The sequence below is a fragment of the Alteromonas sp. I10 genome (assembly GCF_003201515.1).
GTDB lineage: Bacteria > Pseudomonadota > Gammaproteobacteria > Enterobacterales > Alteromonadaceae > Alteromonas > Alteromonas macleodii.
The window spans coordinates 288,358-329,989 of the sequence record NZ_QJJN01000005.1 but is presented as its reverse complement, the minus strand read 5'-3'; the positions used below and the strand labels follow the sequence as shown (position 1 = coordinate 329,989).

The following is a 41,632-nucleotide window of genomic DNA, read 5'->3' as shown; positions in this document are numbered from 1 at the left end:
TTAAGCTAAAACTAAAAGGCCTGAGTCCGATACAATATCGAAATCAGGCCTTGGTTGCCGCTTAGAAATGAGTCCAACTTAATGGGGTCACTTCATGTGTGCGGTTTTTTATTGCGTTTAGTCACGTGCCAACTAGCTTTTTATCGATAGACGGCGGCAATAACAATGTTTTATTGAGTAAACGTAACTGAAAACGTTACGGGTACTGTTGTTGTTATGCTCTTAAGCCCTGCAATTTTTTGAAGTGCAGCTACGCCTTCAGCAAGTCCAAAAGACTCTGCTTTAATTAACGTTGGTGACGTGGTTGATACGGTAAGCGTATCGTCGTTTACTTTACTTGCTTTAACAGCAAATGACGTAGGAACGGCTTTACCGTGCAACATCAAAATACCGTCTACCTTCCCGTTAACAACTTGGCCCGATTTCAGGTTCATCATCGACTCAGGCAAGTTGGCCTCAAATGTCGCTTGTGCAAACTTGGTCACGTTGAACAGCATCTCTTGCATTCGCTTGTTGCGAATATCAATGGCTGTATTCACTGACGATAAGTCAACCGCCACGTTAAGTTTGCCACCGTCAGACAGCGTACCATCAAAGCTATCAAACTTATGTACTTCGGTGACTTGTGCATTCTTCGTCGATAAGAAGTGTAGTGCACTTGTTTCGCCGTCTATTGACCAATCGGCTGCGGCGGGAAATGCTAGCCCACATGCGAGCAATGCTGCAGACAACGTGCGAATACGTGTAGTCATCATAGGTTACTCCTTTTACTTTTTGGTTCCATCTGGCTTGATTTAACCACTACCAGAGTAATGTGGCCCAGCAACATTACTACGCTATTATACGTAGGTTAACACGCTGCGCTACGTAAATTATTACGCGCTAGTGCTGATGTGGGTTTACGAAGTCATCATACTGGACTACATCTTGCCATGGCACCCTTTGATCGCCCATTACCACAAAATCTGGGTTCTCTAGCGAATGACGCTGATTGTAGGTAAGAGGTTCGAAGTTAGCGGCGGCAATACTCCCACCCGCTTCAGAGACAATGCATTGCGATGCGCCAGTGTCCCATTCACCGGTAATACCGATACGCATAAATACATCAGCTTTTCCTTCGGCAATAAAACAGGCCTTCAGGGAGCAGCTTCCCAATGGAAGCGTTTGGTATACGCGCTTAGCGCACATTCTGCTGAGCACTTTTTCTCTCGACTGACGACGGCTTATTGCAATCATCACCACACTATTTTTAGGGTCGTCTAGCTTGCGTACGCTTATTGGGTGATCGCCATCAGGTGATGACTTAAACGCGCCTTTGCCTTTCTGGGCGTAATATAACGACTGCCCTGGAGGCCAAAAGATAACGCCTATTGTCGGCTCATTGTTCTCTATTAGCGCAATGTTTACTGCGAAATCACCGCTTCTAGCAATGAATTCTTGGGTTCCGTCGATGGGATCGATTAACCAGTATCGAGGCCAATGCTTTCGCTCTTCTAGACTTGCATGTTTGTTTTCCTCTGAGAGGATTGGGATATCAGGCGTTGCGGCTTGTAAGCGCTTGTTGATGATATCATTTGCCAAATAATCTGCGCTAGTAACGGGAGACTCATCGTCTTTTTGATAAGCGTCAAACTCCCCTTTATCGTATACTTCTAATACGGCTTCACCGGCTTCGATGGCAATTTCTTTCGCAAGTTCTAGTAGGTCGGCATGGGCGTCATCGGGCATTGTTTATTGTTCCTTAAACCACTTTTGAGCTAAAAACAGCGCGGCTATACAGCGTGCTTCTACAAAGTCTTCTCGTGCAAGTAAAGCATCTGCTTCATCTAAAGGCCAGTGAATCACCTCAAGAGGCTCAGGTTCGTCGCCTTCAAGTTGCTTTGGATACAAGTCTCGAGCCAAAACAATGGTCATATTGGCGTTAAAGAAAGTGGGCGCCATGCTGACCTTATGAAGCTCCACAAGATCATTGGCCGCGAAGCCTGCCTCTTCTTGTAGTTCGCGATTAGCAGCTTCAATGGCAGTTTCGCCAGGGTCTATTAAACCTTTTGGGAAGCCTAGTTGATACGAATGTGTGCCGGCTGCATATTCGCGAATTAACACCATGGTGTTTTCATCAAGCATAGGCACTATCATTACCGCGCCCCTGTTTCCGCCAGCCATCCGCTCGAATTCACGGGTGGCGCCGTTCGAAAACTCAAGGTCTAAGCGTTCTACCCTAAAGAGTTTGCTTTGCGCAACGATTTCACGAGAATGAATTTGTGGTAACGGTTTGTTCGGATCAATTTTTGGCATGTCTATCGCTACAACTTTGTTATCATACTTGTATACAATTTCTTAGCTTACTTCATTATAAGGAAAATCGCTTGCCCTTTCTGCCCTGGAATGAAATAGAAACTGTACTGTTAGACATGGACGGCACTTTGCTGGACCTTCATTACGACAACCAGTTCTGGCTACATCATTTGCCTAAACGATTAGCACAAATAAGAGGAATTTCAGAGGCGCAGAGTCAACGTGAAATGACTGCGCGATATGAGTCAGTATTCGGGCAAATTCAATGGTATTGCTTAGATTACTGGGCTGAATCTCTTGAAATGGACTTAGAAAATGAGTTTATGCCGCTGAAGCGTGAGCTGGCACATTTGCTCGCCCTTCGTGACGATACAATTCCGTTCCTTGATGCGCTTCATGACTCAGGCAGGCAGGTGGTATTAGTGACCAATGCGCACCCAAACAGTTTGGCGCTAAAGATAGAGCATACCCAGCTCGACGCACATATCGACAACCTCATCTCTACCCATGAGTTCGGCGTAACCAAAGAGTCTCAGCTGCTATGGGAAAGATTACAGGCACGGGTAAAGTTCGATGCCCATCGCACTTTATTTGTCGATGACTCACTGCCAATTCTAAATGCGGCAAAGACATACGGTATTAAACATTTACTTGCTGTCGATAACCCTGATAGTACCTTGCCAAATCGCAATATTAGTGAGTTTCCAGCGGTGCGCGATTACCGTTTAATGCTAGAAGATATTAAGCAGAACCCTGTTGGGACTGTTTCGAAAGGACGTTTTTAAAGGACGAAAGCACATGGTTTCTGACACAATTTATGTAGGGTCGCTGAATCCGGTAAAAATTAATGCTGCGCTCAATACACTCTCTGACACACTAGAGCACGATTTCGACGCTCAGGGTATGGCTGTACCAAGCGGCGTGCCTGACCAGCCAATGAATGAAGATGAAACGCGCTTGGGCGCCATTAATCGCGTGAAGGCCATGCTTGCTCATCATCAAGGTGGTCTCACAGATGCGTGGTATGTGGCAATTGAAGGTGGTGTGGATGTATTTGAAGATGGTCCTGCTACCTTTGCCTATGTGGCGATATACCATGAAGGTCACTGGTCGATATCGCGAAGTGCAAGCTTGCCTCTTCCTGTAAGCGTATATCAGGCACTGCAGCGTGGCGAAGAGCTAGGGCCGGTTATGGACAAACTCTTTGATACGGTAAACATAAAGCAAAAAGGGGGGGCTATTGGTTTGCTTACTCTTAATCACGCCTCGCGACAAAGTGTTTATGAAGTAGCGTTAACGCTTGCTATGGCAAAGTTCCATTTCCCCGACTTATACACTGACTAGTGTTGAACCTCTTGTGCTGTGCAACAAGGCGCATTACACCGTTAATCAAACAGAGTGCCGCAAGGGTATCCTTACTTAGGAAAAATGATAAGGCGATCGCAACGGTCGCCCTGAAATCTTTACTTCGATAGGTAATCTTTTCTGGATCCTTTCTGACACTATCCATTACTTAGGCTTTAAGTTGCTTCTATGTTATTGAAAATAGGTTAAAAAATATTTTTTGACACCTTGGCTTTTTAGTTGCACTTCCTTCAGACCAAACGGAATAAGGAGAGTGACAATGAGTGAGACAATCAATACCTACAACCCTGCTACAGGTGAAAAGATCGATCATTATCATTTGATGTCAGCCGAGGACGCCGAACAAGCTGTTACCCGTTCACAAGAAGCCTATTTGAACTGGCGCCGTACGTCATTTGAGACCCGCGCAGATTTATTTAATAACCTTGCAAACCTGATGGAAGAGCGAATTGACGATCTCGCCAGCCTGATGACACGGGAAATGGGTAAGGTTACCGCGCAAGGAAAGCAAGAAGTGCAGCTATGCGCTGAAATATGCCGCTATACGGCCGAGCACGGCGCTTCAATTTTGGAAGACGAACATCGCATTTTCGAAGGCGGTCGAGCAATCATTACGTATCAGCCAATTGGCGTTATTCTTGGCATCCAGCCGTGGAATTTTCCGTTGTACCAAGTTATTCGTTATAGCGCCTCAAACATAATGGCGGGTAACACCACGGTACTGAAACATGCTAAAAACGTGTTTGGTATGGCGCAAGCCATTCAGCAAATGTACGAAGATGCTGGCTTTCCTAAAAATGTTTACCAGTCGCTGCTAATTGATGGCAGCACGGCAAGTGACTTAATCAAGCACAAATACGTTCGCGGCGTTACTTTTACCGGGAGTGACGAAGTAGGTAAAGAAGTCGCTAAGGAAGCTGCAAGCTTGTCTAAGAAAACCGTAATGGAGCTTGGTAGTAACGACGCCTTTTTGGTGTTAGAGGATGCTGACATCGACCATGCTGTAGAAATGTGTATCCAAGGACGGGTTATTAATAACGGTGAAACCTGTGTGGCGGCTAAACGCTTTGTTATTGTGGATAGCGTCTATGAAGAATTCCGAGACAAATTTGTGGCGCAGTGTAAAAAGCTAAAAGTTGGCGACCCCACAAACGAAAACACGGATTTGGGCCCAATGGCGAGAGAAGACTTGCGCGATGAACTTCATGAGCAAGTGAAAAAGTCGCTAGAAAACGGCGCTACGCTATCACTGGGTGGAGAAATTCCAGACTCTGATGGTTATTTCTACCCAATTACGGTGCTGGAAGATGTATCGCCAGGTATGCCCGCTTATGATGATGAGCTATTTGGACCAGTTGCTTCGCTCATTCGCGTGCGCGACGACAAGCAAGCCATGGAAGTAGCAAATGATTCACGTTATGGCTTGGGCGGCGGTATCTTCAGTACAGATACCGACAAAGCAATAGCATTGGCGAAAGATGAATTTGATACCGGTATGGTTAATATCAATGGGTACTCTTTGGCACAACCAAACTTACCTTTTGGTGGTGTGAAAGACAGCGGTTACGGTCGTGAGCACGGTGGTTACGGTATGCGTGAATTCGTCAATATCAAAACTATCATGGTCGCTGAGAAATCGGCCGAGTAGTGCACTTCGGTAAGAAGCAATGAGAAGAAAGGCGAACTTCAGGGTTCGCCTTTTTTGTTTTGCCGTACTCCCTATTCATTAAGGTAGTCGCACAGTCAAGCCCATGTAATCGAAAACAGTCAGGCGAAAAAACAGTGCACAGTCAACTAGGCTGAATAGTTTCGTCCGGGCAAACGGTCTTTTAATCAAATATCTGTGTATTAATGAGTAGGGAATAACATAAGGCGATGGTTATGACGGTTATAAATGAACGGTTAAGTAATGCAAGATCAGGCATTGGGCTTAAAAGGCAGGACAAACAGCGCGGTAGAAAACAAACTGCGTTTTTTTGCGCTATGACAACCACTGCTATTCTATCGTTCTCGGCTTTAGCGCAGCCGTTGTCTCAACCTTCAATTACATCAGACGATGCCGGCCTAAGCACCAGTCCTATGGGTTGCCATAACGTTTCGGTGCAAATATTAGGGTCGGGTGGACCTGAATTGGATGACGGCAGAACATCTAGTGCCTATGTGGTTTGGATAAATGACAGCGCCCGCGTGTTGGTAGACGCTGGAAGCGGAAGCAGCGTTCAGTTTGGCGCTGCGGGGGCAACGTTTGAATCGTTAGAAGTTATCTTGCTTTCCCACTTACACACCGATCACTCCGCCGATTTGCCAAGCTTTGTAAAAGGTGGGTATTTCACCGATCGCGAGAAGGATTTAATAATAATGGGGCCAGAGGGCAACGACATTATGCCGTCCACAAACGCCTATGTGTCGTCGTTAATAGGGAAAAACGGCGCGTTTAAGTATCTGTCTTCTTACACTATAGAAGGCCAAGATGACTATGCGATATCCACAAAAAGCATCGGGGCCACAACCTTTGAACAACCGTTTAAACGCAATGTAAACGATAGCGTCAGTGTTGAGGCAATGACGGTGAACCACGGGCCTATTCCAGCATTAGCGTGGAAGGTCAAGGCCAACGGCTGCGAAGCGGTATTTTCAGGCGATACCAATGATAAACAAGGAAACCTTGCTCGTTTTGCTAAAAACGCAGACCTTTTGGTGCTACACAACGCGATTGGTGATGACGCGGGTCAGGTTGCTAAGAACTTGCATATGACGCCGACTCAGATTATCGACATTGCCGCGCAGTCAAACGCTAAGCAAATAGTGTTGTCTCATATTATGAAACGTAGCGAACCGGGTCTTGATGCACTTACTGAGGCGATTACTGTTGTAGCTGAAGGTCGAGTATATGCCGCTGAAGACTTAATGAACATTACCCTGTCTGAACAGGAGTAAAATAAGCGTAAACCGTCTGCGATACACGGTTTACGCTTTTATAGAGGTTCTCTAACTATTATTGAGGGGCAAAAGGCAGCGGAATAGGCGTACCGTTTACACTGGCTTCGCCATCTTTAAGTGTTAGCTTTGTCTCGTAACCTTTCTCGGTTTCTTTTATTAAGCCTTGTTGAGCGAAGGTACTTAGCATCATAGGTGTCTGTTGTTCTACAGCGGCTTGAAGCTCTTCAGCCGTCATATTTTGTGCTTGTGGCGTCGCCATTAGTTGGCCCATCATATAGCCAGATGCCATACTCTGTGCAAGCGCTTTATCGGCGGTGATTTGTGCATCAGCCAGCAAATGCGTGACCCAATAAGCGGCGTCTTCCAACGTACCAGGAAGTGCATCTATACCCACTAATTTCGTGTTTGCGTAAGCGTTAAACGCCCCTTCAGGCAACGTTGCTTTCAGCTTCGTTATATTAATCTCTGGCTCAGCTTTAAGCTGTGTTAGCAAGTTAGCTTCAATAAACTCCATCATTTTGGCTGGCACTTCTTCAGAAGGCACTAATAATGAATTGTTGCTAAATTCTTGATAGGCCTTAATGAAGTCGATATCTAAGTTATTGATGGCAACGCCTAATACCATGTCTGTAGCATCAAGTTCAGGGCCCACGGCTTTGTCGACAGCGTATTCTACGTAGACATTGGCGGTGTTATTGTCTTCGTCAATCTTGACGTCAGTAGCAAAAGCTAGGTTCTCAATCTTAACTGTCGCACCTGGCTCAATGTTAGAAATTTCTATGCTTTCAATACGCGCCTTGCCAGTAGATTCAAATAAGTCACCTTTGAACGCCGCTACCATATCGCCATCATAGCTCATATCCATAGACAGATTTTTCATCTCTAGGGAAAATTCATCTGCACTTATGCTTAGCGATTCACCCGACGACGTATACAAAGTTTTGTCACCATCAGGCTCAGCTTCACCCGCATAACCAGAGAAAAGTAGCGTGAACCCCTCTTCTTCGGCCGTCGCGCTAAGCGCTGGAATAACGTCTGCGTAGCTTAGTCCACCAAACAAACCAACCACGCCTTCGTTGCGATAAATTGGCTGTTGGCCATCCCACTGAACGTATTCTCTTAACTCATCTCCATCAATAGACACCGTATAGTGAACGCGGCCTAATCCTAAGCCATCGCCAAAGTACACCGGTCCGTGATGAGCTACTAGCGTAGCGGTAATGCTAGGGTTTTCTTCCATTGGTATATCAGTGGAGTCAACATTCTGTGCATTGATTAGCGCTTGAAAATCGACAGCAAGCTTGATTTCTGCTGTTGTCGAAAACCAGCCTTTGTCATACGAAAGTACCTCGGCAGAATAAACGGCTTGTTGGTTAATTTCGTTTACGGCGGCGTTAACATTTTCGTGAACGCTAGTGCCAATAAAATAAGGGGCAACGCCAAGTGCAACCAAAGTTACGCCCGCGCCAGCTAGAAGAGGTTTGTTCATGATTACAATCCTTTGTTAAAAAGTGTTCCCAGTTCCTCTGGCCACAAACGTGAAGTACGTTGGTGGCCTAGAAATTCTACGCATAGGTTGTGCTATGCATCACAGCTTAATCGCAATATAGCCGTTACTATCCGGCGCACCAAACAAGCGTGCGGCCTGATGGACTTCTTGCGGTAAGCTGTCGTCAGGCTTAAATTTACCACTTACTCGAATATTTTTCATCGTAGTAGGGATAACCGCATCCATCGACAAGCTTAGTAAGTTAGGCTCGCTTACTAGTATTCCAATGTCATCGCCTTCACAACGCAGCTTTGCGGAATAAGTGCCAAAATCAATAGGGCCCTGTGTACCGGCAACCGTCGCGTTTAGCCAATCTCCGGTGCCGTTTAGCGATTGACACGCAGGCCCAAACGTTAAGTCACTGAGCGACACTTTGAAGCGCCCGCCGGCATTTACTGGCAGCGGAAGGCGAACTTGTGCAAGCACTCGGTCTACCGGTAAATACAGCGTGAAGTTTTCGGTATTTACGCTGTTTTGGCTGAAAAGTCCCGTGGTAATAGGCCCTTCAAATGCAATGTCATTTTTATCGCGAATATTACCTGCTTTAAGGTTTAATTTAATTTTACCTATCAACATATGTAAGGGGCTAAGCTCCCATTTTACATTGTTGATGGGTAGGCCATTAACTACTACAGTTTGCGCCTTGCCTGAAAACAAGGTGCCGCTAACACCACTAACGGCAACATTGCTAGGTAACGCAATACGGCCAATAACGTGAACAGCAGGCATGTAAGCAATGGCAAACAATAAGAAGGCAATAATGCCGCCTATAATCCAACTAACTTTCGACTTCATGCTTTACCTAATTGTAATCGGCGAATTTTGATATAGCCTGGCGCATCGGCCTCGGCAATATCCGCTTGAAGAATAATCACGCCCATATTTTCCATGGCTTTGAGCCATTCTAAAACACTGTTAAACGGCGCCTGATCAACCCACACCTGAAGCTCGTCGCCTTGTGGCTGCATACGAGATATAGCAATGTCGTGCTGAGCAGTAGTGCGGTTTACCGCTTGCGGTAACGAGCCAGAGAATGTTCGTTTACCCCCGCTGCTGCGGCGCAATTGCTGTGCTCTTGCTGCACTGTCTTTTACCCAAACCAACAAGGATTGCTGATTGTCGAGAAGCTGTTTCTGTTTATCTAAAGCAGCATTAAGCGGCGACCATACCGCAAAATAAAATAGCGCAATTATTAATAGCACAGCTGAAACCAGTACTAACTTTTGTTCGCGCTCGGTCAGCGCTTTGTACTTTTCTAAGAGTGCATTCATGAGGTACTCCTTACTGATACTGTACCTACAACGCCATTGTCACGATTATTTATGGCCCCTTGTTCAACCACAAAGCCTGCGCTTTCTGCTGTACGTTTAAACTGCTCTAGCGCTTCAAAGTTTTTACCTTGCGCCTGAATGCGAATCTCAGTGCGGGTTGCATCGAAGCGCAGTGTTTGCGGTTTTACATCAGTGGCTGAAAAAGCCGGAGCGAGCTGGTCTAGCATAATAAGCATAGAGGCACTGCCACCGCCTTGTTCTAACTTGGCAAGCTCGCTTTGTAGCTTCAGTCGCACGTTGCGATAGGTACCAATATTGGGGAAACCCGCCTTAACAGCGGTATTAATCTCACTGCTTAACGCCTGATTTTGGGCTTTAAGCTGGTAAAGAGAAAATCCTTTGTCGATAAGGCTGGTGCATAGCGCTAACACTGCTAATACTGCAGCAACACGCCACTGATTCAGAACACCGCTGCGCTTGCGCTTTACCTTGTAATCGCCTTGGCATAGGTTAAAGCTGCTTTGCATCGCCTCTTTTGCCAATACTTGCATAGGCAGCTCTAAGGGGGCCTGCGCTTCTTCAATATTTGGCAAAGTGCTTAAATCGATACCCGCATAATTGGTAATGGTTATCGGGCTTTCTTGTTGTGCAGTAAAATGCACAAGAGTTGGCAGTAACCATGTTGCCTCGCCCTGCACGCCTTTGAATGTGTCTTGTCGAACGAGAAGCTGTTCACCTAACGTAAGCACTGACCAACCGTTTTCGGTGACTGGCACTGCGAGTACATCAGGAATAATGGTGTCGCAGAATAACCCTGCTTCGCTAAGCCAGGACTGCCACAGCTCCATCTTTTCATGGCTAACTACTGCAACGGCCTGCTCATCGCCTCGCTTAGGGCCGATCGCAAAAAACTGCTGGCTAATGTCAGTGGCAAGCTCGTCTTCTAGCATAAACGGGATGGCAGAAATGATCTTGCGGCCAGCTTTAGGCGGCAGCTCAACCCATTTGAGTAAAATTTCGCTGCTAGGAGCTAAGGCAATAACACTTCGTTGCCCCGCGCGTTCGGTCAGCGAAGATAAGGCTTCTGCATTAGGCAGCTCGCCCGATGCAATAATTTCATCTTCGGTTCGCGAATAAACGAGCCAGCTAATTGGGTCTGTATGGTTGGCGCCTAAACGCACCAAGAGTTGTTCCATCAATAGGTTCCCCCAAACTCGCGATTCACAATACTAACGCCGGTATCGGCACTAACGTGAAACACGGTGGAAAGCTTAAAGGTTGCTTTGTTGTATTGTGTTTTTGTATGCAACATAAAATATTCAGTTTTAACCGAAAACCAATCTTGTCGAGTGCTTGTTAAATTAAGCGCTTGAATAGAGGGCTCGCTTAAAAATGCATTGGTATCGTCCCAGCCGTTTTGCGGGCGACTGCTAATCAAACTTGCGGCCTGCTGAATGTCTAATCCCGTTAGGCCTGCAAGTAATGGTGCATCTTCTTCTTCTAATGTGTTGACGTTAATTTTCAACTCATTGTAATCCGGGATCACGCAAACTAATGGCAGTAATGCGTCTAGCCATTGTGGTGATACACCGTTAATAATACGCAATTCACTTTTTGATGCCAGTGGTCCGTTAGCTGCTAGGTAAGGAAACTCTCTGGACTCGTATTCGCTGTCTTCTGCACCGTAAGGGCGCATTCTGTCATCTTCGTCTACCCAGTCGGCTAGACTGTCCCGTAAGGTGTCTGCGGTGTAGTTGTCTAGTCCGTCAACGCTAAGCGATAGCAACATGGTGTGAAAAGCGTCCATGGCTTCTGTGGTATTACTCGCCCCACTGCTGCCGGTACCGCTGTTATTGCCAGTGCCCCCTGCACTGCCCGACGTAATCGCGTTTAAATTAAAACACGCTTGCAAATCGTCTAAGTTAGCGGTTAAACCACCGTTTTCTAAAGGATAGCTGAATTCTTGTGCCCAAGGCTGATCTATAGAAATCACATTCGGGCTTTCTTCTATCAAAGACTGGATAGACTTACGCGCAAAAGCCTCGGCTCCCATGGCGTACCAGTAGGCTTGATTGTTGTCTTTTAAGTTCATCGTACGCTGCACCTGAAGCTGCAAGCGTGTACCCATTTCTGTGGCTAGTACCGCAACCAAGGCTACTATCATGAGCACAATCATTAATGCCACGCCTTGCTGCTTAGCGGGTGGAGTAATCGACTTACGCTGAGTACTCTTGATTGTCATGACGATTCACCCGTAGTTAAGGTAAATTCTCTGCGTATTTTTCCGAAGTCTTTGCTGACAAACTCAATGGCCACCGCGCGCGGCAGTGCAGCTCCTTTATAACTTTCGCTCCACGACAGGTCTTCGTCTTCATCTAAGGAACTACTGTTAGCGGTGGCAAGAAATTCAATTTTTAAGCTTTCTACATCCTCTAACAGAACACGGACTTTGGGCTCGTAGCCTATGACGTTATCCACATAGTTGCTGTAAAGGCGCTCCAGTTTGTTTTCTCTAAGTCTATAGGCGACAAACTGTAAGGTACTTCGTGGCAACATTAACTGAGGGTTGTGCCACCCTCCACGTACAAAACCAATGCCGTCATCGTCGCTGTCGTCGGTTTCACCGCCAGACATGACCACGTCTTGCTTTTCGCCGTTAACCCTTGCTGCACGAGGCACGGCTTGCTGAAGGTCTCGCTCAATCGTGATCATGGCACGCTGCAATAATTGAAGTTTTGCAAAACGCTCTTCTGAAATATCATTGCTGTCGATAACTGTGGTAAGTAGACCTGTGGATGCAAGTCCAATTAGGGTGAATATGGCCATAGCAATCAGTATTTCGATAAGCGTAAATCCGCGCTGCATGCTAATTTCCCGCCGTCGGTTTAGCAACGAAAGTGGTTACTGATGTAACTGAACTGCCGTAGCTTTCGTCTTCACCCACCGAAACGGTTACCGATCGCAAGTCGTTGTCGTTGGTTTTTGTCACCGTTTGCTGCCAGTACCACGTGCGATCGGCCATCTCCATCGTGCCTTTTAAATTGTTCTTGGGCGGCCACGTGGTATCTAATTGAAGCTGGTTTAAGCGATTGCTTGCCACCCAGTTGGCAAAGGTGACAGATTCTATTTGCCCAACGCTTGATAAATGCTCGCCTGCAGCTTTAAGTACTGCTGTACCGGTTAGCGCAAAAATAAGCAGGGCAACCATAACCTCCAGTAGCGTCAAGCCACTTTGCTGGCGTGGTGTGGCAGGTGCAACGTTCTTTGTCGATGCATCAACGTTGAACGCACTCATAGTGGTCTCTCCAGAGGCCCTTCAAGCACTAAAGGCGGAAGATCTTGGTTTTGCAGGCTGTAATAGACGGGGTTGTCGCCGTCATCACCTTCGTAATTAAACGACAAGGTAAAAGGCGTAATTTCGCCACTCGACATTATAAGCACTTGAGGCGGAGGCAGCTTTTTCTCTTCTTCGTTACCTATATCAACCCCTTCATCAGAAACACTTAAATTCTCGTCGAATAGTTCCCTGTCAAAGAGCCTGTCTTCAACATCCCATGGTAAGTCGTCTAAATTTAAAGTGAAGGTGAAAGGCTCAGGTAACGTATAAGGCTCGTAGGTTTTTTCGCCTTCGATACGCTGCCACTCATCATCGTCGTCTAAGTAGACAAAGTAGTATTCATTTTTATCGGCTTCAAACCGCACACCAAGCTGTTGTTGATTTAACACCGCAAAATCGCTGGCCATATCAACAATCACCTGCAGGCGTTGCGCTTGGGTTTTTAGCAGGTCAGATTTACTCGCACCGAATGCGTTAAACATAACGTAACCCGCCGCCAATCCCATAAGCAGCAGTACCAGCATGACTTCTAATAGGGTAAAGCCTGCTTTTTTCAAAGATGTACTGCCGCGGTTGCGCATAAAGGTTAGTTCAGGTATTCGTTAATGTTCCAGTTACCAATGTCATCATCAGTACCCGGTTCACCGTCTGGACCATTAGAAAAAATATCAACTACGCCAAGTTCTCCCGGGCTAATTAGTGCATATGGATTGCCCCACGGATCTTCAGGCAGGCGTTTAATGAAACCACCTTCAGGGTAATTACGAGGAATCGGGTCGATAGTCGGCGCGGTAACTAGCGCTTCTAGTCCCTGTTCTGTGGTTGGAAAGCGGTTGTTACGCAGCTTGTACATCTCAAGCGCACTTTCCATTTGCTGGATGTCTACCGCCGCCTTTTTAAGCTGCGCTTCTTCTTGGTTACCCAAGATTTGCGGTGCCACCATAGACGCCATAATACCGATGATTAGAAGTACGACCATGACTTCAATCAAACTGAAACCAGAACTGCGATTAAGTGTTTTCATTAAATATTCACCATGTTGTTCAATGCTAAAATTGGTTGCAATATTGCCATAACGATAAACAGAACAATGCCTGCCATCGATACAATAAGTAAGGGTTCAAATACCTTAAGTGAGACACCAATAAGCGCTTCAAATTCCCTATCTTGATTATCTGCGGCGCGAGCTAGCATTTGCTGTAGCTCACCCGATTTTTCACCAGACGCAATCATATGCATCATCATTGGTGGAAACATTTTTGTGTTATCCAGCGCAGCCCGAAGGCTGCTGCCTTCTTTAACGTTAATGGCTGCATCTGCCACTTGGTTTTTAATATGCTGATTTTCCAGCACATCACCTGAAATACGCATAGCTTCTAGTAGTGGAACCGCACTGGCACTTAAAATACTTAAGGTACGTGCAAAACGCGCGGTATTGAGCCCGCGAGACACCCGGCCAATTAACGGCAAGGTTAACAGCGCTCGGTGGTAGCGTAGCTTCATGTGCTTTTGCTGCAGCACGCGTTGAATAATGACAACAAGCACGGCAATACCAATAAGCATAAATAAGCCGTAATTTTGCAGCCAGGTACTGACAGAAATTAGAAACTGGGTAATGGCCGGGAGGTCTTGACCCATATGGTCGAACTGCCCTACAATTTTGGGCACTACCACCGTTAACAATAGCAACACGATACCCATTGCAAAAAACAGCATTAGCGATGGATAAATCATCGCCTGAGTAATTTGGCTGCGGGTTTGTTGTCTGCGTTCTGTGTAGTCAGCAAGGCGGTTAAGCACGGTATCAAGGTGACCGGATTTTTCCCCTGCTGCGACCATCGCACGGTATAGCTCGTCGAACACACTTGGAAATTGACCCAATGCATCGGCAAGTCCATGTCCTTCCACGACTTTACTGCGTACTGCCATCATCATGTTTTTCTGACGAGGCTTTTCACACTGCTCGGCTACGGCAAGCAGTGCTTCTTCAACGGGAAGGGCCGATTCGACAAGAGTGGCGAGCTGACGCGTGAGTAGCGCTAAATCTGATGCTGAAATACGGGGTTTAAATAAAGAAAACGACAGGCCTTTGCCTTCGCTTTGTGCGCGCTCTGCGACCTGCTCTACTTCTAAGGGAATTAAACCTTTTTCGCGCAGCTGTTGGCGAACCTGGCGTGCATTATCACCTTCAAGTACGCCATTTGTATTTTTACCGCGGGCATTAACCGCCTTAAAAGCGAATGCCGCCATTTAGTCTTCCCTCGTAACTCGAAGCACTTCTTCAAGTGAGGTAGCGCCCGCCAGCACTTTACTACAGCCGTCTTCACGAATGCTTGGTGTCGTCTTTCTGATGTAGCGTTCAATGGCTTGCTCACCTACACCTTCGTGCATCATCTCGCGCACTTTTTCATCTACCAACAATAGCTCGTGAATACCGGTACGACCGCGATATCCGGTTTGATTACACGCGGCGCAGCCATGAGGCTTGTAGATAGTGGTCTCGCTTGTGGCGTTTTGCCCTAATACTTCAAGCTCAGAAGCGTCAGGCGTATGTGGCTTTTTGCAATCTGGGCACAGGGTACGAACGAGTCGCTGTGACAAGACGGCCAATAAGCTCGAAGACAACAGAAATGGCTCAATACCCATGTCTTCTAAACGGGTGATCGCGCCCGCTGCCGTATTGGTATGCAGAGTAGAGAGTACTAAGTGACCGGTTAAACTGGCTTGAACAGCAATTTGCGCCGTTTCGATATCACGAATCTCACCCACCATCACTACATCGGGGTCTTGACGCAAAATAGCGCGAAGGCCTCTGGCAAAAGTCATATCTACACGGGGATTAACCTGTGTTTGTCCGATGCCCGGAAGATCGAACTCAATAGGATCTTCAACCGTTAAAATGTTTCTGTCTCGCGAGTTTATTTCGGTTAACCCTGCGTACAAGGTAGTACTTTTACCTGAGCCCGTTGGACCGGTAACCAAAATAATGCCGTGAGGCTTGCGCATAAGAGATGAAAAGTGGTTACGGTTTTGCAGCGTCATGCCTAAATCTTCTAGATTTAAGCGCGCATTGTTCTTATCCAATAGACGCAGCACCACGCGCTCGCCGTGACTTGAAGGCATAGTAGAAACACGCACATCCACCGCTCGCCCTGCAATACGCAACGTTATACGACCATCCTGAGGCACACGTTTCTCGGCAATGTCTAACTTCGCCATAACTTTTATACGTGACACCAACATGGAAGACAGCTTGCGGTTAGGGCGTAAAATTTCGCGTAATACGCCGTCTACCCTGAAACGAACCACAAGCTGGTTTTCAAAGGTTTCAATGTGAATATCTGATGCACCTTCTTTGATCGCCTCGCCCAACATGGCGTTGATAAGCTTGATGATAGGCGCATCGTCTTCACTGTCTAACAGGTCTTCAGTGTCAGGCAAGTCTTCAGCAAGAGCGAACAAATCACTTTCGTTACCAAGGTCTTCCATAAGTTGTTTAGCCGCAGAACTATCGCGCTGAAAGGCGCTGGTAAGCAGGCTTTCAAACTCATTGGCAGGAATAGTTTTAGGAACAAAAGGTTCGCCGTAGAAGCGTCGCACTTCGGCAAATACATCAAACGGCGTATTCTCTGTAAAATATAAGACCGCAGGTGTTTCATTGGTTTCCAGCAACACCTGATTACGCTTTGCAAAGCTAAAAGAAAGCTGTCTTGGACCGGCCTCTTCTTCAGGCAAACCGGCTTCTTCACCCATGGCTTCTAAGGCTTCTTCTTGTGCCTCTAATGCCTGAGTAATCTGTTCGTCCTGCCCTGCCATGTTAGTCGTTACCTTCTTCTTGTTTCTGCTTCTCTTTCTCCGAGAGGTATTCTTCAAATGAAGGAGGTAAAGCGAGTGCATCATCCCATTGAGGAATGCTTGGCGTCTCTTCATAAGGCATTAGCGAAACACCTTCTTGCTGGCGTTTAAGCTGAAGTGCGCGAATGTAGTTGTATTTGCGATGGCTGATTGCGTTCATTGTTGCGCCGTCGCGGACGATAGTCGGCTTTAAGAATACCATCAAGTTACGCTTACGCTTGCTGGTTGATGTCGATTTGAATAAGTGACCGAGTATTGGAATGTCACCTAATAACGGCACTTTTGATTCGCTTTCTTGCACGTCTTCGTCAATCAAACCGCCAAGAACAATAGTGCCGCCATCATCTACAATCACCGTGGTTTTAATTTCACGCTTGTTAATTGAAATATCTACCGATGTAGCGCCACTTACGCTAGATACTTCTTGTTCGATAAGCAGCTGTACCGCGTCGCCTTCGTTGATTTGTGGCGTAACCTTAAGTTTGATACCCACTTCTTGGCGGTCAACGGTTTGGAAAGGGTTAGAGTTGTTCGCCCCTGTAGTTGTGCCTGTGATAATAGGCACTTCCTGACCTACAATGAAAAACGCTTCTTCGTTATCCATAGTAGTTAGGTGAGGTGTGGCAAGAATATTTGAATTGGTGTCGGTGCTTACTGCTTGTACTACCGCGCCCCAGCCATTTTCGATAACGCCGGCAATAAGGCCGTTAGCGCCGCCTAAAAGGCTCGCTAGTGCGGTGTAATCGCCTTCATCGGTGGTGTTAACTGTGACCACTTCGCCATCATCTGTTACATAGGCTTCGGTATCGGTATCGTCTTCTGCTTGCTTAAGGGCTACCGCCAATGATCCAACCGGTACAACACCGTTGCTGAACTGTGTACCGCCGCCGGCTTCAGAAGCCCACTGCACACCCAATGTAGTGCCGTCGCCTTCAAAGACTTCAACGATAATGGCTTCAACTTGTACCTGCGCACGGCGAATATCAAGCTGACGTACTACCTCTTCTAACGAGCGCATCATGTCTGGCTCTGCGGTAATAACAATGGCGTTAGAATCTTCATGTGCATCAATGCTGATTTCACGGTTTGAACCCGCTCGGCGCGATGTAGTGCCACCGCCTTGTTCTTCTGCTTGAATGCTAGCAGATACGCCCTGCAATACTTTTACTAAATCTTCCGCTTTAGCGTAGTTAAGAAACAGCACGCGGGTGTTGCCGTTTGATTCAAGCTCTTGATCCATGCGCTGAATAAGGTTGATAAGACGCTGGCGTGCTTTAATATCGCCGCTCACAATAACCGAGTTAGTTCTGTCGTCTGCCACAACGCGAGGCTCAGACTTAGTTCCTGTATTAGCTTTTCCTTGCGACTTATTAATACTGTCAATAATGCGCACCATTTCTGATGCTGACGCATAGCGAAGTTTAACGATTTCTACTTCTTCGTCACCGGCACGGTCCACGCGCTCGATAATTTCTACTAGTCGGTTAACTACCGCAGCACGGCCGGTTAGCATCATTACGTTCGATGGGTCGTGGCTAACTACGTTACCGCCGCCCGCCTGGTCATTTAGCTGACGTAAAATAGGTGCAAGTTCGCGCACCGGCACGTTATAAACAGGCACAACGCGAGTGATCATTTCATCGCCGTCGCGATTAGCGCCTTCAACAACAGGAATATTGGATGTTTTAGCGTCTTTCGAGCGAACCACTTTTAAAATACCGCTAGGCATTTCTACAACGGCAAAGTCATACACTTGAAGTACGTTTAGGAAAAACTGGTAGTACTGATCTTCATCGAGCATGTCATAGCTGCGTACGCTTATTTTTCCACGTACGTTAGGGTCGACAATAATGGTGCGCTCAAGATTTTTACCAACAATATTAATAAACTCGTTGATGTCAGTATCTTTGAAATTAGGCATGTACTCAGCGGCCGTCACCGAGAAACACAGAAGCGCTGTACACATGGCTGTGCTCAAGCGAGATAATAGTTTTTGGCTAGTGCGCCTTTTCATTCTAACTTCCTTCATTTCCTAACTTGTCGATGACCGAATTGCTTTATTTGTTATTTTGCTTACCTAGCGACAATATAGCGCTGCTACCGTTAGTGGTATTAAGACTCGGGTAAATCTAGGTATAGCGTAGTTAAACTGCCATCTCGAATAATCGTTAATTCTATAGTTTGTGCATTGCGTAGCTCAGACAGCGCCTCTTGCGATTGCTGCAAGTCGGTAAGGTCTAGCCCGTTAATCTGTGTAATGACATCACCAGCCTGAAGCCCTGCCGATTTAAATAATTCAGGCTCTTTGCCTGGGCTCACTTGGTAGCCGATAAGCTGGCCTTCTTCAGTTTTTGGCGATATTGAAATAAAGTCTGTGAAGTTGGCTGGACGCTCTCGCAGAGCTGCAGTTGCCTCTAATGCTTCGTCGCTAAGCTCAACGGTGTCTTCTTCTAATTCTTCTGGCTCAGGTCGGTTTCTTGCCTGCATTTCACGGCGACGATTAGCTTCGTCGTAGTCAATTCCGTCAAGCATCAGGGTTTCGTTTCTCACCCCGTTCTTAATAATAACGCGATCGTTGTACACTTTTTGCAACGTGGCATTGGTGCCTTCAATCTTCTCACCTAGGCCATAAACCGCTTGGCTGCCGCGATTTTCAATAATAGCGGTACCCGCCTCCAGCTCTGAACTGGCCACAACGCCCGTCAGGGTTAGGTTTAAGCGCGTTTCTGGTGCGTCGGTAACCTCGGCGACCGGTTCAGCAGGTTTGGCCGCAGCATTACCAAATAAATTCAGCTGTTGTATTTTTGCGATGTTGACCCCATTTTGGCCTGACGACGAAGAAATAACCGGAGCACGGCTTACTGTGGGTGTCGCAGATAGTTGAGGTTCGGGTATAATTCGCCACACGAGTTTGGCAGCAAATGCAATTAAATACAGGCTGAGCAGAACCACTACGATGGTATGTAGCTGTTTTTGATGCTGGTTCAGATAAACAACCAGAGATTGTGGGTTGGGTTTATTGAATGTCATGCTGCCACTGATGGTACTGCTTTATTATAATATAGTGAATTTTTGGTTAACCGCGCTTTAGCAAACCCATAATAGCCTAGTAAAGGTGAGGGTCACAACACTAAAGCCACACCATTACGAAAATATTACATGAGCCAATCGGATAGCAACAATACAACACAAAATGTCAGGCTGGACAAGTGGCTATGGGCTGCAAGGTTCTTTAAGACCCGCGCAATAGCAAGAGACATGGTGCAGTCGGGAAAAGTCCAGTACAACGGGCAAAGAGCCAAACCTGGTAAGCATGTAGAGCTTGGCGCCATGATTAAAGTTCCCTCAGGATGGGATAATCGTGAAATTAAGGTGCTAGGCTTAAGTGACAAGCGTTTGAGCGCTCCTTTGGCGCAGGCGCTTTTTGAAGAGACGATTGAAAGTGTAACAAAACGTGAAGAAAACCAAACGGCGCGCAAAATGAACGCCTTTCACAGCCCTAAACCAGATCATAGACCTGACAAAAAGCAGCGACGACAGATTATTAAATTTAAGCAGCAATAATGAGCTGCTCAACAGGATTAGTTATGAGCGATTTCGATAAATTACACCGCTTCTTATTTACCCAAGCTAACGTTCGTGGCGAATTGGTTCGCCTTGATGAGAGCTTAAATCAAATTGTGCACAGCTATGAATACCCTGTGCAAATTCAAACATTGCTAAGTGAAATGGCGGCAGCGACGTCATTGTTAACGGCAACGCTTAAGTTTAAAGGTGAAATTTCTCTTCAAATTCAAAGCAAAGGCCCAGTAAGTTACGCGGTGTTAAACGCCACTCACGAACAAACGCTTCGCGGTGTGGCGCGCTGGGACGAGACATTAGAAACATTGCCAGAAACGTTTTCAGAGTTATTGTCTCAAGCGGTATTGGTCATTACTATCACACCTGATGAAGGCGAGCGTTATCAAGGCGTTGTTGCATTAGATAAGCCTTCTCTAGCTGAATGTATTGAAGGCTACTTTGCTCAGTCAGAGCAGCTAGCGACCAGCGTGCACCTAATGACTGACATGAGCGACCCTAAAAACGCGAAAGCGTCGGGAGTGTTACTTCAGGTCTTACCAACTGATGCTAGCGCTACTGATGTGTCGCAAGCCAATGAGTTTGCTCATATCTCTAAACTTACTCAAACGTTGACCAAAGAAGAGATGTTTACGTTGTCGGTTGAAGACATTTTATATCGTCTTTACCACCAAGAAGACGTGGAAGTGTATCCAGCGAAGGACGTAACCTTTGCCTGCTCATGCTCAAAGGAGCGCAGCGCTGAAGCACTTCGTCACGTTGAGAAGTCTGAGCTTCACGCAATTATTGCTGAAGAAGGGGCGATCAAAATGAACTGCCAGTATTGTCATACTGAATATCGCTTCGATAGTATCGACGTAGAGGCTATTCACAGCGGCAACTTCGACGCACCGTCTTCAAATCAGTAACTACTTGTTTACTGCTGTGTTAAAGCACCTTCTTTCGAAGGTGCTTTTTTGTTTCTGAATCTCTCACCGTCTAGATAGGTTCATTTTCCCAACACTTCACTTGTGGTTAAAAAATGCCCAGTAGTAAGTGTTTAACTTTCCTACATCATCCTATTTTCCTTTTCTTCCTGTCGTGGTGAAAATTTTCACCCTCACTTTCTAAAAAAAATTGTCATTTTTTATTTTGAAATTCATCGATCAATATAGGTTTTCTACGCCCTATTTTTGCATTTATATCCAAGGAAAAGGCTTTCCTTGTAATTAATTTACAATATTTATGAAATTAACATATGAGAAATAGTGAGTATGTGTTTTATAAATGCGCGCTAGGCCTTGTTTACATTACACTCGAAGAGGTGATACTTTTTTGAAAGTGCTTTTGAAAAATTACATATAGGGTAACAGCCATGACCGCAGCAGCCTCAATTCAAACGGAACTGAAAGTAACGCCACTCACCGATCTGCCAAATGCAGAACTTATCGAACGCGCCGTAAAGCGCGGCGAAGGTGTCCTTGACAAAAACGGGGCGCTTGTCGTTGAGACCGGAAAACGAACCGGTCGCTCTCCAAATGATAGATTTATCGTTAAAGAGTCAACAACCGAACATGACATCGATTGGGGCAAGGTGAACAAGCCTTTTGACGCTGACAAATTTGATGCGCTGTGGGACCGCGTTGAAGCCTACCTGTCTACCCAAGAACACTTTCTTTCACACCTTCAAGTGGGCTCCGACCCTGAACATGCTTTGTCGCTTGAAGTAAGAACGCAAACCGCGTGGCAGCACGTTTTTGCCCGTAACCTTTTTATTATTCCTGAACAATGGAATGTTAAAGGCGACCAGCCTTGGCAAATCTTAAACGTACCTGGTTTCACTTGTGAGCCAGAGCGTGACGGCACAAACAGTGATGGCACAGTTATCATCAACTTCGCTAAAAAGCGTGTGTTGCTTGCTGGCATGCGTTACGCGGGCGAAATGAAAAAAGCCATGTTCTCCGTGCAAAACTTCCTGCTTCCGGCAAAAGACGTGCTACCTATGCACTGTTCTGCCAACGTGGGTGAAGAAGGCGATGTGACTCTGTTTTTCGGTCTTTCAGGCACAGGTAAAACCACGCTTTCAGCCGATCCTAAACGCTTCTTGATTGGTGACGACGAGCACGGCTGGGCACCAGGTAGCGTATTTAATATTGAAGGCGGTTGCTACGCTAAATGTATCGACCTATCTCAAAAGAACGAGCCAGTAATTTGGAATGCTATCAAGTTTGGTACCATCCTAGAAAACGTAGTGCTTGATGAAACACGCACGCCGGACTATACCGACACATCGTTAACCCAAAACTCACGTGCGGCCTATCCGCTTTCACACATTGAAAAGCGCGTTGCTGAAAACCGAGGCGGCGAACCTCGCTCAGTTGTATTTTTGACCTGTGACGTAAGTGGCGTATTGCCTCCTGTTTCAGTGTTAAGTGAAGAAGCTGCGGCGTATCACTTCTTAAGCGGTTACACAGCGAAAGTAGGCTCTACTGAAATTGGCTCTACTAGCGATATTGAATCAACCTTCTCAACGTGTTTTGGTGCGCCTTTCTTCCCACGTCCAGCAGGCGTGTATGCAGAGCTTCTGATTAAGCGTGTTAAAGCGTTTGGCGCTAAGGTTTACTTGGTTAATACCGGTTGGACAGGCGGCCCTTACGGCACAGGTAGCCGTTTTGATATCCCTACTACGCGCGCCATCATCGATGCGATTGTATCGGGTAACTTAGCTGATGTTGAAACTCAGCACATTGACGCGTTAAACCTAGATGTGCCAGTGGCAATAGACGGTGTAGATAGCAATTTGCTTGTGCCACAAAACACGTGGGCAGACAAAGAGAAGTACAACGAATACGCCGCTAACTTAGTTAACGACTTTAAACAGAACTTTGAAAAATACGACGTTAGCGACGCTATCGTTAAAGCCGGACCGGGTAACTAACACTCGGTTCGCCCCTTCCCAACGTTCATCACACTCAACGTGATTGATGTTTTGCCCGCACCGTGTTGCGGGCTTTTTTTGTGTTGTTGTTAACAAATTTAACATTATGAATACGTATGTTTATTTAAGTTGAGCAAGGCACTAGCTATCATTCACCGTACACAAGAAGGCTTTAATTAAGCGCGCTTCGTTAATTAAGTGCGGTTCGCTAATTAGGTGCGCTTCGCTAATTAGGTGCGCTTCGCTTTGAAGCATAAAGAAGGTTTTGAGCATGATAGACAGGAAACAGCGTATAGCACTTGCATGTGCTGGTTTGGCATTTTTCTCGGTAAATACGGTAGCCGAAGTTCAAACAGCGACACTCGAAAAAGCAACGCTAAATATTGATACGGATACCAATGACTTCACGATAAGCGCGTTGCACGATAGTGGCTTTCAAGTAACGTATCTTACTGATGATAATGGCACGCCTTACGCAAATCTACCGTCTATGGCGCTTCCCGAGCCCGCGTTGACTGATGTTACAGACAAAAAAGCTAATGATGTAGAGCTAGTTGAAACTGCGACAACCCTAATCTTAAAACTCAATAATATTGCAGCGCATGTTGATAAGGCGACGCACGCTATCAGTTATTCTGTTAACGGCAAAATTGTCGCGAAAGAGCAAGGCGGACTAAGTATTTCCAGTAAAGGCGTCAGCCTGTCGTTTGCGTTAGATGAAAACGAAAAACTCTATGGTGGCGGCCAGCGCGTTTTAGGTATGAATCGTCGTGGTCATAGCATGCCGCTTTATAACAAAGCACACTATGGTTACACCACGTCCTCAAATCAGATGTACTTTGGCTTGTCGGCTGTGATGTCGTCAAAAAATTACAGCGTATTGTTCGATAACACCGCTTCTGGTGAGCTAGATATTGGCAAAACGAACGGCAACGAGTTGCTATTTAAGGCACAAGGCGGCCGTGCTAGCTACATCATGGTGTTGGGTGAAAACCTAAAAGATACGGTGACGAATACCGTTGCAGTAACGGGAAAACAGCCGCTTCCTCCACGCTGGCTACTCGGTAACTTTGCGTCTCGATTTGGCTATAAATCACAAAATGAAGTGATGGATGTCGTCGATGCCTTTAACACGCAAGATATTCCCGTTGATGCCGTAGTGCTTGATTTATATTGGTTTGGTAAAGACATTAAGGGGCACATGGGGAACTTAAGTTGGGACGCCGCCACTTTCCCTGAGCCCGAGAAAATGATTAGTGAGCTACGCGCTCAAGACGTGAAAACCGTGCTGATAACCGAGCCTTTTATTCTTACGACGTCAAAGCAATGGGATAGTGCCGTTGCCAGTAATGCCCTTGCTCAAAACGATGATGGTGCGCCGTATACTTTCGATTTCTATTTTGGCAATACCGGCCTTGTTGATGTGTTCAGTGAAGCGGGTCAAAATTGGTTTTGGCAATATTATGAAAAGCTTGCTGCACAGGGTGTTGCCGGCTGGTGGGGCGACCTGGGTGAGCCAGAAGTGCATCCTGATGATATTCAGCACATGTGGCAGTCTACAAAAGTAAGCGGCGCAGAAGTGCACAATGCCTATGGTCACCAGTGGGCTAAAACCGTATATAACAACCTAACAGAGCTTCAGCCTGATACGCGCCCCTTTGTGCTGATGCGTTCAGGCTTTTTGGGCAGTCAACGGTACGGAATGGTGCCGTGGACAGGCGATGTGAGTCGAAGCTGGGGCGGACTTAAACCTCAGGTAGAGTTGGCACTTCAAATGAGTGTTTTTGGAATGGCGTATACCCATTCCGACTTAGGTGGGTTTGCTGGAGGCGAAACCTTTGATCCCGAGCTTTATACAAGATGGCTTCAGTTCGGTACCTTTTCACCGGTATTTAGGCCTCACGCTCAAGACAATATTGCGCCGGAGCCAATTTTCCACGCCGACCCCGTAAAGTCTATTGCGCGCAAGTTTATCCAACTTCGCTATGACATGCTGCCTTATAACTATTCATTGGCCTTTGAAAATGCGCTTTACGGTACGCCATTAATGCGTCCGTTAGCTATGGCGTACGGTGAAAGCGATTGGTTTGAAAATGCAGACAGTTATCTGTGGGGCGATGGTCTGTTAGTTTCGCCTGTGACGAGCGCTAACCAAGCGGAGTGGCCGACTTTGCTTCCCGAAGGCGTATGGTTTGATTTTTTCTCTGATACGAAATACCAAGGTGGTCAAACCGTTAACTACCCGCTAAGCCAAGATAATTTCCCAGTGTGGGTAAAAGCGGGAAGCTTTATGCCAATGACTAAAGGGCTTAGCCGCACAGAGCAGTTTGATGCACGTAAAATAGAAATGCATTACTGGCATGACAATTCAGTGAATTCATCTTCATATACTTACTACGAGGATGACGGCAAAAATCCAGCGTCTGTCAAAAAAGGCTTGTACACCAAACTACAGCTCAGTGCGTCAGTAGACGAAAAGGCCGCATTAACCCTGGCCCTTGATAGCGAAGGCAGCTATATAGGTATGCCTAAGCAGCGAGACATCACTTACATCGTGCACGGTTTAAGCGAAAAACCACAGAGCGTTTCAATTGATGGCAGGAGCGTGCCTGTAATGTGGGATGAAAAAGGGAAAACGCTTTCACTTGCAATTTCTTGCGATTATCAGCAATCTGTAAAGGTAGTGATTATGTGATAATTAAGGGCTGCTGTTCTTTCTTGCACAGTAAAGGTCAGCGCCCTCAAAAGGTTCACTTTGTGTTCAAGGGCATAACTACGCTGTGCCCTCACGCCTAAATCGGATGTCTTTCTACTGATATCAGCCATGGAGCCTAAATGAGCCGACTTCCTGCCACCATCGTTATTTTCGCTGGTTTTTTTCTAATTGGTAAATTGTTTCTCTTGTGGGGAATATTACTGCCAGATATTGCAGCCGATTTGCAAATGTCTGAAGTAGTCAGTGGCGCACTTTTTTCGCTCTTCTCTGTAGGCATGATGTTAGGCGCGGTGATTGGTGGCAAGTATGCCAGTCGCTTTGAGTATATGCCGCTATTAGCCACGTTATTTAGTATGAATACGGCGCTGTTGCTGCTTGTGTCAGTACTTACCGCTTGGCAGTGGTTTTTGGTGTTAGCGGTATTAATCGGTGTGGTGAGCTCAACAATATTTACTATTGGCCACACGCTTATTGCACGAATGTACGCAGAAAAGCGCTTTACTATGATGGGCTTAATGGACTTTATGTTCAGTTTAGGTACGTTTGCGGCGTCGTTCTTTGTAACGCTGTTATACCTTGTTGAGCACAACTGGCGTTTACCTATTCAGGTGTTGGCAGGCGTTATGATTTTGCTTTCGTGCTACGCATTTATTGCGGCGCGCTCTCAGGCAAAAGTGCTTAAAGGTCAGCCTAAAGCGCCTAAAAAGACCTTGGCATTTGGGGTCATTATTAAGCAGCCTGTTTTCATATTTCTAACTTTGCTTACCTTTGGCTATGGTGCTGTAGAATTTGGTAACGCGAACTGGTTTGTGAGCTATGCGCAAAACGGCTTAGGCTTTACCGGCGAACAGTCGAGAAACTTACTGGCATTTTTTACCGCTGGCATGGTGATCAGTCGCCTTACCTTCCCGTTTTTACTGCGATTTGTATCGGTACACCGCATGATTGTAATCATGGCAACAGCCTCGCTAGCGGGCGTATTTGCACTGAAACTAATGCCTTCATTTTATGGGATTGGCGCTGGTAACTTACTGCTTGGCTTAGGGCTAGGTGGGCTCTTCCCGTTAGCACTTTCTGCGGCAATGAATATCGACAGTGACAACGGCCCAGTACTTTCTGGTATTTCAATTATCGGTAACTCTACAGGCGTTCAAGTGGCATCGTTTTCTACTGGACTATGGGCGAACTTCGCGCCACTTACTACAGCGTTTTGGGTGATCCCACTTGGCGGCTGCGTGCTGTGGTTGGCATCTTATGGATACAGCCGAAAAATTAAGTACCACAGAAGCTAATACCAATCCGTGTAGTGTTTTTGGGCTTAATGGGTTTGATAGGGTAAATAAAACTCTGCGACCAAGCCCTGCTGAGGATGATTTCGCAACGTCACCTCACCATCGTGAGCTTCTACAATTCGCCTTATTATGGCAAGGCCAAGGCCTGAACCTGACGAATTGCGGGCTTTGTCGCCTTGTGCAAACGGCATGAATACACCGTCGAGCTCCGCTTCCGGTATTCCCGGGCCAAAGTCGCGTACTTTGCAATACACGCGCTTTTCGTGGCGATTGTAAAAGCTGCTAATTGCAATATCGTCCGAGCCGTACTTGAAAGCATTTTCGATGAGGTTGTCGATCACGCGTTTCATTGCAATTCGCCGAAGTGACAGCGGAGGAATGGCGTTGAGTTTGAGTTCGATGTGGTGCTTGTCGTCTAAATGTCTGGCTTGTACCAGCTCTGCAATAATCGCGTTTAAATCAGTTTCTTGAGTGACTTCTTCGGTGTCGTAGCGTGCATAGTCAATGAACTGATCGATGATGGCGTTCATGTCTTCTATGTCATTTACAATGCCGTCTTTTATCCAATCTTGGTCTTCCGGCAGCATTTCTGAGGCTAGGCGAATACGGGTAAGCGGTGTGCGCAAGTCGTGAGAAATGCCCGCTGTCATAATATTTCGGTCATTCTCAAGCTGCTTAATACCCTGATTCATGCGGTTAAACGCCCGAGTAACCTGAATCATTTCGGTGCTGCCTTGTTCGCGAAGCGGCGCCGGGTGCTCACCTTTACCTACCGCTATCGCTGCTTTTTGCAGGGCTGACAATGGACGGGTCATGCGTCTTACAAACAACCAGCCTCCGGCCACACTTAATATACCAATTACCATCAAGTACATAGTAAGAGGGGATATATTCGCTTCGTTAAGTCCTGAAATAGGAATAGAGATCCACGTGTCTGGGTAGCGGTTCAGGGATATCCACACAATGTAAGGTGCATTTTCATCACTGGCCTGCGTGGTAGTGCTAATACGTACATCAGCAAGTTGCCTGAGCTGCTCGCTAACTTGAGAAGAAATATAGCTATAGTATACGGCGCTTTCTAATCCGTTCTGTTTGGCAACACTTTCGTCAAAGACCTGCACCTGGGTTTTTTGAAAATAGCGGTCTCGGGTCTCTTGGTTAGTCACTAGCAAATCGTTGGCGAGCACAGATTTAACTTGGGTGGCCAATAAGCTGTTAATTTGTTGGTAGCTGGGCTGAATAAAGTAATAGGTAACAGAGATGTAGGACACAATCTGATTAATAAGCAACAGCACGCCAATAAGCATGACGGTTTGGCCAAATGCACTTTTGGGAATTAAACGCATAACATGCCGTCGCTTTGAATCATAAGCCAGTGTTTGGAATGGCAGTAGGTAAACGCATAATTAGGGGTCATGAGTAAACATACTTCACTTGCGCACTGGCCAAGACGGTAGAGCCCGCCGTATCAGCCATAGGTGCTAAACTTGTTCGCCATCAGGCACGAATACGTAGCCCAATCCCCATACAGTCTGTATATAACGAGGGTTGGCAGGGTCTTCTTCAAGCATTCTTCGTAAGCGTGAAACCTGAACGTCAATACTGCGCTCTAACGCGCTGTAGTCACGACCACGCGCTAGGTTCATCAGTTTGTCTCGTGACAAAGGCTCACGTGGATGAGTAACCAAAGATTTCAATACCGCAAACTCACCGCTTGTCAGGGTTAAAGGTGTATCGCCAGCTGTCATCTCACGGGTGGCGAGGTTCAGCTTGTAATTGCCAAATTCCACAATTTGCACATCTTTAGACGGCGCGCCCGGCGCTTCGCTGCTGCGTCTACGCAATACCGCTTTAGCACGTGCAAGTAACTCGCGCGGGTTAAATGGCTTAGGCAAATAATCGTCTGCGCCCATTTCAAGGCCGATAATACGGTCAACTTCATCGCCTTTTGCAGTAAGCATAATAATGGGCATGTCGTTTTCTTGCTGGCGCAATCGGCGGCAAATAGACAAGCCGTCTTCGCCAGGTAGCATAAGGTCCAAAACCATTAAGTGAAAATTCTCGCGCTCAAGCAGTCTGTCCATTTGTTCTGCGTTAGCCGCACTGCGAACTTGATAGCCCTGCTCAAGCAAATAGCGCTCTAATAGGCTGCGCAGACGCATGTCATCATCAACAACGAGAATTTTAGAGGTTTCCTGACCCATACTCATACCTTTCGTTTTACTTTTGTTTCACTATAACCACAAGATGTGAAATACAAAAGCGAGAAAAGCGTAAAAGGCAGGGGATGTTTGTTACAAATAGTGTCTAGGTCTGTCGAACTTAGATGTAAAGAAAGAGCCAGCAAAGGCCCAGTAAAAGCCCAGTAAAAGCCCAGCAGACTCCAACGAGGAGGAAGCCATTACGCTTTTCTCCCCACTGAGCTTATAGTGAACTACGTATTGGTGAGAAGCTTTATAACGTAGGCGCTGCAACAACACACCAGCAGTTCAAGTTGTAATCCTTAAGAGGCGCTAATCAAAAGTGATGACGTTAAGGGCTTTTGTTTGCGCCGAGCCATTAAGCGTTTCTAAATATAACTGCGTTATAGCATCAGCTCCGCGGTGCGATTGCTCATAAAACTGATCGCTCACTTTCTCTGCGAAGCGTTTCCATGCACTGGCGTATTTTGCCAAAAAGGCCTCGTGCCCCCATTCATGTTGGCGCAGTTTCACGCGAGCTGGCGCGAAAAATATCTCTGCATTGAGCAATTTGGGGTTGGGCTTCTCTCGGGCTTTCCAATCTGTCGCACCAATGAGTGTAACGTCGCTCAGGCTGTCGCCAAGCTGCTTGGTAAGGTCATTAATCAACGTACCGTTGGCAGCGAAATCAAGCAGCCAGTAGCGCGCATCGCTGCTTTTACTGCTATTGCCTTCGCTACTTAGGGCTGAGAGTTCGTCATAACTATACACTTCATCGTAGCAGCCGGTCGCTTTTACCAAATCCACGTTTTGTTTCGAGGTTAGCCCAACCACCTTGTAGCTTGCGTTTCGAGAGACTTTTTGGTCTTTAAGTAGTTGCGCTGTACCCAGTGCGGTTTTACTCGAAGCGCTCGACAACAGTAAGGTTTCATTGTTTGCTTTCTCTGCCACATAGTCATCGAGCACAAACGAAGTCATATAAAGGGGTCTAAAATTAAGCTGCCATGCTTCGCGGTTTTTGTCGTAGCCGGGGTCGGCGGCACAGCGAAGATATTGATCGTAAACAGGGCTAATGCTCTTCCGTTTTTCGTGGATGTCTGAAAAACCGTGAGGGGCAACTTTTCCAGCTTTTATCACCCAATGGCTAGCCATAGGCGGGTAGCCGAACACCTTTTCACCTACTTTGATATCGCTATGACAAGACGCCTTAACGGTAGCAAAGCCCCAAACGGGCACAATACCGAAGCCATGTGCTTCATCAACGTCATTATCACTCTTTGCAGGGAAAAAGCCCCAATAGCCCATTTTAAAACCCAGTGCAGCATAGGTGATGTTGTTGGCAGAAAAGCCAAAGCTGTCTGTCTCAAGCAATACTTCGTCTTGCTGTAAGTCGTTGATGTTTATATCGCGGGAAACAACGTTAGTGTTGGCAAGGTTTTGCTGGTCTACCCAAATTTGTTGGCTTTTAATTGTGGTCATAATAGGAGCCTGCTGTGTCAAAAACTAGGTCGAGAAACTAAATCAAGAAACTAAATCAAGAAGCTAAACCAAGAAAGTTTCCGAATAGAACCTAGATTGACGCAGGGCATGAGCCATTACGACTTACTGTTTTAAATATATGCCTATAGAAGCGATGTATATTGGGGTTACTCGTCGCTGCTCAACCAATCCATCTGATGACCAGCTCTACGCTTTTTATTTAAGATGTCTTCAAGGAGCGGAGTTAAAATGAGCTCCATGGCTAAGCCCATCTTTCCGCCGGGTACAACCAAGGTGTTGATGCGAGACATAAACGCGCCGTCGATCATTTGAAGGAGGTAGGGGTAGTCCACAGTCTTCATTTCCCGTCTAAAGCGCACAACCACAAAGCTTTCATCTTGGGTTGGAATTTCCCGTGCACTGAAGGGGTTGGAGGTATCAACGGTTGGTACGCGCTGGAAGTTAACGTGGGTGCGTGAAAATTGTGGCGTGATGTAGTGGAAATAGTCGTCCAGTCCTCGCACTATGCTGCTCATTACCGCTTCACGAGAATGTCCTCGGTCAGTGGTGTCGCGTACAATCTTTTGGATCCACTCTAAGTTTACAATCGGCACCATGCCGACCAGTAAATCTACATGTTTTGCTACGTCATTTTCTTCCGTTTTTACACCGCCATGTAAACCTTCATAGAACAGCAAATCAGTGTTTTTGGGTAAATCTTGCCAAGGTGTAAAGGTGCCGGGCATTTGGTTAAAAGGCACGGCTTCATCGAACGTGTGAAGGTATTGTCTAAACTGTCCTGTACCCGAGCTGCCGTATTCCCTAAACAGGGATTCCAGTAGCTCAAAGTCGTTGGCTTTAGGGCCAAAGTAGCTGATATGTCTGCCTTGTTCTTGGGCTTTGCGAATTTCCACTTCCATTTCCGGGCGGGTAAAACGGTGAAAACTATCGCCTCCTACAACCGCAGCATTAACACTTAAGTTCCTGAAAATATGACGTATAGCGTTGGTCGTGGTAGTAGTACCCGCGCCAGAAGAACCTGTTATAGCAATAATAGGGTGTTTGACAGACATAGGAATTCTTTTTGGAAATGACGGGTACTAGTTATAAGCTGATGTGAGCTAAGAATCAAGGGGAGGTATAAGCGCTTACCACTCGATTCTTGGGAGTTGCTTTCGCTCCAGCCTGCGTATAATCACTCATCTAGCCGTTTGTGATGGTGCTGCAATAGGCGCACAATTAGCTTTGCCTCTTCTTCATCTAAATCCAGAAGTGCGCGAACATGTTCTAGGTGGTGCACATCGTGCTCACTCAACTTTCCGTCGTCCAAAACGCTTCTTACTGTGTCTTTAAACCTATCGCGTTTTAGCTGCATCTGCGACGTGTAGCTAGAAGATAAAATACCTGCTGGTAGGGCGTAAAAACAGATACCCATAATAGTTATGAGGCCGCCAAATATTTTACCCAATGCAGTTATAGGAACGGCGTCACCATAGCCCACCGTGGTCAGCGTGACGAGTGCCCACCACAATGAAGCGGGAATACTGCTAAAAACATCGGGCTGAGCAGCATGTTCGATGTAGTAAATACAGGTGGCGGCGATAATCGTAAACAACAAAAGTACGCTTAACGCCGCAATAAGGCTGTGAGACTCGTTGCGCAATACGGTAACGAGAGTTTGCATAGAGCGCGAATAGCGGCCGATTTTTAGAATTCGCATTACCCGAAATATTCGCAAAATACGTAAATCGAACGCCACGAAAACGCTTAAGTAAAAAGGTAGAATTGCCATTAGGTCGACGAGCGCCATGGGACTTTTCAAATAGGTCCAGCGCTTTTGCCATGTCGTTGTACGTTCGTGATTAGGGCGGTTTGGGGCCGATGCGCTGCCGTATAAACGAAGAAAGTACTCAACGGTAAATATCAGTACTGAAACCACTTCGATTATATGAAGTTCGTACTGCCAAATGGCAGGGATATCCGGCACTGTTTCCAGCATCATAGCGACAACATTTACGATAATTAACGCGATAAGAAATACATCAAATATTTTGCTGAGCTTTTTGTACTCGTGAGCCTCGCTGGCAGGCGCAAGGATGTGATAGCACGCGTTTTGAAATGACATAGCCATGGTAGTGAGGGAACGAATGTCCTTTTTATACCAATTACCGTTGCAAATTGGTAATGCTTCTAAAAAGAAGGAGGTGTTCGGCGCTATTTTCAAGCGCGGATGGGGTCAAAACATGGTAGTTTAAAATACAAATAAGCAAACAAAGAGCGTATCCAATTGAAAAGTGCAAAACATTTAGGGGCAGTACTAACCTCGGCACTGCTTGTGGCTATGTCTGTGCCCACGGCACAAGCTAAGTCTGACAGCGTACTTTTTTCATCAACGCCACCTGTTATAGATGGTGTAGCCAATGACGCTGCATGGAAAGGGGGCGATTGGCATGAAATGACGTCGCTTATGTGGGGCTCGGCTCCTGAGTCCGGTGATTTTTCTGGTCGATATAAACTGCGATGGAACAAGGATGCGCTGTATCTGTTGGCAGAAATACAAGACGATCACCTCTCAGATACCTATGCCAATCCCCTTGAACGTTATTGGGATGATGATTGTTTAGAAATTTTCATTGATGCTGATGCCTCTGGTGGCGATCACCTTAATAACTACAATGCGTTTGCCTATCACTTAGCGTTAGATAATCAGGTTGTTGATATAGGTCCAAATGAAGCAGGAGAGGCTGTACCACAACTCTACAATGATCACGTAGAGAACAAATGGCAGCGAGATATATCGGCGCCGCATAAGATTCATTGGGAAGCAGCGGTACGTGTATTTGATGATAGCTATCAACACGGAAAAGATAATTCGCCTGTTACCTTAAAAGAAGGTATGACACTGGGCTTTATGCTTGCCTATTGCGATGCGGATGGTGGCGACAGAGAGCACTTTTTAGGCTCTCATGAGATCACCCCAGTAAACGGCGATAAAAACTTGGGGTATAAAGATGCGTCGGTGTTTGGAAAGGTGAAGCTGACAAAGTAGTGAACCATAATTTGTCGCTACTTTACTTGATTGACTTGCTGCGCGTAATTGGAAGGAGTCGCAGAAATGCCACTCCTTTTAACCTGCAATCACTCACCTTGACTAAAAGCCATGCCATTTGGCGATAAAAAATGCGCAACAGAGCTCGTCACGATCTAGCTGGTTGAGTTAATTGGCTTCGCCTTCCTGCTTACTCAGATCTAACTTGTCCAGCACTGCAAGTTTATTAACACTGATCATCTCACGTATTTCTTTTCCATATTCATCGCCACGCTCAGAATACTTCCCTAAGCCATAGCTAAGCGCAACCCCGGTGACAGCCTTGTCGTCTTCACGTAAGGATTGGCGAATGTTACGCAATGGTTTGTAAGCATCGTGGGTGTTTAAATTTAGCATGTAGCTTTCTACTGAGTCGGCAGGCGAACGGAAATCAGCAACTTCATGATTTTTGTTAGTGTCACGCGATTTTGGAACGATACCGCAGCCCTTAGAGAAACACCACTGACCAAAAAAGTTGTTCCCTAATTTTGCAAAACGAGAGGTACCCCATGCACTTTCATTCGCTGCTTGTGCAATAGCTAACGACGCAGGAACAATGTCGGCACGCCTTAACAACACCTCGCAGGCTGACTCCTGTTCAAGGTCAGCATCGTCAACACGAAACTTTGTCAGGAACTGGTCTAGATTATCTGCTTCATCCGCGTCGCAAGAACTTTGAATTTGCTCCCTGTCGGTGGCTAGCTCTTTGTTCACCTCGACTACAATAGGAGTGAAATACTCAAAAAATGCCGCTTTTCGGTCAGGGCCTGCGGCATAAGCAGTAAAGTCTGGAGCAGATTCTTTGGCAAAAAAGGCGAACCACGCTGCGGTACTCGCCACTACTGCTACAAGCAACACAGCAATAAGTTTAGTGTTCGACATCAGGTGATACCTCTTTTATTAGAATGAAACAATACGCTTTTTAAGCGGACTACCTGAGCTTATTAAATCTCGCTAAGTGGTTAATCATCTATGCGGATCGTTATTATTAACATACAGGTTCTAGTATGCGCTGCAACATATAGAGAGGGTCAGTAAATTAAAGATTTATAATGTATACAGTACTATCGGCAAGTACCAAATCAGACTCAATGTGAAATTCAATACCTTATTACTTATGTACTGAGCGCGAGTTTTCTTTTGTATTGAGCGTTAGTATCAGGTTAAGCAGTGATATGTAGCTGGGAAACTACGATTTCTGCATTTGCTGCACGTTAGCATGGTGAGTAAGTGGTAAGAGTAGGTAAGAGTATAAGTGGGGGGCGTAGAATTCACACCCTGGCTTTTAGTAATTATGTAAGAACGCAGCGTTAAGCTGCGTTCATTTAGCACTTTCTATGAGGCTTTCGGCTACTTGGCTTCAGCTTCACGCGCAATCGCACGGTGCGCAATATCAGTGCGGTAGTACACATCTTTAAACTGAATGGCTTTTAGTAGCTCGTAGGCTTTTTGCTGCGCTTCGGTAACGTTGTTACCCAAAGCTGTAGCGCAAAGTACGCGGCCACCTGCGGTTACCACTTCGCCATCTTGCAGGGCGGTGCCTGCATGGAAAACCTTTCCGTCTAACTTAGCGGCTTCTTCGAAACCAGTAATCACGTCGCCTTTATCATAGCTGCCTGGATAGCCGCCAGCGGCAAGCACAACACCTACCGACGCGCGCTCATCAAACTCAATCGTTTTACCAGCAAGTTCGCCTTTGCACGCTGCTTGGCAAAGTGGAACCAAGTCAGACTTTAAGCGCAGCATGATTGGCTGGGTTTCCGGATCGCCAAAGCGACAGTTGTATTCGATTACTTTTGGAGTGCCATCAGCCATAATCATAAGGCCAGCATATAAAAAGCCAACGTAGTCGTTGCCTTCAGCAGCCATGCCGTTAACTGTTGGCATAATCACTTCCTGCATAATACGGTCGTGAATGTCCTGCGTTACAACCGGAGCCGGAGAATATGCACCCATTCCGCCTGTGTTCGGCCCTTTGTCACCGTCAGCAGCACGCTTGTGGTCTTGGCTGGTGGCAAAAGGTAGTACGTTTTTGCCGTCTACCATGACAATGAACGACGCTTCTTCACCGTCTAGGAATTCTTCAATAACTACGCGGCTGCCGGCTTCGCCAAACGCGTTACCTGCCAGCATGTCGCGGATAGCGTCTTCCGCTTCTTCAAGGGTCATCGCAACAATAACACCTTTACCCGCAGCAAGACCGTCAGCCTTTACTACAATCGGCGCGCCTTTCTCTCGCACATAGGCAATAGCTGGGTCAATTTCTGTGAAGTTTTGATACTCGGCCGTTGGAATGTTGTGGCGAGCCAAAAAGTCTTTGGTAAAAGCTTTAGAGCCCTCAAGCTGCGCGGCAGCTTGAGTGGGGCCAAAAATCATTAAACCAGCGTTTGTGAACGCATCTACAACACCTGCAACTAGCGGCGCTTCTGGGCCTACAATAGTAAGCTCAACATCGTTACCTTGAGCAAAAGAAACCAAGCCAGCAATATCATTTACATCGATAGCTACGTTCTCAAGCTTAGGTTCTGTAGCTGTGCCTGCATTGCCAGGTGCTACAAATACTGTTGAAACATCAGAAGACTGCGCTGCTTTAAACGCTAGCGCGTGTTCGCGGCCACCGCCGCCAATTACAAGTACGTTCATTAACTGTTCCGTTTTGAGTGTTTAATTTTATGATTTTGGTTTGGTGAATTTTAGCGTCATGCGATTGCTCTCGCCAATCGCCATGTATTTTTCGCGATCTTGATCATCTAGCGCCAAACGTGGAGGTAGCGTCCACACACCTTTCGGGTGGTCGGCAGTATCCATTGGGTTGGCGTTGACATCGCTGCTTGCTTCAAGCACAAAGCCTGCTTTTTCGGCGGCAGCCACAACGTAAGAACGCTTCATGTAGCCACTTTTCTTCATTGCTTCATCATCTGCGCTTTCAGGAAGCTCATGTTCCACTACACCCAGTACGCCACCTGGCTTAAGCGCTTTGAAAAATGCGCCAAATGCATTGTCGATACCCTCGTCACCGTGACGCATATACCAGTTGTGTACGTTGCGAAACGTCAGCACCATATCGGCACTACCTGCGTCGCTAATATCTAACGCTTTGATTGGGTCGAATGCAGTAAGCTCAGCACCTTCGTACTTCATGCCCGGCTTCATTTTTTCTTTGAAGCCTTCCACCGATTTTTTAAAGTAACCGCTGGTTTCATCATCAACGTAAAAGTGAGCAGCTACATACTTACCGTTATCTTTTACAACAGAATAAAGGATGTCGGCGTACCAACCACCACCGGGAGAGATTTCTACCACAGTCATGTCTGGGGTAAGGCCAAAAAAGCGCAGTGTTTGCTGAGGATTACGGTACTCATCGCGTACTTTTGCACTAGCAGAGCGGATATCGCTCATTGCGGCATCAGAAATCGCATCTGCGCTGGCATAAGTAGCACTTACACCTAGGGTTGCGGCTAACACATATTGGGCTAACTTTTTCATTCTTATTTCCTTTTTCTGTCGAGGGTAGGCGAATAACATAACACTATTACTACAAATTACCACGGGTCAGATCAAGCCTATCAGCTAACCCCTATTTGCACTTACGCCTTAGCAGAATAATTCGCAACTCTGTCGCTTCGATGAGATTTCACTACAACCAAGCAAATGACCTCGAGTCTGCGTATTTAAAAGGGTTAAGGAAAAATAACAAACACACAGTAAAGCCACTAAATGCCACTTTACTGCGTGTTTAACTTAGGTGTTGGTGTCCCTCACTAAGCCTGCACTAAAAGGTATTGCGTAAATACTTATTAGTGACGGAAGTGGCGCATACCTGTGAACACCATAGCTATGCCGTGCTCGTCAGCGGCATCAATGACTTCTTGGTCGCGCATAGAGCCGCCTGGCTGAATGACTGCTTTAATACCTGCTTCAGCTGCAGCGTCGATACCGTCGCGGAATGGGAAGAATGCATCAGACGCCATTACAGAGCCTGCAACTTCAAGGTTCTCATCAGCTGCTTTAATACCCGCAATTTTTGCAGAGTAAACACGGCTCATTTGGCCTGCGCCCACGCCTACCGTCATACCGTCTTTGCAGTAAACAATCGCGTTAGACTTCACGTATTTTGCTACCTTCCAGCAGAACATAAGGTCGCGTAGTTCATCTTCGCTTGGCTTACGCTTAGTCACAACTTCTAGGTCTTCCATTTCAACCATGCCGAAGTCGCGCTCTTGTACTAATAAACCGCCGTTTACGCGCTTAAAGTCATAACCTTCAGTTAGCTGACCAGTCCAGTCACCACATGCTAGAAGACGTACGTTTTTCTTCGCACTTACTACTTCTTTCGCTTCATCGCTCACTGTCGGCGCAATAATCACTTCCACAAATTGACGGTCAACAATCGCTTGCGCCGTTTTCGCATCAAGCTCGCGGTTAAACGCGATAATGCCACCAAATGCAGACGTTGGGTCAGTTTTAAACGCACGGTCGTAGGCACTTAAAATATCATCGCCAATGGCCACACCACATGGGTTAGCGTGCTTAACGATTACACATGCTGGCTCTTCGAACTCCTTCACGCACTCTAGCGCCGCATCCGTGTCAGCAATGTTGTTGAATGACAGTTCCTTACCCTGAAGCTGAGTAGCGGTAGCCACAGACGCTTCTTGAACATTGTTTTCAACATAGAATGCCGCTTCTTGGTGGCTATTTTCGCCATAGCGAAGGTCTTGCTTCTTAGTAAGCTGCATGTTGTAGGTACGTGGGAATTCACTGTGCTGGTGGTCACAGTCTGCTTCACAACCTGTGCTGTCTAAACGAGCACCAAAGTAGTTTGCAATCATGCCGTCGTATTCGGCCGTATGTTCAAACGCTTTAATGGCAAGGTCGAAACGGGTGCTGTAGGTTAACGAGCCGTTGTTGTCGTTCATCTCTGCAAGTACGCGCGAGTAGTCCGCCGCATTAACCACAATAGTGACATCTTTATGGTTTTTCGCTGCAGCGCGAACCATCGTTGGCCCACCGATATCAATATTTTCAATCGCATCTTCTAGCGTACAGTCTTCGTTTGCCACGGTAGCAGCAAACGGGTAAAGGTTAACCACCACAAGGTCGATAGGCGCAATGCTGTGTTCTTCCATCACTGCTTCATCGGTACCGCGACGACCAAGGATACCGCCATGAATTTTCGGGTGAAGGGTTTTAACGCGGCCAGCCATAATTTCTGGGTGACCTGTGTGATCAGACACTTCTTTAACAGGTAAGCCAGCGTCAGCGAGAAGTTTAGCAGTACCGCCCGTCGACAGAAGTTCTACGCCAGCGTTATGCAGCGCTGTCGCGAAATCGAGGATACCGGTTTTATCAGAGACACTAAGGAGAGCACGTTTAATTGGTTTTGGTGTTTGCATAAATTTTAAGTTTCTAATGTTGTAGTGTTGAAACAAAAAGAGCACCGATTGGTGCTCTTTGGTGGGCAAAGCCCTTGGAATCTTAGTTCATGCCGTATTGCTTAAGCTTCTTGCGAAGTGTGCCACGGTTGATGCCCATCATGATGGCAGCGCGGGTTTGATTGCCGCGTGTGTAAGTCATGACTTCTTCTAGCAGCGGCGCTTCAACTTCAGCCAGTACCATTTCGTACAGGTTATCGATGTTTGCGTTATCCAATTGCTTAAGGTACTTATTAACCGCTTGCTTTACAGAGTCACGCAGTGGCTTTTGAGCTTGCGTTTGTGAAGGCGTAGTTACTGTAGTAGTAAAAGGTGAAGTCACGTTTTGATCGAACATAATACTGTGTTGCTCTTAAGTTAGTCATCACTATGCTGCGGGAGAAATCTGTCGGGTTTCTCGTGTCTGCAGCGCTTGAAAATATGCATTTAGTGCATCGAGTTGCTCATTCGCATCATCGATAGCGTTAAACGTTTTACGAAACTGACGATCCGTATCGTGCTCCGCGAGATACCAGCCCACGTGCTTACGGGCAATTCTCACACCGGCTATGTCGCCATAAAAGTCCTGCACATTGGCTACGTGCTCATGCAAGAGTTCATATAACTCTGACAGCGGCGGTGCTGGTAGGTTCTCGCCCGTTTCAAGATAATGTTGGATTTGCTTAAATATCCAAGGTTTACCTTGCGCGCCGCGACCTATCATTACGCCATCTGCACCGGTGTAATTCAGCACCTCTTGTGCTTTCTCTGGAGAAGTAATATCACCATTTGCAATAACAGGAATTGAAATTGCCGCCTTTATTTGACGTATGGTGCTGTATTCAGCTTCTCCTTTATACATACAAGCTCGTGTTCTGCCGTGAACAGCAAGCGACTGTATGCCGTTTTGCTCTGCAATGCGGGCAATCTCTACCCCATTGCGATTTTCTGGGTTCCAGCCGGTACGAATTTTTAGTGTCACGGGTACATCAACAGCATTAACTACTGCTTTAATAATCGCTTCCACTGTGTCTGGGTATTGAAGCAATGCAGAACCTGCTAGCTTCTTATTGACCTTTTTAGCAGGACAACCCATGTTGATATCGATGATTTGCGCACCGTTCTCAACATTAAATTGTGCTGCTTGAGCCATAAGCTCAGGATCAGCCCCAGCTATCTGTACAGAGCGAATGCCTTCTTCACCCTCATGATTCATACGCGCTTGTGATTTAGCTGTGTTCCAAACTTTCGGATTACTCGAAAGCATTTCTGAAACAACAAGCCCTGCACCTAAGCGCTTACAAAGTTGGCGAAACGGTCTGTCTGTTACGCCAGCCATGGGGGCCAACATCAAATTGTTTTCTAACTCGTAAGGTCCAATTCGCATTGTAAAATGTATAGCTCGCCATCTAAAACTGCACAGAAAATATACACCCGGCTAAAACGGGGCGCTAAGTGTACGTGTTTTCGCAAGGCTTGAAAAGGCTAAAAATCGCACAAAATTTCACTCCGTGGTCTTGACAGTGAAAAAAATCTGTCACATTAGTAAGCTAACGTCGATTTTTAGTTTAAATATTGTACGAAAGTCTTACAGCCCCCGATTTGAAAGGGCTGTAATGTGAAAAAAATTAACAATTAATTAGGCGGTAACGTGCTTTGTCGTACAAATTTTCGTCGCAATTTTGAGGTGGTTTACCGAAAACACACTATTCTAACTGGGCGTAATTTTCACCGACTGGTCGGTTTATCACTCAAACTTAGTGTTTTTTGCCCGACACTCTCGCCCATTCACCATCAATGGCACTGGGTTCAAGAGTAATATCGTTAGCGTACGCTTCTTCTATGCGCGTAACTTGCTCCGCCAAAATGCCAGAAAGGACTAACAAACCGCCTGATTTGCAGTAATTTGTAATCACGCTTTGAAGTTCTAGTAATGGACCTGACAAGATGTTCGCCATTACGACATCGGCTTCAAGCTCAGGCTGGTCTTCAGGAAGGTATACATCCAAACGGTCTTCAACGCCGTTGCGTCGTGCATTTTCTTTTGTTGCTTGTAGCGCTTGTGGGTCGATATCAATGCCGATGACGCGTTTAGCACCCAATTTCAACGCAGCCAGCGCTAATATTCCAGAGCCACAGCCAAAATCGACAACGGTTTTATCTGTCATATCTATGCCGTCTAGCCAGCGCAAGCAAAGCGCTGTTGTAGGGTGCGTGCCAGTACCAAAGGCAAGCCCAGGATCTAGCATTACGTTAACGGCGTTTGGATCGGGAACATCGCGCCAGCTTGGGCATATCCACAAGCGCTCGCCAAATTGCATGGGATGGAAGTTATCCATCCACTCTCGCTCCCAG

The 41,632-nt window shown here is 46.5% G+C and carries 39 protein-coding genes (1 of these 39 cut by a window edge); 11 read left to right on the top strand and 28 right to left on the bottom strand.

The features are described 5' to 3' along the window. A partial coding sequence (locus BZA03_RS20700) for an IS3 family transposase (protein WP_375342585.1) occupies nt 1-65 on the top strand: 65 nt, incomplete at its 5' end. Between the two features lie 105 nt (nt 66-170). Here BZA03_RS20700 and BZA03_RS12445 read toward each other — a convergent pair. From BZA03_RS12445 to nudE, 3 genes are all read right to left on the bottom strand, one after another. Beyond that, a complete protein-coding gene (locus BZA03_RS12445) occupies nt 171-755 on the bottom strand; it encodes a YceI family protein (RefSeq protein ID WP_014977782.1) in 585 nt (194 codons plus the stop codon). A gap of 127 nt (nt 756-882) precedes the next feature. Continuing rightward, nucleotides 883-1,728, bottom strand: a complete 846-nt coding sequence (gene cysQ / locus BZA03_RS12440; RefSeq protein ID WP_014951323.1) for a 3'(2'),5'-bisphosphate nucleotidase CysQ — start codon at nt 1,726-1,728, stop codon at nt 883-885. 3 nt (nt 1,729-1,731) lie between these two features. Then, nucleotides 1,732-2,295 (bottom strand): ADP compounds hydrolase NudE, encoded by a 564-nt coding sequence (gene nudE, locus BZA03_RS12435; RefSeq protein WP_014951322.1) that lies wholly within the window; start codon nt 2,293-2,295, stop codon nt 1,732-1,734. Nucleotides 2,296-2,366: 71 nt separating this feature from the next. On the opposite strand from nudE, the gene yrfG reads away from it, so the two are divergent. The 4 genes from yrfG to BZA03_RS12415 all read left to right on the top strand — a co-directional run bounded on the left by yrfG (nt 2,367) and on the right by BZA03_RS12415 (nt 6,597). After that, entirely contained in the window at nt 2,367-3,080 is a 714-nt protein-coding gene (gene yrfG / locus BZA03_RS12430) for a GMP/IMP nucleotidase (RefSeq protein ID WP_014951321.1), read from the top strand. A gap of 13 nt (nt 3,081-3,093) precedes the next feature. Then, a complete protein-coding gene (yjjX, locus tag BZA03_RS12425) occupies nt 3,094-3,639 on the top strand; it encodes an inosine/xanthosine triphosphatase (RefSeq protein WP_110288945.1) in 546 nt (181 codons plus the stop codon). A gap of 280 nt (nt 3,640-3,919) precedes the next feature. After that, a complete protein-coding gene (locus BZA03_RS12420; protein WP_014951319.1) occupies nt 3,920-5,308 on the top strand; it encodes an NAD-dependent succinate-semialdehyde dehydrogenase in 1,389 nt (462 codons plus the stop codon). A 233-nt stretch (nt 5,309-5,541) separates the two neighbouring features. After that, a complete protein-coding gene (locus BZA03_RS12415; RefSeq protein ID WP_061486824.1) occupies nt 5,542-6,597 on the top strand; it encodes an MBL fold metallo-hydrolase in 1,056 nt (351 codons plus the stop codon). 58 nt (nt 6,598-6,655) lie between these two features. On the opposite strand, the gene BZA03_RS12410 is transcribed toward BZA03_RS12415, so the two are convergent. The 13 genes from BZA03_RS12410 to gspC form a co-directional block, all read right to left on the bottom strand. Further along, nucleotides 6,656-8,089, bottom strand: coding sequence for a YdgA family protein (locus BZA03_RS12410; RefSeq protein ID WP_110288944.1), 1,434 nt, complete (start codon nt 8,087-8,089; stop codon nt 6,656-6,658). Between the two features lie 99 nt (nt 8,090-8,188). Further along, nucleotides 8,189-8,944 carry a type II secretion system protein N gene (locus BZA03_RS12405; protein WP_110288943.1) on the bottom strand — a complete coding sequence of 252 codons (756 nt, stop codon included), beginning with the start codon at nt 8,942-8,944 and terminating at the stop codon, nt 8,189-8,191. Further along, nucleotides 8,941-9,420, bottom strand: coding sequence for a type II secretion system protein GspM (gene gspM, locus BZA03_RS12400; RefSeq protein WP_014977776.1), 480 nt, complete (start codon nt 9,418-9,420; stop codon nt 8,941-8,943). The genes BZA03_RS12405 and gspM overlap by 4 nt, the downstream gene beginning before the upstream one ends. After that, nucleotides 9,417-10,616, bottom strand: a complete 1,200-nt coding sequence (gene gspL / locus BZA03_RS12395) for a type II secretion system protein GspL (protein ID WP_110288942.1) — start codon at nt 10,614-10,616, stop codon at nt 9,417-9,419. Before gspL ends, gspM begins: the two co-directional genes overlap by 4 nt. Then, nucleotides 10,616-11,662, bottom strand: a complete 1,047-nt coding sequence (gspK, locus tag BZA03_RS12390; protein WP_110288941.1) for a type II secretion system minor pseudopilin GspK — start codon at nt 11,660-11,662, stop codon at nt 10,616-10,618. Before gspK ends, gspL begins: the two co-directional genes overlap by 1 nt. Beyond that, complete coding sequence (gspJ, locus tag BZA03_RS12385; protein ID WP_014951312.1) at nt 11,659-12,285, bottom strand: type II secretion system minor pseudopilin GspJ; 627 nt, start codon at nt 12,283-12,285, stop codon at nt 11,659-11,661. The genes gspK and gspJ overlap by 4 nt, the downstream gene beginning before the upstream one ends. Nucleotide 12,286: 1 nt before the next feature. Beyond that, nucleotides 12,287-12,715 carry a type II secretion system minor pseudopilin GspI gene (gspI, locus tag BZA03_RS12380; protein WP_014980699.1) on the bottom strand — a complete coding sequence of 143 codons (429 nt, stop codon included), beginning with the start codon at nt 12,713-12,715 and terminating at the stop codon, nt 12,287-12,289. Next, nucleotides 12,712-13,338, bottom strand: coding sequence for a type II secretion system minor pseudopilin GspH (gene gspH, locus BZA03_RS12375; protein WP_110288940.1), 627 nt, complete (start codon nt 13,336-13,338; stop codon nt 12,712-12,714). Before gspH ends, gspI begins: the two co-directional genes overlap by 4 nt. Nucleotides 13,339-13,343: 5 nt before the next feature. After that, nucleotides 13,344-13,781, bottom strand: a complete 438-nt coding sequence (gene gspG, locus BZA03_RS12370; protein WP_014951309.1) for a type II secretion system major pseudopilin GspG — start codon at nt 13,779-13,781, stop codon at nt 13,344-13,346. Further along, the gene (gene gspF / locus BZA03_RS12365; protein WP_014977774.1) at nt 13,781-15,007 is read right to left on the bottom strand and encodes a type II secretion system inner membrane protein GspF; all 1,227 of its coding nucleotides are present in this window, start codon (nt 15,005-15,007) and stop codon (nt 13,781-13,783) included. The genes gspG and gspF overlap by 1 nt, the downstream gene beginning before the upstream one ends. Further along, nucleotides 15,008-16,573, bottom strand: a complete 1,566-nt coding sequence (gspE, locus tag BZA03_RS12360; RefSeq protein WP_110288939.1) for a type II secretion system ATPase GspE — start codon at nt 16,571-16,573, stop codon at nt 15,008-15,010. A 1-nt stretch (nt 16,574) separates the two neighbouring features. Further along, nucleotides 16,575-18,626: a type II secretion system secretin GspD gene (gspD, locus tag BZA03_RS12355; protein ID WP_014951306.1), complete on the bottom strand. Its 2,052-nt coding sequence runs from the start codon at nt 18,624-18,626 to the stop codon at nt 16,575-16,577. 98 nt (nt 18,627-18,724) lie between these two features. After that, on the bottom strand, nt 18,725-19,642 hold the full coding sequence (gspC, locus tag BZA03_RS12350) for a type II secretion system protein GspC (RefSeq protein ID WP_110288938.1): 918 nt from the start codon (nt 19,640-19,642) through the stop codon (nt 18,725-18,727). A gap of 129 nt (nt 19,643-19,771) precedes the next feature. On the opposite strand from gspC, the gene hslR reads away from it, so the two are divergent. From hslR to BZA03_RS12325, 5 genes are all read left to right on the top strand, one after another. Then, nucleotides 19,772-20,176 carry a ribosome-associated heat shock protein Hsp15 gene (hslR, locus tag BZA03_RS12345; RefSeq protein ID WP_014977772.1) on the top strand — a complete coding sequence of 135 codons (405 nt, stop codon included), beginning with the start codon at nt 19,772-19,774 and terminating at the stop codon, nt 20,174-20,176. Between the two features lie 23 nt (nt 20,177-20,199). Further along, complete coding sequence (gene hslO, locus BZA03_RS12340) at nt 20,200-21,099, top strand: Hsp33 family molecular chaperone HslO (RefSeq protein WP_014951303.1); 900 nt, start codon at nt 20,200-20,202, stop codon at nt 21,097-21,099. Between the two features lie 446 nt (nt 21,100-21,545). Further along, nucleotides 21,546-23,108, top strand: coding sequence for a phosphoenolpyruvate carboxykinase (locus tag BZA03_RS12335; protein WP_110288937.1), 1,563 nt, complete (start codon nt 21,546-21,548; stop codon nt 23,106-23,108). Nucleotides 23,109-23,379: 271 nt separating this feature from the next. Further along, on the top strand, nt 23,380-25,803 hold the full coding sequence (locus BZA03_RS12330; protein ID WP_110288936.1) for a TIM-barrel domain-containing protein: 2,424 nt from the start codon (nt 23,380-23,382) through the stop codon (nt 25,801-25,803). Between the two features lie 140 nt (nt 25,804-25,943). Next, a complete protein-coding gene (locus tag BZA03_RS12325; RefSeq protein ID WP_039228706.1) occupies nt 25,944-27,116 on the top strand; it encodes a sugar MFS transporter in 1,173 nt (390 codons plus the stop codon). 26 nt (nt 27,117-27,142) lie between these two features. Here BZA03_RS12325 and envZ read toward each other — a convergent pair whose 3' ends face one another. The 5 genes from envZ to BZA03_RS12300 form a co-directional block, all read right to left on the bottom strand. Further along, nucleotides 27,143-28,462, bottom strand: coding sequence for a two-component system sensor histidine kinase EnvZ (gene envZ / locus BZA03_RS12320; protein ID WP_014951299.1), 1,320 nt, complete (start codon nt 28,460-28,462; stop codon nt 27,143-27,145). A 135-nt stretch (nt 28,463-28,597) separates the two neighbouring features. Beyond that, on the bottom strand, nt 28,598-29,320 hold the full coding sequence (ompR, locus tag BZA03_RS12315) for a two-component system response regulator OmpR (RefSeq protein ID WP_014951298.1): 723 nt from the start codon (nt 29,318-29,320) through the stop codon (nt 28,598-28,600). Between the two features lie 309 nt (nt 29,321-29,629). After that, the gene (locus BZA03_RS12310; RefSeq protein ID WP_110288935.1) at nt 29,630-30,775 is read right to left on the bottom strand and encodes a DUF2855 family protein; all 1,146 of its coding nucleotides are present in this window, start codon (nt 30,773-30,775) and stop codon (nt 29,630-29,632) included. A 167-nt stretch (nt 30,776-30,942) separates the two neighbouring features. Then, nucleotides 30,943-31,848 (bottom strand): phosphoribulokinase, encoded by a 906-nt coding sequence (locus tag BZA03_RS12305; protein WP_014951296.1) that lies wholly within the window; start codon nt 31,846-31,848, stop codon nt 30,943-30,945. Nucleotides 31,849-31,970: 122 nt separating this feature from the next. Next, the gene (locus tag BZA03_RS12300) at nt 31,971-32,906 is read right to left on the bottom strand and encodes an ion transporter (protein WP_110288934.1); all 936 of its coding nucleotides are present in this window, start codon (nt 32,904-32,906) and stop codon (nt 31,971-31,973) included. Between the two features lie 156 nt (nt 32,907-33,062). On the opposite strand from BZA03_RS12300, the gene BZA03_RS12295 reads away from it, so the two are divergent. Beyond that, nucleotides 33,063-33,824: a sugar-binding protein gene (locus BZA03_RS12295; protein ID WP_014951294.1), complete on the top strand. Its 762-nt coding sequence runs from the start codon at nt 33,063-33,065 to the stop codon at nt 33,822-33,824. A gap of 168 nt (nt 33,825-33,992) precedes the next feature. On the opposite strand, the gene BZA03_RS12290 is transcribed toward BZA03_RS12295, so the two are convergent. The 7 genes from BZA03_RS12290 to prmA form a co-directional block, all read right to left on the bottom strand. Further along, nucleotides 33,993-34,745 (bottom strand): glucosaminidase domain-containing protein, encoded by a 753-nt coding sequence (locus BZA03_RS12290; protein WP_110288933.1) that lies wholly within the window; start codon nt 34,743-34,745, stop codon nt 33,993-33,995. Between the two features lie 468 nt (nt 34,746-35,213). Continuing rightward, nucleotides 35,214-36,506 carry a phosphoribosylamine--glycine ligase gene (gene purD / locus BZA03_RS12285; protein ID WP_014977766.1) on the bottom strand — a complete coding sequence of 431 codons (1,293 nt, stop codon included), beginning with the start codon at nt 36,504-36,506 and terminating at the stop codon, nt 35,214-35,216. A 27-nt stretch (nt 36,507-36,533) separates the two neighbouring features. Continuing rightward, complete coding sequence (locus BZA03_RS12280; RefSeq protein ID WP_039228695.1) at nt 36,534-37,349, bottom strand: class I SAM-dependent methyltransferase; 816 nt, start codon at nt 37,347-37,349, stop codon at nt 36,534-36,536. Between the two features lie 311 nt (nt 37,350-37,660). Then, nucleotides 37,661-39,259: a bifunctional phosphoribosylaminoimidazolecarboxamide formyltransferase/IMP cyclohydrolase gene (purH, locus tag BZA03_RS12275; RefSeq protein WP_110288954.1), complete on the bottom strand. Its 1,599-nt coding sequence runs from the start codon at nt 39,257-39,259 to the stop codon at nt 37,661-37,663. Nucleotides 39,260-39,341: 82 nt separating this feature from the next. Beyond that, entirely contained in the window at nt 39,342-39,635 is a 294-nt protein-coding gene (gene fis / locus BZA03_RS12270; RefSeq protein WP_012520109.1) for a DNA-binding transcriptional regulator Fis, read from the bottom strand. A 30-nt stretch (nt 39,636-39,665) separates the two neighbouring features. Then, the gene (gene dusB, locus BZA03_RS12265) at nt 39,666-40,664 is read right to left on the bottom strand and encodes a tRNA dihydrouridine synthase DusB (RefSeq protein ID WP_014951289.1); all 999 of its coding nucleotides are present in this window, start codon (nt 40,662-40,664) and stop codon (nt 39,666-39,668) included. A gap of 370 nt (nt 40,665-41,034) precedes the next feature. Next, a protein-coding gene (prmA, locus tag BZA03_RS12260; protein ID WP_014977763.1) for a 50S ribosomal protein L11 methyltransferase crosses the window boundary here: on the bottom strand, nt 41,035-41,632 show its 3' portion. The gene runs 281 nt beyond the window's last position; only the last 598 of its 879 coding nucleotides appear in the window; its start codon lies beyond the right edge, outside the window; its stop codon occupies nt 41,035-41,037.

Bases quoted from the DNA above. Each gene is read 5' to 3' on its own strand.
- BZA03_RS12410 (WP_110288944.1), bottom strand. From the start codon at position 8,089: ATGAACAAACCTCTTCTAGCTGGCGCGGGCGTAACTTTGGTTGCACTT.
- BZA03_RS12300 (WP_110288934.1), bottom strand. From the start codon at position 32,906: ATGGCTATGTCATTTCAAAACGCGTGCTATCACATCCTTGCGCCTGCC.
- BZA03_RS12325 (WP_039228706.1), top strand. From the start codon at position 25,944: ATGAGCCGACTTCCTGCCACCATCGTTATTTTCGCTGGTTTTTTTCTA.
- gspK (WP_110288941.1), bottom strand. From the start codon at position 11,662: ATGACAATCAAGAGTACTCAGCGTAAGTCGATTACTCCACCCGCTAAG.
- cysQ (WP_014951323.1), bottom strand. From the start codon at position 1,728: ATGCCCGATGACGCCCATGCCGACCTACTAGAACTTGCGAAAGAAATT.
- BZA03_RS12305 (WP_014951296.1), bottom strand. From the start codon at position 31,848: ATGTCTGTCAAACACCCTATTATTGCTATAACAGGTTCTTCTGGCGCG.
- gspG (WP_014951309.1), bottom strand. From the start codon at position 13,781: ATGAAAACACTTAATCGCAGTTCTGGTTTCAGTTTGATTGAAGTCATG.
- gspJ (WP_014951312.1), bottom strand. From the start codon at position 12,285: ATGCAGCGCGGATTTACGCTTATCGAAATACTGATTGCTATGGCCATA.
- gspD (WP_014951306.1), bottom strand. From the start codon at position 18,626: ATGAAAAGGCGCACTAGCCAAAAACTATTATCTCGCTTGAGCACAGCC.
- nudE (WP_014951322.1), bottom strand. From the start codon at position 2,295: ATGCCAAAAATTGATCCGAACAAACCGTTACCACAAATTCATTCTCGT.
- dusB (WP_014951289.1), bottom strand. From the start codon at position 40,664: ATGCGAATTGGACCTTACGAGTTAGAAAACAATTTGATGTTGGCCCCC.
- hslR (WP_014977772.1), top strand. From the start codon at position 19,772: ATGAGCCAATCGGATAGCAACAATACAACACAAAATGTCAGGCTGGAC.
- hslO (WP_014951303.1), top strand. From the start codon at position 20,200: ATGAGCGATTTCGATAAATTACACCGCTTCTTATTTACCCAAGCTAAC.
- gspI (WP_014980699.1), bottom strand. From the start codon at position 12,715: ATGAGTGCGTTCAACGTTGATGCATCGACAAAGAACGTTGCACCTGCC.
- BZA03_RS12290 (WP_110288933.1), bottom strand. From the start codon at position 34,745: ATGTCGAACACTAAACTTATTGCTGTGTTGCTTGTAGCAGTAGTGGCG.
- gspH (WP_110288940.1), bottom strand. From the start codon at position 13,338: ATGCGCAACCGCGGCAGTACATCTTTGAAAAAAGCAGGCTTTACCCTA.
- fis (WP_012520109.1), bottom strand. From the start codon at position 39,635: ATGTTCGATCAAAACGTGACTTCACCTTTTACTACTACAGTAACTACG.
- envZ (WP_014951299.1), bottom strand. From the start codon at position 28,462: ATGCGTTTAATTCCCAAAAGTGCATTTGGCCAAACCGTCATGCTTATT.
- gspC (WP_110288938.1), bottom strand. From the start codon at position 19,642: ATGACATTCAATAAACCCAACCCACAATCTCTGGTTGTTTATCTGAAC.
- BZA03_RS12335 (WP_110288937.1), top strand. From the start codon at position 21,546: ATGACCGCAGCAGCCTCAATTCAAACGGAACTGAAAGTAACGCCACTC.
- ompR (WP_014951298.1), bottom strand. From the start codon at position 29,320: ATGGGTCAGGAAACCTCTAAAATTCTCGTTGTTGATGATGACATGCGT.
- BZA03_RS12405 (WP_110288943.1), bottom strand. From the start codon at position 8,944: ATGAAGTCGAAAGTTAGTTGGATTATAGGCGGCATTATTGCCTTCTTA.
- BZA03_RS12280 (WP_039228695.1), bottom strand. From the start codon at position 37,349: ATGAAAAAGTTAGCCCAATATGTGTTAGCCGCAACCCTAGGTGTAAGT.
- gspM (WP_014977776.1), bottom strand. From the start codon at position 9,420: ATGAATGCACTCTTAGAAAAGTACAAAGCGCTGACCGAGCGCGAACAA.
- BZA03_RS12310 (WP_110288935.1), bottom strand. From the start codon at position 30,775: ATGACCACAATTAAAAGCCAACAAATTTGGGTAGACCAGCAAAACCTT.
- gspL (WP_110288942.1), bottom strand. From the start codon at position 10,616: ATGGAACAACTCTTGGTGCGTTTAGGCGCCAACCATACAGACCCAATT.
- BZA03_RS12445 (WP_014977782.1), bottom strand. From the start codon at position 755: ATGATGACTACACGTATTCGCACGTTGTCTGCAGCATTGCTCGCATGT.
- BZA03_RS12330 (WP_110288936.1), top strand. From the start codon at position 23,380: ATGATAGACAGGAAACAGCGTATAGCACTTGCATGTGCTGGTTTGGCA.
- BZA03_RS12415 (WP_061486824.1), top strand. From the start codon at position 5,542: ATGACGGTTATAAATGAACGGTTAAGTAATGCAAGATCAGGCATTGGG.
- BZA03_RS12420 (WP_014951319.1), top strand. From the start codon at position 3,920: ATGAGTGAGACAATCAATACCTACAACCCTGCTACAGGTGAAAAGATC.
- yjjX (WP_110288945.1), top strand. From the start codon at position 3,094: ATGGTTTCTGACACAATTTATGTAGGGTCGCTGAATCCGGTAAAAATT.
- gspF (WP_014977774.1), bottom strand. From the start codon at position 15,007: ATGGCGGCATTCGCTTTTAAGGCGGTTAATGCCCGCGGTAAAAATACA.
- gspE (WP_110288939.1), bottom strand. From the start codon at position 16,573: ATGGCAGGGCAGGACGAACAGATTACTCAGGCATTAGAGGCACAAGAA.
- purH (WP_110288954.1), bottom strand. From the start codon at position 39,259: ATGCAAACACCAAAACCAATTAAACGTGCTCTCCTTAGTGTCTCTGAT.
- purD (WP_014977766.1), bottom strand. From the start codon at position 36,506: ATGAACGTACTTGTAATTGGCGGCGGTGGCCGCGAACACGCGCTAGCG.